Genomic DNA, 57,671 nt, shown 5'->3' with positions numbered 1-57,671 from the left:
GACCGTGTAGTACGTGATTTTTTCCCCAATCTTGCCTCTGGTATGCTATACAAAGCACTTCGAAAAAAGGATATAAAAGTAAATGGAATACGAATAAAAGAGGATTATATAGTCAGCTGCGGAGATAAGATAGATGTCTATATTATTGATGATTATCTGTTTGGCCGCAACGACGAGGGTTTTTCAGTAGTTTATGATGATGAGAATCTTTTGATTGTAAACAAGGAGGCTGGTATTCCTGTTCATCCCGATAAAAATCAAAAAGAAGCAACTTTGATTGATAAGCTCAAAAGCATATATGGTCCCAATCTGGCCTTATGCCACAGACTTGACAGAAATACCAGCGGTCTTGTGATTATTGCAAAAAATAATCACACCCTTGAAGTTATGCTAGATAAAATAAAAGAAAGAGAAATACAGAAATACTACAACTGCATTGTATCAGGTATAATGGAAAAAAAGAAGGCCGAATTAGTTGATTATCTTGACAAAAACGAAAAACTCAGCAGGGTATTTATAACCTCTGAGAAAACCAAAAATTCTCTTCAGATAATAACCAGATACCGTGTTATTGATTCTTTTAATTCCCTCAGTTTGCTTGAGGTAGAGCTGGTTACAGGCAGAACCCATCAAATAAGAGCTCATCTTGCCTACTATGGTCATCCTATAATCGGAGACGGTAAATATGGCAAAAACGCCGAAAACAAGAAATATAACGCCAAACATCAGCTTCTTTGTGCTAGCAGGCTTACTTTTGACTTTCAAAGTTCTGCAAAACACTTAAATTATCTGAATAAGAAAACCATTACCATTGACCCGCCATTCAGTCTAAAGCAGGTAGTCGGTAATCAGAATAAAAGGCTGTGAGCAAAAAAAGGGAGTGTTGCAAAACAGAAAGTTTTTTATTTTAATACCTGTACTCCCGTATAAAATTGTATCAATGATTGCTTCCAAGATATTTGCAAGTGTTTCTAGCGGCTCATCATAAGATAAAAATAAGTTTTGCGACACTCCCCGGTTTTTTGCTTTTACTTCTTCATAAACATCTCCACAAACAGCTTTCCGTATGTGGGACTTTCCACTACACCAATACCCGTGTGAGTAAATTCTTTATTGTATATATTGTTTCCGCTTTCCTTCAGCCATGCTGCCAAAGCCTTTTCCATTGATTGATTTCCTGCAAGGTTCTCCCCTGCAATACTGAACTTTACACCGTACTTTTTCATCATATCAAATGGAGTTCCGTAGTATGAAGATGTATGGCTGAAGTAATTGTTGTTTTTCATATCAGTTGCCTTCATTCTGGCTAACTTTAAAAGTTCTTCATCAAAAGCCAAAGGATTCAATCCTTTCTCTTTTCTGGCCTTATTAACCAAATCCAACATGGCCTTTTCATCTGGTGAAGCATCTATAACCTTAGCTGCAACAGTCTTCTGTGCAGTGGTATTAACAGTATTTTTGGCTGTCTTGACCTGATTTGTTTTTGCTGTTGTTGTTTTGGGCTCAGTAATTTTTAAATATCGGGATGATACTGCACCAATATTCCCATTAGTGCTGTCATAAACCGCATACCACTCCCCAAGTTTTCCCATAACAGTTAACTTTTGCCCTTTTTTCAGTTTGGCCAGACTGTCAAACTTGGTATTCGGCCCTGTACGTAAATTCACATCCTGAGCCGTAACTGTTCCGGATGTTGACGCTACCTGTTGATAAGATTGTGATGCATCTACCTTGTACTGTAATGTGCTTACAGGTAAAAAAGTAAATGCCGAAACCATAATACTCAATACTATCGCTGTTTTTTTCCTTGTTTTCACTGTAACCCCTCCTGCTTTTTAACTAACTATATTTGGATAAATACCCTTATGTTGATAGTATTGACATGTTTTCCGTAATTATTTACAATCTTGAGAAATATTATTAAAATAACAAAAAAACAGACAGACACCATAATAATATGATGTTCTGCCTGTTTTGTATTTTATATTATTTATTAATATGCTTTGCCCCAGTATACCATTGATTTTGCCGGTTTTCCGCAGCACATACACTTGTCTGACAGCTGCTCCTGCTCAAAAGGCATACATCTTGCAGTTGCACCAGTCTTTTCCTTAACCAAATCTTCACACTCTCTGTCACCACACCACATGCCTTTTACAAAACCAGGTGTAGCATTTATAATTTGCTCAAACTCATCAATAGTTGTAGCAGTATAAGTCTTTTTATCCCTTAGCTCTCTGGCCTTTTCAAAAAGTGACTTCTGTATATCTGTGAGAGTGTTTTCAACTGCTTCTTCCAAATTGTCTAAAGAAATAAATATCTTTTCTCTGTTATCTCTTCTTACCAGCACAGCCTGATTCTTTTCAATATCTTTTGGTCCTATTTCAAGACGCAGTGGAACACCTTTCATCTCATATTCACTGAATTTCCATCCGGGCATTTTGTCACTGTCGTCCATTTTTACTCTGAACTTAGCGGAAAGCTTGTCCTTTAATTCATTTGCTTTCTCCAAAACACCTTCCTTATGCTGAGAAACAGGTATTATAATCACCTGTGTAGGTGCTACTGCCGGAGGAAGAACCAAACCACTGTCATCCCCGTGTACCATTATGATAGCACCTATAAGACGAGTAGTCACACCCCATGATGTCTGATGTACATATTGGAGTTGATTGTTCTTGTCTGTATATTGAATATCAAAAGCCCTTGCAAAGCCATCTCCAAAATTGTGGGATGTACCTGACTGTAAAGCCTTACCGTCATGCATAAGACTCTCAATAGTGTAGGTAGCCTGAGCTCCTGCAAACTTTTCTTTGTCGGTCTTTCTTCCTTTTATAACAGGTATTGCAAGTACATTTTCCAAAACATCAGCATATACGTTAAGCATTTTTATGGTCTCTTCTTGAGCTTCCTCAGCTGTAGCATGTGCAGTATGCCCTTCCTGCCACAGAAATTCTAGTGTTCTCAAAAACGGCCTTGTAGTCTTTTCCCATCTTACTACAGAACACCATTGATTGTAGAGCTTTGGCAAATCCCTATAGGATTGGATAGAATTTGAATAATGCTCGCAAAACAAGGTTTCTGATGTAGGTCTTACGCAAAGCCTTTCTGTGAGTTTTTCATCTCCTCCGTGAGTTACCCATGCAACTTCTGGTGCAAATCCTTCAACATGCTCCTTTTCCTTTAATAGTAAGCTCTCAGGTATGAACATAGGCATATACACATTTTCATGTCCTGTAGCCTTAAATCGTGTATCCAATGCCTTCTGAAGATTTTCCCATATTGCATAGCCATAAGGCTTGATAACCATACAGCCTCTAACACTTGAGTAATCTACAAGTTCAGCCTTCTTTATAACATCGGTATACCACTGAGCGAAATCATCATTCATAGAAGTTATTTCTTCTACAAGTTTTTTATCCTTAGCCATCGTTACCTCCAGTACTGTATTCGAACACTTAATTTATATTTATTAATCAGTAATCTGCCTGCCTACATATTTAACAAGCTAGGCAGATAAGCCGAAAAAGTTCTAACTACTATTATATAATATATTTACCATGGTATGTCAATACACTTGCACAGGCCATAATAGATATAATATAATGTGCTTGTACATTAATTAAAAAATTGGAGAATGCCATGAAAGTTGGAATAGGCCAGGATAGCCACAAATTTGATTTTCAAAACAACACTAAAAAGTTTATACTAGGCGGCGTGGTTTTTGATGATGTAACACCATTAGATGGAAACAGCGATGCAGATGTAGTTCTCCATGCACTTACCAACGCAATATCCGGTGTAACTTGCGTTAATATACTTGGAAAAGTCAGCGATGAAATGTGCCTTGAAAGAGGAATTACAGACAGCTCCGAATATTTAAAAGAGGCCTTAAAATATTTGGTTGATGTTAAGATTGTACATGTATCTATTTCAATAGAATGTTCCTACCCCAAAATATCACCCAAAATTCCTGAAATGCGGAAGTCAATATCCGAGCTTTTAAGTATTCCGGAAAATTGTGTTGGCATAACAGCTACAACTGGAGAAGGGCTAACAGCATTTGGTCAGGGTAAAGGTGTACAGGCCTTTTGTATAGTTACTGCAATATAAAGAAACTGTTAGTCTAAATTTCAATAACTTTGTTTATAAATTCCATATTGTCCATTATGTGGGAAACTATAATGAGAATCCCTTTAAATTCATTATTTTTTAAATTATCCATTATGATGTCCCTTGTTTCAACGTCTACATTTGAAATAGGCTCATCAAGTATTACAATGTCCTTGTTCAAAAGCATTGCCCGTATAAAGGCAATTACCTGAGCCTGCCCACCCGAAACTCCGGCTGTATTCTGGGATATTTCTGAATCCAAGCCATTTGGAAGTCTGTTTATGTACGATTCCAGATTTAATTGACTTATTAGTAACTCAACATCCTCTCGATTCTTCTCCTTCTGACCATATAGTATATTATCCAGAACAGTCCCTTTGAATAGAAAAATACTTTGGGACACAATACCGACTCTAGCCCTTAGGCTTTTCTTATTTATAGTGGATAAATCGGTATTATTAAATAGTATCTTTCCTTCATCCGGCGTATATAACCCAGTCAGAAGCTTTATGAGTGTTGATTTTCCTGAACCGTTTTCACCACGTAAAAGGACCTTTTCGCCTTTGTTTATTTCAAAGCTTAATGAATTGATAACGTTTTTAGCATTGCTGTTATATCTGAAAGATACATTTTGTACCTTAATGGAATCAATTTCACTTTCTATGTTCTCTGTTTTTCCATCATCTTCACCCTTCATGTCTAACAGTTCATACAATCTTTCTATACTCAGACATGCTGGCTTTATCATTGTTCCCGTTGAGGCCAACCCCTGACTGGCACCAAAAACTCTGCCTATGTACAAGGAAAATGAAGTATACAAACCTACTGAAAATTGCCCTTTGATTATCAAAATTCCTGATACCAGTAATATTAAAAGTGTTCCAAAATTATTGGCAACTGTAATGTTCTCCACAAATAGTAATATAGACTTACTTTGTTTTATACTCTTTTTAACAAGATCATCAAGCTTGCTTTTAAATTTGTTAAGCTGATTTTCTTTCCCATTAAGTAGCTTAATGTCTTCTATACCATTTATAATTTCAAAACATTCTCCATTTAGTACAGCATTGGACTCCATCATTTGCTCTGTTATTTTAACAAATCCTCCTGCTGATGCCTTTGAAGCAAAATAAAAAGCTGGAGATAATATCACAGCCACCGTGGCCAATTTATAATTCAGTGAGAACATGGCAACTGCCGCAGCCACTGCATCAATCAAGCTAACAAACATACCAATAATTGACGGTGAAAAAACAACACTAACGTTTCCGCACTCTCCTATTCTGCTTTGAACATAACCCTTTTCAGTACTGGACAAATAACTCATTGGTAAGTCCAAAACCTTACTGATAACAGAATGTCGCATTTCATTAGTAACCTCATTACTTACCTTAGCAAATAAATATTTTGAAGCAAAAGAAATAACATACCGCAGAATATACAGTAGCGCTATAATTAACACATAATAATAGAGTTCCTTATAGCTTTTTGAACCAGTAACGGTGTTATCAAGTACATGTCCTATGAAATAAGGAATAGGTGTCGATATAGTAGAACATAAAAGCAAGCCTATTATACCTATAACAAAAATAAATCTATGCTTTTTGATAAATGGTATGACTTTAAATAAACTACTTAATTTTCCCATATTTGTAAATCCTCTCCGAATTTTATATATTCATTATGAAATACATACACGGAAAAGGTCAAGTTTTAATTTTGAAAACCTACTTTTCTTGGCAAGATATTATTGACTCTCCCATTATTAAATCCTCGGGAGTAGTAATTTTTATGTTCTGATAGCTGCCTTCTACAATTTTAACGGGTATGCCCAATTTTTCAACCAGAACCATATCATCCGTTCCTATATAGCCATTTTGCAAAGCTTTATCATGTGCACTCTTTATAATGTCATACATAAATCCCTGAGGTGTTTGAATACTCCACAGGTTGTTTCTGTCCGGGGTTGACTGCACAAATCCCTTCTCATCCGAAATCTTAATAGTATCCTTTGACCGAACCCCGATTCCGCAAGCACCAAACGCTCTTGCAGCGTTTATACAATCTACAATATTTTTATTCGTTACAAAAGGTCTTGCACCATCATGAATCAATACAATGCCTTTTTCATCCCTAATAGAACAAAGTCCCTTATAAACCGAATTTTGCCGTTCAGCGCCTCCGCTTACAAGGGAAATCACCTTTGTAAAATTAAATTCTTCAACTATTTCATGCCTGCAAAAATTTATATCAGACTCATTAACAACAAGTATTATATCATCAACCTCAGAACAACTTTCAAATACACTTATTGTTCTAGCAAGTACAGGTATTCCGGCTATTTTTAAATACTGCTTATTAATGCTGGAATTCATCCTTGTACCTTTTCCTGCCGCAGTTATAATAGCAGTTACTTTATTAGATATATAATTTGAGTTCAAATCGAAATACCTCCATATATTATGTAAAGTTAATCTTTTATATTGGGTTTTACAAAAACCATACGGCCTGCGGAAGTCTGAAGCACGCTTGTTACCATTACGGGTATTGTCTGACCAAGGTAATTTTTACCTCCGTCTACTACAATCATGGTTCCATCCTCCAAAAACCCTACACCTTGCCCATTTTCCTTTCCTTCCTTCACGACCAGTATATTCATTTCCTCCCCAGGTAGAGCAACGGGTTTAACCGCATTGGCAAGGTCGTTTATATTGAGAACCTGTATTCCCTTTAGAGCTGCAACTTTTGTAAGGTTATAATCTATGGTTACCAGTTTACATTTTAGCTTTTGGGCTGTTTTAAGGAGTTTTTCATCAACTTCCTGTATATCAGGGAAATCTGTTTCGTCTATCTTTACAATATTATTGCCTTCCTTTTGAAGCAGATTAAGTATATCCAGTCCTCTTCTTCCTCTAGCCCTTCTTAGCCCATCTGCCGAGTCAGCAATATGCCTTAATTCGTCAAGTACATATGACGGAATTACAATTTCACCCTCCAAAAATCCTGCATTAAATATATCAAGAATCCTCCCGTCAATAATTGTGCATGTGTCAACTAGTTTTTTATTACGAGAGGAAGACTGTTCCTTAAAAATATCTGCTATACTTTCATTTTTCTTTCTTTGAGACAGAATAACTCCCATAAGTCCGAACAGTATATTTATAATAACTGCAAATGGGAGCCCTATTATCTGAATTTTTATTATTGGTATACTTACAAGGTTTGCAACAATGAGTCCTAGTATAAGTCCTGCGGCCCCTAAAATCAATTCTGACATTGTTACATTCTGTATCCATTTTTCAATCTTATCAATAAAGCCCGTAAGCACTTCAATTATCTTAGCCGCCATAAAATAAAAAAGCGCACAGAAAACAGATGAAAACAGTATAACCAAAGGTACCTTTAAGTTTTCACCAATTCTTATATTCATTGATAAAATTGTATGTAAAATAGTAAATCCGGTAATAGCTCCTAGAATAGAAAAAGATATTTTAATAATCCTGTTTAGCACATTCATTCTCCTTCAAAAGCTTTTCAGCCATAAAGGTATTCTTGGATTTTATTCTCAACTTCATGCTGATTAATGCCTTTTGCAAGAACCAATTCACTTATTAATATTTGTTTGGCACTGCTTAACATTTTTCTCTCGCCTGTAGAAAGTCCTTTTTCCTTTTCTCTTTGCATAAGGCTTCGAACAACATCAGCTACCTCAAAAATGTCACCACTTTTAATCTTGACCATATTTTCCCTATAGCGTTTATTCCAATTGCATGGAATTTCATGCTGGCCATTCTTCAAAAAATTAAAGACATCGTCAGCTTCTGAAACACTTATTACTCCTCTTATACCTATATCAGTAATGTTGTTGGTAGGTATCATAACCTTTAAATCACCAATAGGTATTTTCATGATATAATAGCTGCATTTCTTTCCAAGTATTTCTCTCTCCTCTATGGATTCGATAACACCCGCACCATGCATGGGATATACAATTTTATCTCCTACGTTATACATAGCATTCCTCCATAAAAAGTAACGCAAATTTATCCAATATTTGTATATCCAAAAGCTCTTGTGAATCTAAAAAAATTATCTATATTCAGTCAAGCTGTAGTTAAAATAAATCAAAAATACTAAAACGCACTAATACTATAGTTGAGTGCGTTTGGATTAATTTATATAAAATTGTCTTAATAATTTAAGTATACTACAAACAATATTCAATGTCAAAAATCAAACATATCTATTAACATTTATGGTTATTTCTGTTAAATATTGTTTTTTGGGGTTTGACAGTACTAAAAGGTAAAAGTATAATAAAATCAGACATCTAGATACTGAGGTGAATCACATGAAGGATATGCTTGTAGATGATTTTCAATACACTGCACAAGAACTGCTTGTAAGAAATAAGAGTATTCTAGACTTAATTACAAAATATCAGGATTCAAATTCTAGAGTAAACAGAGCAATCATTAAATCTGTTACTCAATGTGGCTGCTTAACCATCAATGCCCACAAACAAGATATTCCTGCTGATACCAGCCTTGATGAAATGAAAAACTCTGTGGAAGGGCATGTGGAAGGTACTTTGTGTGACAATTGCAGAGATGCCATAGAACGTGATATTGGAAGAAATCTGTTTTATCTGGCTTCTATCTGTAACACATTGGATTTAAATCTTTATGATATTATTCTGAAGGAAAACGACAGAATACGTATGCTAGGTAAATATAATCTGAGATGATTAAAAGGGATTAATAATCATGTTAATCCCTTTATTTTATTTCTTTGATAAATCGACTAATATATTGACCTTTTATCCATTAAAGCCTGTTCTTTGATTCTTGAAAGGCCTTCTGTAATGGATTTTGCTCGTACTTCGCCTATGCCTTCTACTTTGTCCAAATCTTCTATACTTGCCTTAATTATTCCCTGCAGATTATGAAATTCACCAATTATATTTTTCATTATGGTTACAGGAAGTTTTGGTAGTCGACTCAACATCCTATATCCTCTTGGAGAAACGGTACTATCCAGTGAAACGGCAGCTCCTGAGAATCCCAATAATTTTGCAACACTTGCAAGATCTACAAGTTCATCGTTTGACAAATTGCGAAGTTGCTTTATTATGTCATTTGTATTTTGCCCGTCTTTTCTTATTTGATAATCTTCAATAACAAGCCATACATTGTTCTCTACATTCTGAAGAAGTTCCTCTAACTGCATACTGATAAGTCTTCCTTCATTGCCCAATTCACAAATATATCTGTCAATCTCATCGACAATTCTCATTACCATTTCTGTTCTCTGGATAACATATGCCACATCGTTAAGTGTAACTATGTCTTCTAATTCCAGTACATTTAAATTCTTTATTGCTGAATCAAGTACACTTTTATACTTTTCCAGCGTTTGCAAAGCCTGATTCGCACGAGTTAATATTGTAGAAGTATCTCTTAGTATATATTTCCTGTTATCTTTGTAAAGGGTAATAACATTTCGTCTTTGGGAAATACATAAGACTATCTCCCCTGTCTGTTTTGCAAATCTCTCTGCTGTTTTATGTCTGGTTCCTGTTTCAGTTGTTACTATACTAGCGTCAGGTATAAGGAGTGCATTTGCATACAAAATTACCTTTAAGTCCTTACTGATTACTATTGCTCCATCCATTTTTGCAAGTTCATAAAGGTGTGATGAAGTATAAGGTTTATTTATAGTAAATCCGCCATCAACGATTTTTATTACCTCTGGAGAGTCCCCGATTACAATCAAAGCACCGGTTTTTGCCTTTAATATGTTTTCCAGGCCCTCTCGGAGAGAAGTTCCCGGTGCCATCATCCTTAAAACATCTAAAAAGCTGTCATTTTTCAATCTCTCCAACCTCATTTTAAATTGCTCCTCCATTTGCCTCTATTCTTTATATTTTCCTAACTATTTTACAATAAATTGATGTATATAACAAATTGTATTACTTAAAAACCATACCTATTACTTCTTGGATAGACTTTACTTCATGTACTTTTATATTCTTTATGTCAAGTGTTCTTATAAGTGCATTCTTAGCTACATAAACATCTTTGAATCCTCGCCTGTCAAGTTCCCTGATTCTCAGTTCAAGAGAAGGTACCTTTTTTAGTTCTCCTGTAAGTCCTACGTCGGATATGAAAGCCGTATCATTTGGTATTTCTTTGTCATAAACTGACGATACTATACTCATTATTATTGACAGGTTTACAGCAGGCTCTTTAAACTTCAAGCCTCCTGTAGTCTTTATAACAACATCCTTATCATATAGAGATATTTTTCCCCTCTGTTCAAGTATTGATATCAACGTGTTAAGCTGTTCTCGTCTCACACACTCTCCTATTCTAGAAGGAAATGGCGTGTATGTCTTTGATACAAGGCTTTCTATCTCTACTATAATTGGTCGTGAACCATCTTTTACAACAGTAAGTGCACTTCCCGACACTTTTTCATTTTTATCTCTGGTTGTCATAAAATATTCAGATGGATTATCTATTGATTCAAGACCATTTTCAGTCATGGAAAAATAGCCTCTCTCCCATGTACTGCCAAACCTGTTTTTTGATACTGAAAGCCCTCTGAGTTCCTCTTCATTATCGCCATCTAATATCAGCACCGTATCCACTAAATGCTCAAGGGCTCTGAGTCCCGCTATTTCCTCGCTTTTATTCATTTGGCCTACCAGAAATACTGCTCTTGGCCGTATAGGGTCTTTTGCCAGCTTCAGAAGTTCATTTGCACACTCCATGGTCTGCGTAGGAGAACCTGCTCTGGAGCCCGGAAAACCTTCCAGCACAAATGTCTGAATACTGTCTACTATCAAAAGATCCGGGTCAACCTCTGATACAACACTTAGTACATTATCCATGCTATTGTCAGAATATACCCACACATTATCCTGAATATTACTAAAAATTCTGTCAGCCCTGTTTTTTATCTGGCTTTCGCTTTCTTCACCTGATGCATAAAGTACCCTCAGCCCCTTTGAAGCAACATCCCCGGCAACCTGTAAAAGTAGTGTGGATTTTCCCGCACCTGGTTTAGCTGTGATAATTGTTATTGAATCCTTAACTATTCCTCCGCCCATAACTCTGTTGAATTCACTGATGCCCGTTACAATACGGTCACTGTTACCGGCCTTAACGTGAGTCAGCTTAACTATGGGCTTCGTTACCCTTGCCGAAGCTGACCTGGTATTTTTTTGATTTCGTATTTCCTTTTCTTCAAAGGTGTTCCAATTATCGCACTCCGGACATCTCCCCACCCATTTTGAGGATTCATATCCGCAATTGCTGCATTTGAAAACCGTCTTGTTTTTTATGTTAACCAACCCCATCTTTTACTTTTAATTTAACTGTATCTATTGCACATCACAGCACTCCTGCATTTATAAGCTCTGAATAGACGTGTACATACATTGCATGAGACCACGTTAGTGGAATTATCCATTCAGGTTTTCCAGTATCCTTGTTGACCTGTTCCGGCAGAAGTCCCATTTCTGTTTTTCCATTTGCAGCCCATATCAGATATTCCTTTGCTTTTTCATAGTTTCCTGATTTGGCATGATACAATGCTATCCAAAGAGTGGTAAGAATCCACGGATTTCCACCTATATATGTGTCGTTTTCATATCTCTTTATACCGCCGACTCCCTGTACTGTGAGGACTTGTTCAATTAAAGAAACTGTATCTTTTAGCATGGGATCATCCAAATCAAAAATTCCAAAGGGTATACCCAGCCCAACAAGACTTACATCTACAATCCAATCCTCTTTTGTTACATCTCTCACATAACCCTTTGGATTTACTGTAATAAACATGACATCACCAGAAGGTTCATGTCCAAAGCCATTTAGTTTTACCCTGATGCTCCTAATAAATCGTCTGTAATCTTCTTTCCAGAAGTATTTGACTATTGCTTTTTTTATACTATCTGCTGTTTCTTCCCATATGCTAAAATCTTCCTGCTTTTCCCCAAGTATACGTGCTATTTCCACAGCTGACCTTAGCCCTGCGCATACCGAAGCAGAAGAGTATGCATGTTCGCCATACCTTTCTTCCCACAAGTCAAAACTGGGTTTTGGAAGACCTGTTTCACTATCTATAAAACCTACAAGGAAATCTGCTGCCGCCTTAACACTACCCCATACGGATTTTAGAAAATCTGTGTCCTTTGTATAATTGTAATGGTTCAACATTCCCCATATAATTGAGCCTGTCTCATCCACCTGAAGCCCCCAGCATGGAGCTAAATTACCATTCATATGGTATCTTTGCTGCCAGCTGCCGTCTTCATCCTGAACCTTTACAGCCCATTTATAAAAATGTGTTACGCTTTCTCTTAATCCGCCAATATCCAATGCCCCTGTTATAAAGGCAGCGTCCCTACCCCAACAATAAGCATACTTACCACACCTAGTAAAGTATTCATCTGCCTCTGGGGCAGCCATTAACCCTCCGCTGTTTTTGTTATACATTAACTTAAATACCAAAAGTGACCTTTTGTACAATTCATCTAAAAGTGTATTACCTGACTTAAGTTGTGTTGTCTTCTCCAGATAGTCTTTCCAATACTGTCCTGTTTCCCTTAGTGCCGTGAGCCCTCCTACTGTTTTTATCTTTCTTACAAGAACTTTACAGGATTTCAGGCTTTCTGCTGCACATATATATACATTAACTGTCTTTACTTCATGAGGCTGAAAAACTCCCAATTCCCATGAGACGGCCGCATCCTTCATCATTCCAATATCATCCTTACCATATAGATAAGTATTAATTGCGGCATCATTGGCATTATTCCCGATTTGAAACTGGTATACCGAAATATCTGACGTAATAGCGATATAGCTATCCGGCTTATAGTGAATCATTGCTTCATTCATGAAATCAAACAAGCTGCATGCCACCTCGGAATCACTGGTGGCAGCGGCTGAAAAACTCATTAGTCCCAATTCCCTGCTCTCATTATGAAGATTCTCAATTTCAAGTCTTCGTACCAAAACATCCATTTCGGGATGGACAAAGTCATATAACACTACTTTATACCCGTCAAAAAAATTTGTAACCGTGTTTTTAATTATATTGGAATCTTGAAAATATTCCTGATGATTATCACATCGCATGTCATTAAGCCATACCGTGCTTCCTGTTTTATTTTTCTCAAATAATCCCAGAAACATTTTATCCAAATGCTGTACATAATCAATATCAGGCCAAAAAAGTCTTAAAAGTTCTGCTTTTTCGCTAAAACAAGCTAGCATTGAAGAATTCCCTGAGATTGCATTGTTATAATATGATTTTTGCATAAAAACCTCCGCCATTCTACTACCTCATTATAGCATATTGATTTTAGAGAGTATCAAATTATATAAATAATTTAATCCATTTATGCACAAACTATTTCGGATAAATACAATTTTGGAGGAAAAAATGCAAACTATATTTTCTAATATAATATTTTATATCAGCGAGTTTATACAGATATTAGTTTTTATAGCAGGATGCTATTTTTTTGGAATATCTGTATTCGGCTGGATTAAGAGAAAGGAAAAACTCTCGCAAACTATTGTTCCTACAAAAAAATTTGCTCTTATAGTCGCTGCTCATAATGAGGAGCTTGTAATCGGCCATATTGTAGACAGCCTTTTTAAATTAAACTATCCCAAAAATTTATACGATGTTTTTGTAATAGCTGACAACTGTAAAGACAATACTGCTGCAATTGCCCAAAAGTTCGGAGCCAAGGTACATATCCGTGAGGATGCCTCTAAAAAGGGTAAAGGACATGCACTTGAATGGATGTTTAACAGGATTTTTCAAATGGACACAAATTATGATGCCGTTGCTGTTTTTGATGCTGACAATCTGGTCTCACCAAACTTTCTGATGGAAATGAACAAGCAGATGTGCAAAGGTTTTAAAGTAGTTCAAGGCTATATTGACAGCAAAAATCCCTATGATAGCTGGATAACATGCTCTTATTCCATTGCTTTCTGGCTTTCAAACAGAATTTTTCAACTGCCTAGATACTACCTTAAACTAAGCTGTGGGTTGTGCGGAACCGGATTTTGTATAGATACTTCCGTACTTAAATCTCTAAAATGGGGAGCTACCTGTCTGACCGAGGACTTGGAGTATACCATGAAACTTGCCCTAAACGGTGTAAAAATAGGATGGGCCCACGAAGCCGTAGTTTATGATGAAAAGCCCATTACGCTTAAACAGTCATGGCATCAGCGAAAAAGATGGATGCAAGGTCATGCTGAATGTGCACAAAAATATCTTGGAGCTTTATTCAAAAAAGCTTTCTTAAAAGGTGACCTTACTTCCCTTGACTGTGCCTTATATTTGTTTCAACCCATAAGATTTATTTTTGTGGGATTAATGACTGTTATGATGTGGGTACAAACGGTTTATCCGCAATTTCCCATATATAGCGTACAATATGTATTCCCCGTTCAGGTGTGGTATCTAATGGGTCTATTTGAGCTTTTCTACGGTCCGTTAGTTATTCTGGCAGAAAAAAAGTTCAGTTTTAAGGTTATACTTGGCTTTATTATATATCCTTATTACTGCCTTACGTGGGTTCCTATTACAATACAAGGCTTTCTGGAAAAAAACAACAAAGAATGGAATCACACTATCCATACAAGACAGATTAGTATAAATGAATTGGAGAAAAGCAACGGGTAATTCAGGCTTCCTTCTACACTCAATTATATTGCAAAAGGAGTACCGGTTGGCACTCCTTTTGTATGTTCAGTAACTTTATTAAAAATATTGAGATACTGAAATATATACACTTGACTTGAGGCTGCTACTAATAGCACCATTTGCAGTACCACTGCTTCCACACTTCGGAGTACATCCTGGACCACAGCTAGGACAGGCACATGCAAATGCCATAACTGTGTTAGGTACTAACTCATTTCTTTTTGATAATTTTTTCATAAATATACCTCCTTGAAAATTTTTTATGTAATCATTTAATTTAATAAATGATTTACCCCTTTCCTTATTAAACTGCTTGAAGATTATCCGAAGAATTACTGCATTTATTTATAATAGCCTCTGCCAAATTTGATAATTCCCAAACAGTATAATCATTTTCAGCAAATATATTTGAAACCTCATTACCAAATATTTTTTCAAGTTCATCAACAATATAAATAGCATATATAATAGGATAATTATGATGACATCCAATAATATTGTCGTTTTCATCCTCTATTTTTATTCCGGTTATCTTATATACAATTTCCTTTATTACATTCATTACTTCTCTTTTTTCCATAGGCTCCCTCCTTTTATACAAGTGCCACATTCTCCTCTAATTCTTCTACTAAAGAGTTCAGCATGCTATCCTTGATGTCAGTATCCAACACATGACAAAATTTAAGTGTTTCATCCTCTATAATGGGTATATTATTTATACAGTATTTTCTGTCCAGAATAATATATTCGATATTATGGTCATAAGAAATTCTGAATTGCCTGTCAGACATATAGTAATAATCTGTAAAACACCCCAGTCTTCCTTTACCGAATTCGCGACATTCATAAAGGTTTTCTACCTTTATTTCATTATTATGGTATAAGCATAGTACGTTTATATCAATGTTTAGGGCAGAAGAGACAACAAGAGGAATCTCTCCAAAATAATTCGTAACATATCTGTTAACTGGTAGTAGACCTCCCGCAACCCCTAAAATAATCACATCATAATCATCTTTTAATACTTCTTTGTTTATGTAGTAGTTAAACATGTATATTTTCTTATCAATTGATATGTCTTTTGACATGAGAAAGGATGGAATCTTTATAAATCCGTATAAGTCACAGTAATCCTTTGTGCCAAACTGTAAAACCTTGTACCCCTTATCCTGAAATTTTTTCCTCAAATCAAGCTGTGCTTCAAATTTATTGCAGTTTTCTCCCATTGACATGACAGTTACAACAGGAATATCCGGCTGTGACATTCTCTTGTCATATGTAAAAAAATTCTCTCCCGCCTCCTGAATATTGTCCAGTATTCTTATATTCTTATTGCAGGAAAATTCTTTAAGATAAAAATCGTATATCATCTTATTTGTCATAACAATTTTATTTTTTGCCATGGCAGTGTTAATCCTTTTAATGTATGTATCTTTCAATTCATTAAAATTTTTATCCAACAAAAGTACAACATCGCATTTATCAATTTCCATATTGAAATCATCAGTTATTACTAAATCGGTTTCAACTCCGTCAAACTCTCCTGCAGCTCTGCCATTTTCATATGCACCCTCAAGGCATACTAAACTTGTAAGCTCATAGTCTTGGAGCATATTACAATATTTTGTTATACAGCTATCTTCCATAGTGAAAGGATACACTAGAAGCTTATACATACATTTCCTCCTTTCCGAACTTATATCCGAATTCTTTTAATGCACATATGTTCAGAAGTTTTTCTTGAGCTTCCATAAGAGATTTGGCACAATTCTTCCTTTTAGTAGCCGGGTCAAGTTTTCCGTCCTTCTCAGCATATAAAGCACACATGGAACACCAGTTTATAGCCCAGCAGTTTTTGCAATCCTTTTCAGATATTTTCCCTATATTCATTAAATTCGATACCCTATCGCTATCTGTTCCTTTATCCATATCACCAATTTTCATCGCTTCGCTGGTTTCAACAGCTTTTTCGCAGGGATAAATTACACCATCAGTATTAACAAACATTCTCATGGCACCCGCTATACAAGGTCCTCCATGATGCCATGTCTTATTTAAGCTGGCACTGTCCTCCATTGTAGAATAATCAATATCAATACTTGCTTTTATTTCCGACATAAACTTTGGTATTGCTTCTTTTTTCAATTTCTTTACCATGGCCATTAATAATAGGAAATAGTCATATCTTCTTATATTAATAAATTCTCTGCTAAAGGAGATGTCCCCTTTATGATTAATTTCTTCCATAAGACTAAGACCGACTACTGCATCACATACGACATCTTCCGAGTCGAAATAATTCCTCACCGCACCATAATCAGATTTTGGATTTAACACAGTATTAAACCTGATATTATTAATAAAATCTTTGTTATATTTACTTATCTCTTTAATATTATTAATGATAGTATCAAAACTACCTTCTCCATTTACAAACTTCCTGTTTGCATCATGCTCTTTCTTTGAGCCGTCGAGGCTTATCGTAATAGAGAAATGATTATTTATTAGAAATTCAGCTATTTCACCTGAAAGCAACGTACCGTTTGTAGTGATTCCATAGTTTGTGATTCTGTCAGGATAAGTTTCTTTAACGTATTCTACGCATTTTTTTATTAAGTCAAATCTAAGCAAAGGCTCTCCGCCGTAAAAGCTTATTCTTACTTTTTCAATTTCATTGGAATGAGTATATAGATAGTCAATTGATTTTTTGGCCAACTCCCATGACATATTCTTCCCTGTATGAACTCTATTATTATAACTACCTGAATATGTACAATAATCGCATCTTAAATTGCAACTTTGTGTAACCTGTAATATGAGGAACTGTACTCTATGCTCCAAATGATGCTTTATATATCTGGTCTCCGGGTGAATTATTTTTTCAACAACACTATCTTTCAAATATCCGTATTTCCGATATTTTTTAAGGCAAGATACTTCCTTTTCAGTTATTTCTTTTTTACTCAATCTGTCAAGTTCCTGATACTCTTCCTTACTGATATTAAGTATTTTATTTATATTCCTGTCATAAACAAAATAATTTTTCGGCGTTTTTATAAGCTTATATACAATCATAAACTTCCTTTCCTTAGATTAACTTTTATTTCAATTTATTACTTAATTTAATAAATTGTATCATTATAGTATAAAATGTCAATTTATATATAAAAACCCCTGTTTTGGTTATCTTTGCCAAAACAGGGGTTTTTAATTCTTATCATAATTATTTAATTATCGGAAATAATAATGTTTCCTTATTTCTTATTAACAATAATATTTTCTTCATCTAAGTCTATCTTAATACTATCTCCGGCTTTAACCTTACCTTCCAGCATTTCTTCCGCAAGTTTATCCTCCACCATGCTTTGTATAGCACGTCTTAAAGGTCTTGCTCCAAATACAGGATCAAAGCCTTTTTGGGCCAGATAGTCCATAGTCTCTTCACTTACTTCCATTGTTATTTCATTAGCCTTTAGTCTGTTTACAAGAACATCCAGCATGAGACGTACAATTTCTTTTATGTTTTCCTTACTTAACGGGTGGAAAACTATTATGTCATCAATTCTATTAAGGAACTCTGGTCTGAACATCTTTTTGAGTTCACTCATTACATTGTTCTTCATATCCTCATAATTTTTTGCACTCTCATCATTTGAAGCTGAGAAACCAAGTCTCTTTGGCTCAGTAATAGTTCTTGCACCCACATTTGAGGTCATGATTATAATGGTATTTCTAAAATCCACCACACGTCCCTGTGAATCAGTAAGTCTTCCATCTTCCAGTATTTGCAAAAGTATATTGAAAATATCAGGGTGAGCCTTTTCTATTTCGTCAAACAGAAGTACTGAGTAGGGCTTTCTTCTGACTCTTTCAGTAAGCTGACCTCCCTCGTCATAGCCAACATAGCCTGGAGGTGAACCAACCAGTTTTGATACACTGTGCTTTTCCATGAACTCGGACATATCAACACGAATCATTGACTTCTCATCTCCGAACATCGCCTCAGCCAATGCTTTGCAGAGTTCAGTCTTACCAACTCCCGTAGGACCCATGAATATGAATGAGCCAACCGGGCGTTTTGGGTCTTTCAGTCCAACACGTCCTCTTCTGATAGCCTTTGATATGGATTTAACAGCCTCCTCCTGACCAATTACTCGCTTATGAAGAGTTTCTTCCAATTTTAATAGTCTCTCGGATTCTTCCTCAGCTAATCGTTTTACAGGTATTCCAGTCCAGCTAGCAACAATATCAGCTATGTCATCTTCTGTAACTGTATCTGTTTTTGTTTGATTCTTTTGGTGCCATTGATCCCTTATTTTTTCAAGGTCATTTTTAAGCTTTTGTTCTTCATCTCTTATTCTTGCTGCTTTTTCAAACTCCTGACACCTAATGGCATCTTCCTTCTCTTTACCAAGCCTTTCAACCTTCTCCTCCATTTCCTTTAAATCAGGAGGAGCAGTAAAGGTTTTCAGTCTTATTCTTGAAGCCGCCTCGTCAATTAAGTCAATTGCCTTGTCAGGCAGGAATCTATCTGTTATATATCTGTCTCCAAGCTTAACTGCGGCTTCGAGTGCAGCGTCAGTAATCTTTACTCTGTGGTGTGCTTCGTATTTATCACGAACACCCTTTAGTATTTCTACGGCCTCTTCCTTTGAAGGCTCACCTACAGTTATAGGCTGAAATCTTCTTTCCAAGGCTGCATCCTTTTCTATATGTTTTCTGTACTCATTTAAGGTTGTAGCACCGATAACCTGAATTTCACCTCTTGCAAGAGATGGTTTCAGTATGTTTGAAGCATCAATGGCACCTTCAGCTGCTCCTGCACCAACAATAGTATGCAGCTCATCAATAAACAATATTACGTTTGTGGCCTTTCGTATTTCTTCCATTGCCTTTTTGAGTCTGTCTTCAAATTCTCCCCTATACTTTGCACCTGCAACCATTGAGGATAAATCAAGAGTTACAACCCTTTTGTCGCTCAAAATCTCTGGAATATTGCCTTCAACAATTTTTTGGGCCAGACCTTCTGCAATAGCAGTTTTACCAACACCCGGCTCACCTATTAAACATGGATTGTTTTTAGTTCTTCTGCTAAGAATCTGAATAACTCTCTCTATTTCCTTGTCACGTCCTATAACAGGATCAATTTTTCCGTCTCTTGCCATATCCGTTAAATCTCTGCCAAATTGGTTCAGTGTTGGAGTATTTGAGTTTGAACTGCCACTCTTTGCTGAACCATTAGAGCCAGGAGATTCTTCTGTAAGAATTTTCACAAGTTCATTGAGAAGTTTTTGAGGGTCTACTCCCAAATCCATCATAATCCTGACAGCAACACTTTCTCCCTCTTTCATAATCCCAAGAAGAAGATGTTCTGTTCCAATATATCCTTGTCCCATCCTTCTTGCCTCTTTAAAAGCAAGTTCAAGCACTCTTTTGGTTCTAGGGGTAAAGCCCACAGGCTGCATACCTTCAGCATCTCCCTTGCCAATAAGTTCTTCAATCTCTTTAATAATTTTTTCTTCGTTTATCCCCTGAGCTTGTAACACTCTGGCTGCAACACCAGTTCCTTCTTTTACTAGTCCCAAAAGTATATGTTCAGTACCCACATAATTATGTCCCAAATCTACAGCAGCTTGCTGGGAAAACCCTATCGCTCTCTCTGCCTTTTCTGTAAAACGTTGATACATCTTTATCACCTCTTGTATACTTATTTTGCAATTTTCATTCTGATAAGTTCAGCCCTCTTCACATCTCTTTCATCTTGTTCAAGGGGTTTACCTGCCATTTTTTGCAGTGTTGCAGGCTGTGACAACACCATAGCATCGTTAATCGTTATTATATCTATATCTTTAATTATTCCCATACTTACCCCTAGTCTTACATCAGAAAGGAGTTTGAAGGATTCCTGGGACGAAAGAATTCTTGCATTTTGAAGAATTCCATATGACCTGAATATCCTATCCTCAAATCTATATATGTTTTTCTTATAAAGCTGAAGTCTTAATGCCTTTTCTCTGTCAATTATTTGCTTACATATACCATCGATACTGGCAATAGTTTCTTCTTCCTTTCTTCCAAGTGTCACCTGATTTGATACCTGAAACATATCGCCTACCGCTTCGCTGTTCTCTCCATATATTCCCCTGACAGTTACCCCAACTTTATTACAGCTTTCCAATATGGATTTCATATATCCTGTCATGACTAGTGCAGGCAAGTGCAGCATTACCGATGCCCTCAACCCAGTACCGATATTTGTGGGACAGCTTGTAAGGTATCCATACTTATCGTCAAAAGCATAGTCGGCTTTTTCAGCTATAAGAGAATCAATTTCGTCACACACCTTGTACGCCTTTTCAAGCTGTATTCCTGGAAAAATCGACTGAACTCGTAAGTGATCCTCTTCATTTACCATTATGCTTACATTTTCGTTTTCATTTATAAATGCCCCACTGTTTTCCTTACTCTCAGCAAGTTCAGGACTAATAAGGTGTCTTTCCATCAGTGAAATTCTGTCTACCGGATGTAAAGTACTCATGTCTGCAAACATTAGCTTACCATAAACTGTGAATCCTGACATTATTTCCTGCATTCTTTTAATTAAATCAGCCTGATGCTTTACATTCATTTTTGCTGGAAAAGGAATATCAGCAAAGTTTCTTGCCAGCCTTACCCTGCTTGAAACTGCAATATCAAACTCCGGACCTTTTTCTGCAGGTATTTTACTCATTCTCCCACCTCCAGACTTTTTATCCTGTCTCGAATTTTTGCGGCTTCTTCATATTTCTCATCTTTAACAGCTTCATTTAAAAGTTTTTTAAGCTTATCTATTTCACTATTAATATTTACATTACTGCTTACCCTAGTGGGAACCTTTCCATGATGTTCCCCATTGCCGTGCAGTCTTTTAACTATAGGGTCCAGTTTATCTGCAAATGCCTTATAACAATGGGTGCACCCCAACCTTGATGTTTTCAGAAATTCATCATACTCCATTCCGCAGTTCTTGCATTTTAGCTTTAGGCTGGACCCCTGTTTCAGTTGAGCCCCAAATAATCCACTAAACAAGTCGTTAAAGCCAAAAGGAGAAATAAAATCCTGCTGGCTCATTTCCTGTGCACATTCTTCACAAAGATATAAATCCAACTTTGTGTTATTTTTTATCTGAGTAAAATGCACATTAGCAGTTCTCTGCTGACAATTCTGGCAAAGCATAAAAAATACCTCCTAAAAAAACAATACCCTTAAAACTATATTCCTAAACCAGTAAGCTCATAATCATATTTTTAAGTAACGATGCCCTAATAACATCTCTTTCCGGCATAGACAACCCACCAAGAATTTTATCGCTTACAGCTGCTTTCATCAAAAAACCTTCTCTTTCGCTTATAACCTCATAGTCTACAAAATTGTTTATAAAGACTTCCGCCGATTGCTGAGATATACTTGAGCCCATGGAGGATATAATATGCATCAGGTAATTGCCAGGTATATTGACATTAACTCGTTTTATTTTTACATGTCCCCCACCGCCTCTTCTACTCTCAACATAATATCCTCTGTCCAAAGTAAACCTTGTAGATATTACATAGTTAATCTGAGACGGAACACAATTGAACTGATTTGCAAGTTCATTACGTTGCAGTTCAATTGACCCGTCTGTGTCCGCCATCATTTGCTTTATAAAAGCCTCAATCAAATCACTTAAACTTGCCACACCATCACCTCTATTTAAATTGATTTTGACTTTCTTTGACCTTAGTTATAGTATAATACGAATTTTTTCCTTATTCAATACTCTTTTTAAAAAAATGAAAAACATATAAAAACGCTTTCAGATAATATTATAGTTCCTTTTTAAATACATAATATTTTTTTGACAAAATTGAAATAATTGCAAAAAGGAGCTGGACAAAGTTTGATAAACTTATGTGACAGCTCCTCTTATAGCTATAAAATTTTTATGTGTATAAAATTATTTCGCAGCTTCTTCAATAGCAACCGCTACTGCAACAGTCATACCAACCATTGGGTTGTTACCTGCACCGATAAGACCCATCATTTCAACGTGAGCAGGAACTGAAGATGATCCAGCAAACTGAGCATCTCCATGCATTCTACCCATTGAATCTGTTAAACCATATGAAGCAGGTCCTGCAGCCATATTGTCAGGATGCAGTGTTCTACCTGTTCCTCCACCTGAAGCGACAGAGAAGTAGTTCTTACCATTTTCATAAGACCATTTCTTATATGTACCTGCAACTAAGTGCTGGAATCTTGTTGGGTTAGTTGAGTTACCAGTGATGGAAACATCAACATTTTCATGTATCATAATAGCTACACCTTCAAGAACATCGTTTGCACCATATACTCTAACCTTTGCTTTATCTCCATCAGAGTAAGCTTTTGTTCTAACAACCTTAAGAGTGTTAGTTGAGAAATCATAGTCAGTTTCAACATATGTAAAACCGTTAATTCTTGAAATAATAAATGCAGCATCCTTACCGAGACCATTCAGTATAACTTGAAGTGGTTCTTTTCTAACTTTGTTTGCTGTCTTTGCTATACCAATAGCACCTTCAGCTGCTGCAAAGGATTCGTGACCTGCCAAGAAGCAGAAACACTTAGTATCTTCCTTAAGAAGTTTTGCAGCAAGATTTCCGTGGCCTAAACCAACTTTTCTTGAATCTGCAACTGAACCTGGGATACAGAAAGCCTGCAATCCGATACCGATTGCTTCTGCGGCTTCTGAAGCATTTTTAATACCTTTTTTAAGTGCAACACCACAACCAAGAGTGTATGCCCAAACTGCATTTTCAAATGCAATTGGCTGTATGCCTCTAACGATTGAATCTACATCTATTCCTTTCGAAGTACAGAAGTCCTTAACTTCCTCAAGACTCTTAAATCCATACTCAGCTAAACATTTCTCTATTTGAGCTATTCTTCTTTCATAACCTTCAAATCTAACCACAGTATTCACCTCTCTCTTTAATTATTCGTGTCTAGGATCTATTACTTTAGCTGCTTCAGCAAATCTGCCGTAAGTGCCTATATTCTTTTCGTAAGCTTCCTTAGGATCTACACCCTTCTTAATCATGTCCATCATTTTTCCGAGGTGTACGAACTTGTAACCGATAACTTCATTATCGCTATCCAGTCCTATGTTCAATATGTAACCTTCAGCCATTTCAAGGTATCTAACACCCTTTGCATTAGTAGCAAATATTGTACCAACCTGTGAACGTAAACCTTTACCAAGGTCTTCAAGACCTGCACCGATTGGAAGACCGTCTTCTGAGAAAGCAGACTGTGTTCTGCCATATACCAACTGCTTAAATATTTCTCTCATTGCAACGTTTATAGCGTCGCAAACCAAGTCAGTATTTAAACATTCAAGAATGGTTTTTCCTTGGAGAATTTCAGCGGCCATAGCTGCTGAGTGAGTCATACCTGAGCAGCCGAGTGTTTCAACAAGAGCCTCTTCAACTATACCTTCCTTAACGTTTAATGTGAGTTTACAGCATCCCTGCTGAGGTGCACACCAGCCTATACCATGTGACAAACCGGAAATATCCTTAATTTCTTTTGCCTTTACCCATTTGCCTTCTTCAGGTATTGGAGCAGGACCGTGATTAGGACCTTTTTTTACAACACACATATTTTCAACTTCATGTGAGTAGTTCATTTGACTTCCCCCTTCGCATAACTATTTGAAATTTTATTCATAGCTTTAATGAGTTTGAGGCTACTGCCTCTATAATATTATGTACTTCTGTTTCTACATACAGAGAAGCAAAACAAAAGCTGGTATTCGAAGATAAATATTCAAAATACCAGCATTTATTATAACATATTTATGATAATTGTAAGTAGCATTTTGTTAAAAAAAGCACGAAAAATCTACTTTATAATATTATTTTGCTTTAAGCTGTCTGGCAATGTTGCGTCCCATTTCTACACACTGCTCAACTTCCGGCCCTGATAGTTTGTATCTAAAGCCCAGTGGTTCCGCACAAATGGTTAAACCTGCGTCACCAAGATCTTTACTTATTTTCTTGTGTGCCTCACCGCTCCAGCCATATGAGCCGAATCCTGCAGCAAGCTTATCCTTAAATTTTAATGACTTAATTTCCTCCAACAATGCTGCTATTGGTCTTGTAACAGTATTGTTAACAGTACAACTTCCTATGATAACGGCATTTGCCTTAAAAATCTCAACATTTAAATCACTCTTGTCTCTTGTAGCAGCATTGATTATTCTGTAGCTTATTCCTTCTTCTTCAAAGCCTCGTCCTATTGCTTCAGCCATGGCCCTGGTAGTATGGTACATTGTATCGTAAATAATTGCTGCATACCCTTCATTATAGCTAGGGTCAGCCCACTCAGCATATTTTGTGATAATCTGGGATGGATTATCTCTCCAAATAACACCATGGCTAGGTGCAATCATGTCAATATCAAGATTTAAAGAGGATATTTGCTCTATTTTTTTCTTTATAAGAGGCCTGAAAGGAGTAAGAATATTCGCATAATACTTTATTGCTTCCTGATAAAGCTCACAGGTATCAACCTGATCATTGAACATAGCGGTTCCGCAATAGTGTTGACCAAAAGCGTCATTGGATATAACTAATTTGGCGCCTTCAACATACTCAAGCATACTGTCAGGCCAATGGATCATCTGCATGTCAACAAAATTCAGCTTATATTCTCCTAAGTCCAGAGTATCTCCGGTTTTTACAATTTTAAAATTCCAATCTTGTCCAAAATACTTTTTAATAATTTCAGAACCGTTTTTTGTACAATAAATAGGAGTATTTGGAATTTTGCTCATCAAAAGCCCGAGACTTCCTCCATGGTCAGGCTCAACGTGGTTAATAACAATTGCATCTATATTTGACAGTCCTACACTCTTGTCCAAGTCCTCTACAAATTGCTCCTTGTACGGATCCCAAACAGTATCAATAAGTACTGTCTTTTCATCTCTTATAATATATGAATTGTATGAAGATCCCCTATGAGTTGACAGCTCATGTCCATGAAAAACACTTAGGCCCCAGTCTCTTATTCCACACCAGTATATATTCTTCTTGATTTCTATCATCTATTTATTACCGTCCTTTCAGTTGAGTATTTAATTTTAGCCATAAGTTTATTTTTATAAAATAATACGATATTTAAATACCCGCTAATTATGATAGTTAAACAACAAATTTGATATACCTATTATCCTTTAGCTGCTAAATATGTATACATCAAATATTGGTGTACATATTTATAATATTTTCGTTTAGTTTATGCAACTTTTAATTTTTTATTTCCTCTCTGTTAAAAAAAGCACTGCAAACTTATATAAAGTCTGCAATGCTCTTTTATTTAATAATCAAAAATTATTCGATAATCTTTGAAACGTTACCAGCACCAACTGTTCTACCACCTTCACGGATAGCGAACTTGAGTCCTTCTTCCATAGCGATAGGAGTGATCAATTTGATCTTCATAGTGATGTGGTCACCAGGCATAACCATTTCTGTTCCTTCTGGAATTTCAATAACACCTGTAACGTCAGTTGTTCTGAAATAGAACTGTGGTCTGTAACCATTGAAGAATGGCTTATGTCTTCCACCTTCAGCAGCAGTCAAAACGTAAACCTGTCCTTCGAAGTAAGTGTGAGGTTTAATTGAACCTGGCTTAGCGAGAACCTGGCCTCTTTCGATTTCGTTTCTCTGAATACCTCTTAAAAGTGCACCTATGTTATCACCAGCTTCAGCTTGATCAAGAAGCTTTCTGAACATTTCAACACCAGTAACAACAGTCTTCTTTGGAGCATCCATCAAACCAACGATTTCAACTTCGTCTCCAACCTTAACAACACCCTTCTCAACTCTACCAGTAGCAACAGTACCACGACCTGTGATTGAGAAAACATCTTCTACAGGCATGATAAATGGCTTGTCAGTAGCTCTTTGAGGAGTTGGGATATACTTGTCAACCTCTGCCATAAGCTCAACGATTGGAGCATACTCAGGAGCGTTTATATCAGTTGAATTACATTCGAGTGCAACGAGAGCTGAACCTCTGATGATTGGAGTATCATCACCTGGGAATTCATATGAATTCAACAGTTCTCTAACTTCCATTTCAACCAATTCGATAAGTTCTTCATCATCAACCATATCGCACTTGTTCAAGAATACGATGATGTAAGGAACACCAACCTGGTGTGAAAGAAGAATGTGTTCTCTTGTCTGAGGCATTGGGCCATCAGCAGCAGAAACAACAAGGATAGCACCGTCCATCTGAGCAGCACCAGTGATCATGTTCTTAACATAGTCAGCATGGCCTGGGCAGTCAACGTGAGCGTAGTGTCTTGTTTCAGTTTCATACTCAACGTGAGCAGTATTGATTGTAATTCCTCTTTCTCTTTCTTCTGGAGCAGCATCAATTTGGTCATATGCCTTGTATTCAGCTCTTCCGAGGAATCCAAGAACCTTAGTGATAGCAGCTGTTAAAGAAGTCTTACCATGGTCAACGTGACCGATTGTTCCGATATTAACGTGGGGTTTGTTTCTTTCGAATTTAGCCTTAGCCATTTTAAAATCTCCGTCCTTTCATTAAAGCGCTGTGCGCTAATTTTATACTCATTTACTTTATTTAACAGGAGTAAACTTTACAGTGCTTCACTATAAAGTTTACTCTTGCAATTAACCAACTATATGATTACTCGGCACTGCTTCTGCTGGAAACAACCTTCTCCTGAATACTCTTAGGCACTTCTTCGAAGTGGCTTGTCTGCATGGAGAATGTACCTCTTCCCTGTGTTGAGGAACGAAGTGCAGTAGCATATCCGAACATCTCGGATAGTGGAACCATTGCTCTTATGTTCTGAGCTCCGCCACGTGCTTCCATACCTTCGATACGTCCTCTTCTTGCGTTAAGGCCTCCCATAACGTCTCCCATGTATTCCTCAGGAACGCTAACGTCAACTCTCATGATTGGTTCAAGGAGAACAGGATTTGCTTTTCTGCAACCATCCTTGAATGCCATTGAACCAGCAATCTTAAACGCCATTTCAGATGAATCGACTTCATGGTATGAACCATCAACAAGAGTAACTCTAACGTCAACAACGTTATATCCAGCAAGAACACCTGAATTCATAGCTTCCTGAATACCTGCGTCTATTGGACCGATGTATTCCTTAGGAATAGCACCACCAGTAATCTTATTTACGAATTCATAACCGGAACCTGGTTCTCTTGGTTCAATTTCGATTACGCAGTGACCATATTGACCTTTACCACCTGACTGTCTAGCATATTTCATTTCAGACTTAACAGCCTTACGAATAGTTTCTTTGTAAGAAACCTGTGGGTTACCAACATTAGCTTCAACCTTGAATTCTCTCAACATTCTATCAACGATAATATCAAGATGAAGTTCTCCCATACCACCGATAATAGTTTGTCCGGTTTCAGGGTCAGTGTGAACTCTAAATGTAGGATCTTCTTCAGCCAGCTTCTGGAGAGCGATACCCATCTTTTCCTGTCCTGCCTTAGTTTTAGGTTCTATGGCAACTTCTATAACAGGCTCAGGGAATTCCATTGATTCAAGAATTACAGGATTGTTTTCTTCGCAAAGAGTATCTCCTGTTGTTGTATCTTTAAGACCAACAGCAGCTGCAATATCTCCTGAGTAAACTATCTGTATTTCTTCTCTATGATTTGCATGCATCTGAAGAATTCTTCCGATTCTTTCTCTCTTATTCTTTGTAGAGTTAAGAACGTAAGAACCTGAGTTCAATGTTCCTGAGTATACTCTAAAGAAGCAGAGTTTACCAACATATGGGTCACTCATAATCTTAAACGCAAGTGCTGCAAATGGACCATTGTCATCTGCAGGTCTTTCAATCTCTTCGTCACCGTCCATTGAAATACCCTTTATTGCAGGGATATCAACTGGTGATGGCATATAATCAACAACTGCATCAAGCATCTGTTGTACGCCTTTATTTCTGTATGATGAACCACAGACTACGGGTATCATTTTAACAGCAATAGTAGCCTTTCTGATCCCGGCCTTTATTTCCTCAACAGTGAGTTCCTCACCTTCAAGGTATTTCATCATAGTCTCTTCATCTTGTTCAGCAACTGATTCCAGTAATATTTCACGATATTTCTTTGAAATCTCAATCATATCGTCAGGGATAGGCTGATCTTCAACTACTTGACCTAAATCATCTTTAAATATATGAGCAGTCATAGTAACCAAATCAACCATACCAATAAAGCTATCTTCACTGCCTATTGGTAATTGTATAGGTACTGCATTACACTGCAATCTCTCTTTCATCATAGAAATTACATTGTAAAAATCAGCTCCCATTATATCCATTTTATTTACATATGCCATACGGGGAACTCCATACTTATCAGCCTGTCTCCAAACTGTTTCAGATTGAGGTTCAACACCGCCCTTTGCACAGAAAACCGTCACCGAACCATCGAGTACACGAAGAGATCTTTCAACTTCAACAGTGAAGTCAACGTGCCCCGGCGTGTCAATAATGTTTATTCTGTTACCCTTCCACTGTGCGGTAGTAGCCGCAGAAGTGATAGTTATACCTCTCTCCTGCTCCTGCTCCATCCAGTCCATAGTAGCAGCACCTTCATGAACTTCGCCGATTTTGTGAACTTTTCCTGTATAAAACAGTATACGCTCAGTTGTTGTTGTCTTACCAGCATCAATATGAGCCATTATACCGATATTTCTAGTGTGTTCCAAATCAAATTGCCTGGGCATGATTACCCTCCTTTCACGATAGTTCGGATTGATAAAGTATCAATCCATTTATATTATTACCATCTATAATGAGCAAATGCTCTGTTAGCTTCAGCCATCTTATGGGTATCTTCCTTCTTCTTGTAAGCTCCACCCATATTGTTGATAGCGTCAAGTATTTCTCCTGAAAGTCTTTCCCTCATAGTACGCTCGCCTCTTTTGCGAGAATAATCAACAAGCCATCTCAAGCCCAGAGTTTGTCTTCTTTCAGGTCTAACTTCCATAGGAACCTGATATGTCGCTCCACCAACTCTTCTAGCCTTTACTTCGAGAACTGGCATAATGTTTGCCATGGCTTCTTCGAATACTTCCAATGGATCTCTGCCGGTTTTTTCTCTGATAATATCAAAAGCATCGTAGCATATCTGCTGAGCAATACCTTTTTTACCATCATACATTACGTTGTTAATCAGTTTAGTAACCGTTTTGCTTCCATACATTGGATCAGGTAAAACATCTCTTTTTGAAATATGACCTTTTCTTGGCACCTTACTTCCCTCCTTTATGATAACATTTGATATGGGATATAACCCATAGAAAGTATCACAGGTACTCGTGGTTTAAACCGTCGTCAGCGCAAGTACATTAATATACCTTACTAGTTTAACAGATTATAGATAATTTTATTAAAAACCTATTTTCTCTTATACAAAATATATATAATCACGTACTAAGCACCTAACATTTTAAATTTGTCAGCACGCTGTGTTTTTACTATTTAGCGGCACCTGCCTTAGGACGCTTTGCACCGTATTTTGAACGGCCCTGCATTCTTTTGGCAACTCCGGCAGTGTCAAGAGTACCTCTAACAATATGGTACCTTACACCAGGCAAGTCTTTAACTCTTCCACCTCTGATAAGAACAACGCTATGCTCCTGTAGGTTATGTCCTATTCCAGGAATATATGCAGTTACTTCTATACCATTTGTAAGACGAACTCTGGCAACTTTACGAAGTGCTGAGTTAGGCTTCTTTGGTGTAGAAGTCTTTACAACAGTACAAACACCTCTTTTTTGAGGGCTGCTTACATCAGTAGGCTTTTTCTTCTTTGAGTTAAATCCCTTCTGGAGAGCTGGAGCAGTTGATTTCTTTTCAATAACTTTTCTGCCCTTTCTAACCAGCTGATTAAATGTTGGCATTAGTACACCTCCTTTCAAAGGTAATAATTATATATTTTATATATACCTTACCAATTAGTAAGAATAAATAAATATAAGCTACTTTAAAATGCATGCAACTGCAGCGTCAACGTCAATTCCACAAGCCTTTCCCAGTTGTTTCATTGAATCAACATATGTTATAGGAACTGATTTTTCCTCACAAAGCGCAATAATTCCTCTTACGACCCTCTGCTCACAATCCCTCGCAATTATAACATTTGACGCGACACCGTTTTCTACGGCTTTGGTGGATTGCTTGACACCAACCGCCTTTTTACAGTGTTTAAGATCATCCAACAATTCTCTAGTCCTCCAATTGTGGTTTTCTCTTTTATATTAATTATAAGTATGCTGAATTTGCACACAAAAAAATGCACAAAATTAATGCACTGAATTATTTTATCACTCTGTATTATCTTTTGTCAAGCATACAGAATTTGTATCAGTCACTCACTTTTATTAATATTAAGGCGGTCATAATAACATGACCGCCCCAAAACTTTACATTGTATAAACGCTATTCAATTACACTGCTAATACTTATATCCTTGTAACGACTCATACCGGTACCTGCAGGTATAAGCTTACCAATGATAACATTTTCCTTTAATCCTACGAGAGGATCAATCTTTCCCTTAATTGCAGCTTCTGTAAGAACTCTTGTAGTTTCTTGGAAAGAAGCGGCTGACAGGAATGAATCCGTAGCAAGTGAAGCCTTTGTTATACCTAGAAGAGTACGCTCACCAGTTGCGGGAGTAAGACCTGCATCAATAGCTTTTTGATTTTCTTTTTCAAACTCGAATATATCAACAAGCCCTCCTGGGAGTAAACATGTATCTCCTGCATCTTCAATCTTAACTTTTCTCATCATCTGCCTTACAATTACTTCTATATGCTTATCGTTGATATCAACACCCTGCATTCTATAAACTCTCTGAACTTCCTGGAGTAGATAAGCTTGAACACCTTTTATACCCTTAATTTTGAGGATATCATGAGGATTTACGGAACCCTCGGTTAATTCATCTCCGGCTTCAACAACATCTCCGTCATATACCTTGATTCTTGAACCATATGGTATCTGATAGGATTTTGATTCACCGTCTTCGGAAGTAATAATTACTTCTCTCTTCTTCTTGGATTCTGAAAGTTTAACGTTACCTGCTATTTCAGATATAATTGCAAGTCCCTTTGGCTTTCTGGCTTCAAACAATTCCTCTACACGAGGGAGACCCTGTGTAATATCATCACCGGCAACACCACCAGTATGGAAGGTTCTCATTGTCAACTGTGTACCAGGTTCACCAATTGACTGTGCGGCTATTATACCAACTGCTTCACCAACATTTACTGCATCGCCTGTTGCCAGATTAGCACCATAACACTTGGCACATACTCCAACCTCTGAATGACAAGTAAGCACTGATCTGATTTTTACCTTCTTAACACCTGATTTAGCTATTAAAGAAGCTTTCTTCTCATCAATAGCCTCGTCTTTTGATGCTATTAGTTCATTTGTATTAGCATCGTACATATCTTCGACTAAATATCTTCCAATAAGTCTCTCAGATAACGGTTCAATTATTTCGCCGCCATCCTTGATATCATAAACTTCAATACCCTTATCAGTACCGCAGTCAAGTTCTCTTACTATTACATCCTGACTTACGTCAACAAGACGTCTTGTAAGATAACCTGAGTCAGCAGTTCTAAGTGCAGTATCGGCCAAACCTTTTCTGGCTCCGTGAGTTGAAATAAAGAATTCCAAAACGTTAAGTCCTTCACGGAAGTTTGACTTAATCGGTATCTCAATGGTCTTACCGGATGTATCCGCCATCAAACCTCTCATACCTGCAAGCTGTTTAATCTGATTGATATTACCTCTCGCTCCTGACTGTGACATCATGTACACAGGATTGAATCTATCAAGGTTATCAATAAGGGCTTTAGTGATATTTTCACCGGTTTCTGTCCAAGCACTTATTACAGAATTATATCTTTCTTCATCTGAAATAAGTCCTCTCTTATACTGCTTAACAATATTGTCAATAGTGTTTTCAGTTTCCTGCAGATATTGCTTCTTTATCTCAGGTATTACCATATCGGATACACTGATTGTAATAGCACCCCTTGTGGAGTACTTAAAGCCCAATGCTTTTATTTTATCAAGTATAACGGCTGTTTTGGTAGTTCCATGCACCCTTATACATTTGTCAATAATTTTTCCAAGCTCTTTTTTACCTACAAGGAAATTGATTTCAAGGTCAAATAGATTGTTCTCATCACTTCTGTCTACAAAACCAAGATCCTGTGGAATAGCTTCATTGAAAATAAGTCTACCAGGTGTACATGAGATAATTTTTCTCTTCTTTACACCATTTATCTCTTTTTCTACTCTTACCTTTATCTGAGCATGGAGTCCAAGCACACCTTCCTGATATGCCATAAGAACTTCGTCCATATCACAGAATACTTTTCCGTCTCCGGGCTCATTTGGTTTTTCTATTGTAAGATAATAACTACCTAAGACCATATCCTGTGTAGGTACTGTAATAGGTTTACCGTCCTTAGGAGCCAACAGGTTATTTGCCGACAACATCAGGAATCTTGCCTCTGACTGTGCTTCTGCTGATAAAGGAACGTGAACCGCCATCTGGTCACCATCAAAGTCAGCATTATACGCCGAACATACCAATGGATGAAGTTTCAAAGCTCTTCCTTCAACCAGTACAGGTTCAAATGCCTGTATACCGAGTCTGTGAAGTGTAGGAGCACGGTTGAGTAGCACAGGATGCTCTTTTATTACTTCTTCAAGAACGTCCCATACTTCATTTCTTACTCTTTCAACCATTCTCTTTGCGCTTTTTATATTGTGTGCCAATCCATCATTAACAAGCTTCTTCATTACGAATGGCTTAAACAATTCCAATGCCATCTCTTTTGGAAGACCACACTGGAATATCTTCAAGTCAGGGCCTACAACGATAACTGAACGTCCTGAGTAGTCAACACGCTTACCAAGAAGGTTCTGACGGAAACGGCCCTGCTTACCTTTAAGCATATCTGAAAGTGATTTAAGAGGTCTGTTTCCAGGTCCTGTTACAGGACGCCCTCTTCTTCCGTTATCTATCAATGCATCTACTGCTTCTTGCAGCATACGCTTTTCATTTCTTACGATTATGTCAGGAGCTCCTAAATCAAGGAGTCTTTTCAATCTATTATTTCTATTTATAACTCTTCTGTACAGGTCATTCAAGTCAGATGTTGCAAATCTTCCTCCATCTAACTGAACCATTGGTCTGAGTTCGGGTGGAATAACAGGAACAACATCAAGAATCATCCATTCTGGACGGTTACCTGAAAGTCTGAAAGCCTCAACAACCTCAAGTCTTTTAACTGCTCTGATTCTCTTTTGTCCTGTAGACTCAGCCAGCTCAGCTCTTAACTCCTTGGAAAGACTTTCAAGATCTATCTCAACAAGTAATTCCTTTATAGCTTCAGCTCCCATAGCGGCTCTGAAATTCATTCCAAACTTATCTACACTGTCTCTGTATTCCTTTTCTGTCAATACTTGTTTTTTGGACAATGGAGTTTGACCTGGGTCAATAACAACATATGATGCAAAATACAGTATTTTTTCAAGGGATCTTGGTGACATATCAAGAATCAAGCCCATTCTGCTTGGTATTCCCTTAAAATACCATATATGGGAAACGGGAGCAGCAAGCTCGATATGTCCCATTCTTTCTCTTCTTACCTTTGACCTTGTAACTTCAACACCACAACGGTCACAAACTATTCCCTTGTATCTGATTCTTTTGTATTTACCGCAATGACATTCCCAGTCCTTTTGAGGACCAAAAATCCTTTCACAGAACAACCCGTCTCTTTCAGGCTTTAAAGTTCTGTAATTTATAGTTTCAGGCTTTTTTACTTCACCTTTTGACCATTCTCTGACCTTTTCCGGAGAAGCTAATCCTATTTTAATAGAATCAAAATTGTTCAGTTCAAACATAGCTTATCTCCCTTCCTTAAAAATCTTCGTCGTCTTCAAAGTCATCGCTTAGATCATCATCAGCAAATAATTCATCAGTCAATTCTTCTTCAAGATTATCACCGGTACTGATTGACCCAATATCAAGATCATCAATATCCAGTTCTTCTTCAAGAACATCGTCTCTCAATTCATTGTCAAAATCATTTGTCAGAATTACTTCATCTTCTCTGCCTTCGATGTTAACATTCAAATCTTCAAGATCATCTTCAACATACTCTTTTATAGCAATTTCTTCCTGTTCTTCAGAGTATACCTTTACATCAAGTGCCAAACTCTGAAGCTCTTTTATAAGAACCTTGAAGGACTCAGGAATTCCAGGTTCAGGAACATTCTCGCCCTTAACTATTGATTCGTATGTCTTAACCCTACCTACAACGTCATCAGACTTAACTGTAAGTATTTCTTGCAATGTATAAGCAGCTCCGTATGCTTCAAGAGCCCAAACTTCCATTTCTCCGAATCTCTGACCACCGAACTGAGCCTTACCGCCAAGTGGCTGCTGCGTAACAAGTGAGTATGGTCCAGTAGAACGGGCATGTATCTTATCATCAACCAAGTGAGCCAGTTTCAGATAGTACATATATCCTACTGTTACCCTGTTATCAAATGGTTCACCAGTTCTTCCATCATAAAGTATTGTTTTACCATCTGGGTCTTTTCCTGCTTGAATAAGAGTCTCCCTGATGTCTTCCTCTGTTGCACCATCAAATACAGGAGTTGCAATTTTCCAGCCCAATGCTTTTGCCGCAAATCCCAAATGCACTTCAAGCACCTGACCGATATTCATACGTGAAGGAACGCCCAGAGGATTTAAAACTATCTCCAATGGAGTACCGTCAGGTAAGAATGGCATATCTTCCTCAGGTAATATTCTTGAAATAACACCCTTATTACCGTGTCTTCCTGCCATCTTATCGCCCACAGAAATCTTTCTCTTCTGTGCAATATAACATCTAACAAGCTGATTTACTCCAGGCGGAAGTTCATCCCCGTTCTCTCTAGTAAACACCTTAACGTCGACAATAATACCGGATTCTCCATGTGGTACTCTCAAAGATGTATCACGAACTTCTCTTGCTTTTTCTCCAAAGATTGCTCTAAGCAGACGTTCTTCCGCTGTAAGCTCTGTTTCTCCTTTTGGAGTAACTTTACCAACAAGGATATCTCCTGCACGAACCTCAGCACCTATTCTGATAATTCCTCTGTCATCAAGGTCTTTAAGTGCTTCCTCTCCGACATTTGGAATATCCCTAGTAATTTCTTCAGGTCCCAGCTTAGTGTCTCTTGACTCAGCTTCGTATTCCTCTATGTGTATAGATGTATAAACATCTTCTTTAACCAGTTTTTCATTTATAAGAATAGCATCCTCGTAGTTGTATCCTTCCCATGTCATAAATCCTATGAGAATATTTCTTCCAAGAGCTATTTCTCCATTATCTGTTGACGGTCCGTCAGCAATAATGTCACCTTTTTCTATTATCTCACCTTTTCTTACAATAGGTCTTTGATTCAAACAAGTTCCTTGGTTTGAACGCATATATTTCAGCAGCTTGTAGGTATCCTTTTGTCCACTGTTGGTCTTAATAACTATTTCGTTGGCAGATACTTTATCTACTACACCCGCATTTTTAGCAATAACACAAACTCCTGAATCTCTTGCTGCCTTGTACTCAATACCTGTTCCTACAATAGGTGAATCAGCTTTGATTAACGGTACAGCCTGACGCTGCATGTTAGAACCCATCAGCGCACGGTTGGCGTCATCATTTTCAAGGAACGGAATCATGGCTGTAGCAACAGATACCATCTGCTTTGGTGAAACATCCATGAAGTCAATTCTATTGCTCTCAACTTCTAATATTTCATGTCTGTAACGAGCTATTACCTTCTTTGAAATAAAAGTACCATCTTCGTCAAGAGGTTCTGTTGCCTGAGCTATTACGAATGGGTCTTCTACATCAGCCGTAAGGTATACTATTTCATTTGTAACTCTTCTGTTTTTCTTATCTACTTTTCTGTATGGTGCTTCTATAAATCCGTACTCATTAACTCTTGCATAGGTACTCAATGAACCTATCAAACCGATGTTCGGACCTTCAGGTGTCTCAATAGGACACATACGACCATAGTGGGAATGGTGAACGTCACGGACTTCAAAGCCGGCTCTCTCTCTGCTCAAACCTCCAGGTCCTAACGCACTAAGCCTTCTCTTGTGAGTCAATTCAGCAAGAGGATTTGTCTGGTCCATAAACTGTGACAATTGGCTGCTTCCAAAGAATTCTTTTATAGCAGCTGCAACCGGTCTTATATTTATTAATGCTTGAGGAGTAACTATATCAATATCTTGTATAGTCATTCTCTCTCTAACAACTCTTTCCATTCTTGAGAGACCTATTCTAAACTGATTCTGAAGCAGCTCTCCCACTGAACGGAGTCTTCTGTTACCCAAGTGGTCAATATCGTCAATAGATCCGATTCCATAATCAAGATTAATAATATAATTTATAGTTGAAATTATATCATCAATTGTGATGTGCTTAGGAATCAAATCGTTAATTCTCTCTTTAAGAGCTTTCTTTATCTGCTCTTCTCCGCTTGTATTTTCAAGAATTTCTTTTAATACAGAATACTGTACTTTTTCAGTTATACCTATATCAGATACATCGAAATCAACAAAGGCATTTATATCAACAGTATTGTTTCCGATAACTTTTATAGATTTACCTTCAACAGACAGGTATACTACATTTACACCGGAATTCTGAACTTCTACAGCCTTCTCTCTTTCAATTAATTCGCCTTCGGCTACTAATATCTCGCCAGTTTCGGCTGATACGATATTTTCTGCTGCAACTTGCCCGCTGATCAGATTAGATATTGCAAGTTTTTTATTAAATTTAAACCTACCAAACTTAGCAAGATCATATCTCTTTGGATCAAAAAACAAACTGTTGAGCAGAGACCTAGCACTATCTACTGTAGGTGGCTCTCCAGGTCTTAATCTCTTGTATATTTCAAGTAATCCTTCTTCGGTAGTTTTTGCATTATCCTTTTGTATTGTTGCAAGAAGTCTTTCGTCCTCACCCAACAATTGCATAATTTCAAAGTCAGTACCGTACCCTAATGCTCTAAGCAATACAGTTAGAGGCAATTTTCTTGTCCTGTCTATTCTGACTGAAAGTATATCGTTTGAGTCTGTTTCGTATTCAAGCCATGCCCCTCTGTTAGGAATAACAGTGTTTGAGTATAGCTTTTTACCTACACGGTCAAACTTCATTGAATAGTAAATACCAGGTGATCTTACCAACTGGCTGACAATTACACGCTCCGCACCATTAATTATAAAGGTTCCTGTGTCTGTCATAAGAGGGAAATCACCCATAAAGATCTCTTGCTCTTTTACTTCTCCAGATTCCTTATTAATTAATCTTACCTTCGCCTTGAGAGGGGCTGAGTATGTAGTGTCCCTTTCCTTACATTCTTCGACACTATACTTTGGCGTATCATCAAGCGAATAATCCACAAAATCCAATATCAAGTTTCCAGTGTAATCTGTTATCGGGGAGATATCTCTGAAAACTTCACGAAGTCCTTCATCCAAAAACCATTGATATGAGTTTTTTTGAACCTCTATCAAGTTTGGCATTTCCAGTACTTCTCGCATTTTGGAATAACTCATCCTGGTGTTTCTACCCAATTTTACGGGTTGTACCATATTTATATCACCTCATAAACTTATGACTTTATTAGGAATATTTTAAAATTTCACATAATTAGAATTATATTATATGAAATCGTAAATCAAATTAACTGCAGTTACAACTAATCACTAAATAAAGATTTATTAGGGCATGGTTTAGTAATTTTTTCAGGTGCTTCTAACGTTGTATATAATTCTAAAACCTACATATAATAAACCCATAGCAAACATTAAAATATTATTAACAATTATTGTCTTGTTTATTCGTATATGCTATAATTATGTACATCAAGTACGAAATTTTCGACTTGGAAATGATAATAGAATTTTAATGCAGTGTATAATTATATCATAGCATATATAGCTTGTCAATTGTAAAAACGCATTAAATAAGGCGTTTTTTTGTTTTGTTTTTCTACATATTTCATACATTTAACTTAAACCAAACTTAATTTAACTTATATTTTAAAAAAAGAGGCGCTCACACTGAGTGCCTCTTTTTATTAAGTTAAAATTACTTAATTTCAACAGTTGCTCCAACTTCCTTGAATTTAGCTTCGATTGAAGCTGCTTCTTCCTTTGAAACGTTCTCTTTGATAGTCTTAGGTGCGCCATCAACGAGATCCTTAGCTTCTTTCAAACCAAGACCAGTTGCTTCTCTAACAACTTTGATAACCTTGATTTTGTCTGCTCCAACGTCCTTCAATATAACGTTGAATTCAGTCTTTTCATCTGCTGATGGAGCTGCTCCACCTGCTGCAGGTGCTGCTGCAACTGCTACAGGAGCTGCTGCTGATACTCCGAATTCTTCTTCAAGAGCCTTTACGAGTTCTGATAATTCTAATACTGTTAAATTCTTTACATCTTCAATTAACTTTAAAACCTTTTCGCTAGCCATTGTATAATACCTCCAAATAATTTTTGTTTTTAGTAATTTTTTAATATTTAAAACTTCTTAAATAAAATTAAGCATTTGCTTTTTGTTCAGCAATAGCATTTAATGCTACAACCAAACCTCTCATATTTCCGTTCAATACATTTACAAAACCGGATATAGGAGCATTGAAGCCACCCAAAACCTTTGCAATAAGCACTTCACGTGATGGTAATTCAGCAAGAGCCTTAATACCTTCAAGGTCTATAACCTTACCTTCAACAACACCTACTTTAAGTTCGAGTTTCTCAAACTTCTTAGCAAACTCTGAAAGAACCTTTGCAGGTGCTACAGCATCAGTTGAACTGATAGCCATAGATGTTGGTCCTACCAAAAAGTCATCTAACTCAAGGCCGCTTTCCTTCATTGCAAGGCTTGTTAATGAATTCTTAACTACCCTGTACTCAACTCCGGCTTTTCTAAGAGCGTTTCTGAGTTCTGTGTCCTGTTCAACAGTTAATCCTCTATAATCAGCAAGTACAATTGATTGTGCAGACTTTATCTTTTCAGTTAAATCTGTTACAACTTGTTTCTTCTGTTCAAGAATCTTGTTACTAGGCAAAACATCCACCTCCTTTTGTATATAGCGATTTATTTATATAAAATATAAATAAAAAACCCTTTGTTTGTGCATAGACATACAAAGGGTAATTAATTCGTTATTAATAAAACCTCGGTAGGATGATTCCTAATCAATTATGCTTGGGGAATAAAATTCCTTGAGCACCTACTGTCTATGGCACAATATTTAATTTCCTATAACATAATAATACTAAACAAGCTATTTGTAAAGTACCTTTTTTTTACTCTGTATTATTCAACTCTCAATGGATTGATTTTTATACCAGGTCCCATTGTTGAAGTAACAACAACACTCTTTAAATACTGACCTTTTGCAGCAGCTGGCTTAGCCTTTATAATGGCTCCAAGAAGAGTACGGAAATTATCCATGAGCTTCTCATTACCAAATGATGCTTTTCCGATAGGACAGTGAATTATATTTGTCTTATCAAGTCTGTACTCAATCTTACCGGCTTTAATATCGGCAATAGCTCTAGCTACATCCATTGATACAGTACCTGCTTTTGGGTTAGGCATAAGGCCCTTAGGACCAAGTACCTTACCTAATCTACCAACAACACCCATCATGTCTGGAGTTGCTACTACTACATCATAATCAAACCAGTTCTCGTTCTGAATTTTTGATACTAATTCTTCAGCACCAACAAAATCAGCTCCGGCTTGTTCTGCTTCCTTAGCCTTATCTCCTTTTGCAAATACCAACACTCTAACCTTTTTACCAGTTCCGTGAGGAAGTACTACCGCACCTCTAACCTGTTGGTCTGCATGTCTGGAGTCAACACCAAGCTTAACATGAACTTCGATTGTCTCATCGAACTTTGCCTTAGCAGTTTTCTGAGCAAGTTCAAGAGCCTCTGAAGGTTCATAAAGCTTTAATCTATCAATAAGTTTTGAGCTTTCTTGATACTTCTTTCCTCTAAACATTTGTCACACTCCTTAAGTGGTTAATTATTGTCGGAAACTTAATGTTTCCTCCCACGAATTGTCAAAACTGCACTATGAGCAGTCTTTGCACTTTCGTACATCGCCTGAAAATTATTCAACTACTACGATACCCATACTGCGAGCTGTACCAGCAATCATTCTTGCTGCTGCATCAACACTTGCCGCATTCAAATCAGGCATTTTCTGCTCAGCTATTTTACGGACTTCATCCATTGTTATTTTCGCAACTTTATCCTTGTTTGGCTTACCAGAACCGCTCTCAATTTTGCACGCCTTTTTCAGAAGAACAGCCGCTGGAGGAGTCTTTGTTATGAAGGAAAAAGATCTATCAGCGTATACTGTTATAACAACAGGAATAATAAGTCCTGCATCTTTTGCTGTTCTCTCGTTAAATTCCTTACAAAAACCCATAATGTTAACGCCATGCTGTCCTAATGCTGGTCCAACCGGTGGAGCCGGAGTTGCCTTCCCCGCAGGAATTTGAAGTTTTACGTAACCTGCAATTTTCTTTGCCATTAATTCCACCTCCCAAATTTCTTACCAATTGCTTATTTTGATTTATTAAAATGATAAAACAGTCTGGCTGTCTTATCTGCCTTATGGCCTAAATTTTCTGAATCTGTGTCAATTCGAGTTCAACAGGAGTCTCTCTGCCAAACATTGAAACAGAAACTCTAACCTTCTTTTTCTCAAGATTAATCTCTTCGACAATCCCGATAAAGTTTTCAAGAGGTCCGGATGTAACTCTGACATTATCATTAACTTCATAGTCTACTTCAGGAGCAAATTCCTCAACTCCCATTGCCTTAACTTCCTCATCAGATAAAGGCACAGGTTTTGATCCAGGTCCTACAAAGCCGGTAACCCCTCTGGTATTTCTAACGATATACCAAGACTCGTCCGACATAATCATTTTGACAAGAACGTACCCCGGAAATACCTTCTTAAGGGTAGCCTTTTTCTTGCCATCCTTGATCTCAATCTGCTCTTCCATCGGAACAACAATGTCAACGATGTAATCCTGCATACTTCTGTTTTCAACTATCTTTTCAAGATTTGCTTTAACTTTGTTTTCATACCCTGAATAGGTATGAACAACGTACCACTTAGTTTCTTCAGACATATCAAAAACAGGCCCATCCAACAAGAGCCCCATGTCCTCCCTCTATTTCTTATAAACCAATTACCTTGTAAATACAACCTCAGCGAGCTTCGTAAATCCGAAATCAGCAACCCATATTATCGCGCCAACAATCAGGCAGAAAATAAGTACTGTCGCGGTATTGTTTATAAGCTGAGTTCTATTTGGCCAAATAACTTTCTTCAGCTCAGCTTTGACCTCTTTATATAACTTTACAATTCCTTGGCCACTCTTCTTTAACCGAGATACTTTTTTAACCTCGTTTTCAGCCATTTTAATCACTTCCCAATAATAATATTTAAATATAATTGGCAGTTATACCGTAATTGTTGACACAAAATACGTATAATTAAACATTGCCGCCCTATTTCACAAAATTATTTTGTTTCCTTATGAACAGTGTGCTTGTGACAGAATTTGCAATATTTTTTAAGTTCCAGTCTATCTGGGTCATTCTTCTTATTCTTTATATTAGAATAATTTCTCTGTTTACAATCAGTACATGCGAGCGTAATCTTAACTCTCATCAATAACACCTCCAGCCGCTCAAATTGTATTTGCTCCGTATATATAACTTTTTGGACATAAAAAAAAGACTTACACAGGAGCAATAATAAATTTAACATATATATATTAAAAAGTCAAGCAGTGTTTTTACTCACAACCTGTTTTCTTCCTTCATAATGTAGAACAACTATTAACTAAATGTTATAATTAACAATATAATTTTAACGAAAGAAGATTACAATGAACAACACATTTAATGAATTGGGCATATCTGCCCCTATTTTAAAAGCAATTGACAACATGGGTTTCAAAACTCCCACTGAAGTCCAGAGTAAGGCTATTCCACATATTCTTGATAATGAAGACTTGATTGTTATGTCCAAGACAGGTAGCGGAAAAACAGCAGTTTTCGGTGTTTCAATGCTACAAATGACTGCTCCTGAAGCTGAAGGTCCTCAAGGACTTATTTTGACTCCAGCAAGAGAACTAGCAGTACAAGTGGACAGCGATATTCGCAAAATGGCAAAGTATCTCAAACATAAAACTACTGCAGTATATGGTCAACATAATATCAATGTAGAAACTCAGGTTCTTAAAAAAGGTGTAACAATTGTTACAGGTACTCCAGGACGCGTAATTGATCACATAAGTCACGGCTCACTCATCACAAAAAATATTCGTTTCCTAGTGTTGGACGAAGCGGACAGAATGCTTGACATGGGATTCCTTGACCAGGTTGTAAGGATTATAAAAACTTTGCCAAAAGAGAGAATAACTCTTCTGTTTTCTGCTACTATGCCTCCTGAGATACATAATATCTGCAGTCGGTATATGCGAAATCCAACTACTATTGAAATCGAGTCCCAGACTAAGACTGTGGATACTATCCATCAGGTGTATTACAGAGTCAATTATAATGAAAAAAATACTCAGTTGTATCGCCTGCTTATAGTAGAAAAGCCAGAAAGCTGTATGATTTTCTGCAATACTAAAGCTACTGTTAACAGAGTTCAAAACTTCCTTACAAAAAAGGGATTTGCTTCTCAGGCACTTCACGGTGATATTCCTCAAAGTAAACGCCTAAATACCATGCAACAGTTCAAACAGGGAAAGTTCCACTTACTGGTGGCAACTGATGTTGCAGCAAGAGGTATCCATATTGAAGGCCTTTCTCTGGTAATAAACTACGATGTCCCCAACGATAAGGATAACTATGTCCATAGAATCGGCCGTACTGGTAGAGCGGGACACGATGGTCGCGCTTTTTCCCTTGTTACGAGCGATGACATTATTAGTTTATACGAAATTGAAGAACATATTGGAGCTTTGATACCTGAGGAGGAGTTGCCAGATGAGGAAGCATTTAATAAGGCACTTAATGAGGCAACCCAATGGATAAAAGCTAATTCTTTGAAGGAAAAAGCACCTCGTTTAACTTCTTCCGACTCAACTAATATTAAAAAGAAAAACGTACACAGCAATGATTCTCAGAGAGTATCTAGACCAAAAGCAAATTATCCAAAACATACGGCAGTTCAGAGAAAGCCAGTAGGAAAACCATTATCCTCTGAGCCAAGGTCTGAAAGAATTAAAAATATTAATACAATACATTCTGACAAGAAGCAGTCCAGGCAGGCAGTTTCTCATATTAGGAGTTCCAAACCTCCAATTCGCTCGGTTACAAGACATGTTTCACCCAATAGTACACTTGGGTTAAGCTCAGCTGATAAGAGACGTTCTGCAGTCGCTCCGACTAATAGTGCCATCCAAACCTATGGGGTTGTTAACGCTGAAAGTTCTGTCAGCAATACTAATACAAAGAAACAGCAGCCTTTAATCAAGAGAATTCTTAATAAAATTTTTGGCAGATAAGCTGTTAAATCCAAACATGAAGGGGCTGTTACAAAACTAATTCTTTATCTTTTTTAACCTGTACATGAGTATAACTTGTATCAATGATAGAAACACTTGCAAATACCTTGGAAGCAATCATTGATACAAGTTTATACGGGTGTACTTGTGTCAAGACAGTAAGTGTTTTGTTTTGAGATAGCCTCTTTATCATCCTCAATATTAGTTAACAATCAACCACTTCATTCAATCCGGCTCCCGGCGGAACTATAGGAAATACTTTATCGTCCTTGTCAATTTCAAAATTCAAAAGCACTGGACGGTGAGTTTCAGATAAAGCCGTATTAATAGCTTCGTCAACTTGAGTCGGGTGATTTACATTTATACCTTTTGCCCCAAAGGCTTCAGCCAATGCTACAAAATCTGTTCCCCTGTCAATTGATGTCTGACTGAATCTTCCTCCGAAGAATAATTCCTGCCACTGACGGACCATCCCAAGTGCTTTATTGTTAAAAAGTGCGATTATTATCGGAAGTTTATATTCAACCGCTGTAGCAAGTTCACTGCAATTCATTCTGAAGCTTCCGTCTCCAGCAATATTTATTACCTTTTTATCAGGTCTGGCAAGCTGTGCTCCAATACAGGCTCCAAGCCCATAGCCCATTGTTCCTAAGCCCCCTGAGGATATAAACTGTCTGAACCTATTATACTTAAAATACTGAGCCGCCCACATTTGGTGTTGTCCTACTTCTGTTGTTATTATCGCATCACCTTTAGTAAGCTCAAATATTCTTTCCATAATGTACTGTGGCTTAATTACCGTTTCTGAACTATCATATTTTAAGGGATAGATTTCCTTCCATTCTAATACTTTTTTTACCCACTCTGTATCTCTTTTATAAGTTATGCCTTTTAGCAACGTTTTTAGTATTTTCTTTATGTCACCAACAAGTGGATAATCTGCTCTCACATTTTTACTGACTTCAGCAGGATCCACATCTATATGCATTATCTTCGCTTCAGGTGCAAATGTGTTTATATTGCTTACAATTCTATCACTGAATCTAGAGCCAGCAACTATAAGCAAATCACAGCTATGTACGGCATAATTAGAAGCTTTTGTTCCGTGCATACCAACCATACCGGTATATAAGGGATGTAATCCGGGAAATGTACCCAATCCCATAAGTGATGTACATACGGGAATCGCTGCTGTTTCAGCTAAATCCAATATTTCCCTTTCAGCGCCAGCTATACCAACCCCTGCTCCCGAGAGTAATAAAGGTCTTTTAGCTTCGTTTATGGCTTGCATAGCTCTATCCAAATCCTCTGTAGCTATTTCAGCCACCTTTGTTGATTGATAATCGCCTTTATCCGGCTTTTGGGGTGTATACTCCACTTCCGCTGCTGTAACATCTTTACACACATCAACCAATACAGGACCTGGTCTGCCTTCTTTGGCAATGGCAAAAGCCTTTCTGATGGTCTGTGCCAGCTGTGCAGCATCCTTTACTATAAAGTTGTGCTTTGTTACGGGCATAGTTATTCCGGTAATATCCACTTCCTGAAAGGAGTCTTTTCCCAACAGTGTAGTAGGCACCTGCCCTGTTATTGCAACCATTGGGACAGAATCCATGTATGCTGTTGCTATACCTGTTACCAGGTTTGTGGCACCTGGTCCTGAAGTTGCTATACATACTCCAACCTTACCAGTTGCTCGGGCATATCCATCCGCCGCATGTGATGCTCCTTGCTCATGAGAGGTAAGTATGTGCCGTATTTCATTTCTTGCCCTGTACAAGGCATCATATATTATTATTGCCTGACCTCCCGGATATCCAAAAACCGTATCAACACCCTGCTCTTTTAAACATTCTATAATAACGTCAGCACCTGACAGTTTCATACGCACATCACTCTCCCTTTTATTCATTATTGATTCCAAAATTATTTAAGTACCGCTCCCGTACTTGCTGATGTAACCAGCCTTGCATATCTTCCAAGATACCCTGTAGTAATCTTTGGCTCTGGAGTTTTCCATGCCTCTCTACGCTTTGCCATCTCTTCATCGGATACCCGAATATTAATACGTCCTGCAGGTATATCAATGTCCACTATATCACCTTCATGAACAAGTGCTATAGGGCCCCCTTCCATTGCTTCCGGTGATACATGACCGATTGAAGCTCCCCTGGATGCACCAGAGAACCTACCGTCTGTGATTAGTGCAACATCACTGTCCAACCCCATTCCCGCAATTGCTGATGTAGGCCCCAACATTTCTCTCATGCCCGGACCACCTTTGGGTCCTTCATAGCGAATTATTACGACATCACCTTTATTTATTTGTCCGTTATATATAGCCGTAATTGCTTCATCTTCGCTGTCAAATACTCTTGCAGGCCCTGTATGAACCAGCATTTCTTCAGCTACAGCCGATTTTTTCACAACTGCTCCGTCAGGTGCAATATTACCTCTTAATACGGCTATCCCTCCAGTAGTACTGTAGGGTGCATCTATACTTTTTACTATTTCATAATCCTTTACTTTCGCATTTTGAATATTTTCTCTTACTGTTTTGCCTGTAGCTGTTATTAAGTCTAGGTGGAGCAAATCTTTCTTAGCCAATTCGCTCATGACAGCCTGAACGCCGCCTGCATTGTATAAATCTTGTATATGATATTTTCCTGCCGGAGCCAACTTGCACAAATTTGGAGTTCTAGAGCTAATTTCGTTAATAATGTCAAGGTTTATCTCTATGCCGATTTCATTTGCAATGGCAGGGAGATGAAGCACTGAGTTTGTTGAACATCCAAGAGCCATATCCACCGTTAATGCATTTTCAAAAGCCTCATTTGTGAGGATGTCAGAAGGCTTGATGTCTTTTTCTACAAGTTCCATGATTTTCATTCCTGCGTACTTTGCCAGTCTTATGCGCTCTGCATATACAGCAGGTATTGTTCCGTTTCCAGTAAGCCCCATTCCCAATACTTCCGTAAGGCAGTTCATGGAGTTTGCCGTAAACATTCCCGAACAGGAACCACAACCGGGACATGCATGGTTTTCAATATCATCCACTTCTTCCTTTGTCATTGTACCTGCTTTATATGAGCCAACAGCCTCAAACATACTGTTGAGGTCAAGCTGTTTTCCGTCCCTGTTAAGAGAAAGCATAGGCCCTCCGCTGATAACTATAGAAGGAATATTTATTCTTGCAGCAGCCATAAGCATTCCCGGTACAATCTTATCACAGTTGGGAATGAAAACCATTCCGTCAAAACTGTGCGCCCTTCCCATTGCTTCACATGAGTCAGCGATTAGTTCTCTGGTTGCAAGTGAATATTTCATTCCCGTATGTCCCATTGCTATTCCATCACACACGCCTATTGCACCAAATTCTATGGGTGTTCCGCCGGCCATTCTGATTCCGGCTTTTACCGCTTCAGTTATTTTATCTAGATGAATGTGTCCAGGTATTATTTCACTTTTTGAATTTGCCACTCCTATTAGCGGTCTTTCCAGTTCTTCATCGGTATAACCCATAGCCTTGAATAGTGATCTATGGGGCGCTTTTTCTATACCTTTTTTTACTACATCGCTTCTCATATCAAAGCCTCCTCTTCTCTACAGCAATCCAATATTTTTATCAAGTCTCGAATATTATTACTCAATACGCATAAATATACAAAAAACAGCCGGAAAAATTCCAAGACTGCGTATCAGCTATATTATTAAAATACAATATGATATTGTAAGAAACTGTTTTTTTAAGGTAACATCATTCTACTATTTAGATGGAAGTGTGTCTATAAGATAGCGCGAATTTAATAAAAAACATTAACTGAAGTAGCGTATTAAATAAAAAACATTAATTCTTCTGGATATCCTCTGGTGATATCCAGCTAACAATAAAATTATTTTCATAAAAATGCCCTGCAAACATAGATTTTTCTATTTCCTCTATAGATGAGCTGAATTTCGGAAAAGCACTGAACAGTACAAGAACTGCACAAATAACATAAACCGCAAGTATTCCCTCTACAGCACCCAGCACTATTCCTCCTGTTTTGTCAAGCTGACGGAATACAGGAACTCTGGCAATAGTTTTTATTATAATCTTTGCAAATATGAGTCCAAACCTTATGATAACATAAATTAAGATTAAACTTAATATATTCATTACAAGTGAAGCTATTTCAGAGCCAACAGCATTTATTACTCCTGTTAAGTCAAATATATTACTATTTTGAACGTGTTCGAGTATGGAATCTTTTAAAAAACCCGGCAGTTTTAAGCCGTCAACTACTGTTTGTGCCACTGTGTCTCCAGCATGAGATACTGTCTGCCCCTGCTGCTTCATTAATCCTCTTATTACAGACATTTTTACACTTTCATATAAGACTGTATTCTGAAGAATTTCTGAAAGGACAGGATAGAATTTAACTGCAAATATAACAGACAAAATGTATGACAATAGTCTGAATACTGAATAAAGAAAACCATTTTTTAATCCAATAAAAGTAAATACGGCTATAATAATTAAGACTGCAAAATCTGCCCAGTTCATACTGTTTCCTTCCTTAGTGTATTAAGTCGTACTTTCATCTATCTTTACAGTTTCTATGGAGCCTCCCGCAACAATAATGACCTCATTATCTCCCACAAGATAAGCATCCTTCAATTCATTTCGAGCTGAATACTGGCCAAGTTTTTTACCTTTTACACTGTATAGATATACACTTCTTTGAGTACGAAGCAACAGTCTGCCTCCATATATATCCATTCCAATAATGTTCTCCGGCTGCTCAAAACTGTATAGAGTATTCCCTTCTTTGTCTAAAACAACAATCTGCTGCCCGGAAATTTCCCCTTCGTTTGAAAATTTGCCCGCAACTACTATGTATTTTTCAATCTCGGGTGCAACACAGAAAATGGATTCAGCATTTTTTTTCCATACTTCCTTACCCTGCTTGTCCAAATAAAGAATCATATTTTGTCCAACTGCTACTACATTGTCACCTTGCTCAAACACCAAGGGAATAATTGTATCTGTAATGTTTAATGATGCAAAAGGCTTTTCGTCATATATGTTATTGAATTCCAGTATGGTCCCGGTTTTAACACTGTCTGTAGTTAATTTGTTTATGAATACGTCATTACCATCATGAATGGATTTTGCAGACACTACAATGTCCTGTGCACATAGTTTTGTATACGTTTCCAAACCGTTAATGTCTATAACCTGAACTGCAGATTTGAATTCCTTTGACTGTGTTACAACAGTACAATAACCATCATCACTGACATCCAAGTTAATTATCTGATTGTCAAGTTTTTTCGACCAAAGCTGCTTTTTGCCCTTGTAAAAAAATATGTCCCTACCTGATATATCAGCTACTACCATATATTTTTCTGAAATACGCAGTACCGGCCTTGCCAAAGTAAGTGCATTCTCCTGAAGAAGTTTCCCTTTACGGTCATACCATTTGATACTGTCTTGTGATAGTATTACTGTGTAACCGTCATATAATTTACAATCAACACTTCCATCCTGAGAAAATGTAATCTCAGTTGAAGATGTATCATTATCATTTGATTTATCTTTTAGATAGGCTACCGCATCTTTTACACTCATTGTTGAAAAATCGTAGCCTTCGCTTTTTAAATAAACAATAAAAGCAGTTACAGAAATAGCAGCTAAAAGTAATAAAAATGATATTACACTGACAATACCAGATTTTTTAAATTTTATGACATTGGACTCAGGGTTTGGATTAGTGTTCAAATATTTCACCTCGTACTTCATCTTTAGTTATAAGCTATAACAGAATTTTAGCATATCAATATGATTTTATCCAGTTTCCCTTGTTCAAATAGATAGTTAGCCTCTGGAATATCTTTTTGTAATTGCTTCCCTTATATATTGGAATATTATTACAAATATTAAAAATAATCCTAAATATCCAAAAACAGGATACAAGGTTGATATAAGGTTTGAAAATCCTAGAGAAGTCAAAGGTACTGTTATCACACATAGTATTACCGCTACTAGTTTGTAATTAAGCTTCATTTTTTTGCTTATTCTGTCTGCAAGACAATATCCCGATGTGACTGTTGATATGAACATTGCTAATATTAGAACTCCACTGTATATTTGCGATAAAAGCTTACTATTATTTTGAATTATTCCTAATACCGGTATTTCCGAAGTAATTGAGTGAGGATAGAAAAAGTAAAGTGCAGAATTGAGAATTAACGCAGTAACTCCTAACATTCCTCCTCCCAGTACACCTCCCCATGCACTGACTTTTTTTGACTTCAAGTATGGCAGCATTCCTGTCAGGAGTACCGTTGACAGTATTGTGTTGTAGCTGACATATAATATAGCTGAAAATACCCAGTTGTTTGTTATAACACTGAATTTACTGGATATATTGAATACTGAAGTATCCTTTGATACAAGTATATAGCAACCTACAAATATTATTCCTGCAATAAGCACCGGGGATATAAATGAGCTTAGCACCACAATTCCTTTTATATTGGTTAAAATCGCTATGAGGCACACTGCACTTCCTATGATTACACAAACTCTGTAATCCAGGTCTATAATATTCATGAGAATGTTACCAAGTCCAGCGGTCATTACACTCATAACACATGCCATAAATAACATTACGATGAATTCCATTATCTTTCCCAGAAAATAGCCCATCATAGGAAATAGAAATTCATCGTAGCTTCTTATTCTTTCGGTATAAACTTTGCTCAATACTATGTATCCTATTATTGAAAAGAGTCCACCTGCAAGAATTATGCCAAGAAAGCCTCCTTTATAATAAATTGAAAAGAATTGTATAATTTCCTGACCTGATGCAAAACCTGCACCTATTATTGTTGCCATATATAAAAATGCAACTTTGAGTATATTAGATATTTCTCCTTTTATCAAAAAAAGCAACCCCCAACATAGATTTTTTATATAATTCTATGTGGGAGTTGCCTGGCAAATTACATTTTATTTTGCTTTAGCTATGGCTTCTTGAAGATTTTTTAAAGTTTCTCTTACCCCTTCTGGTTCATCAAACTTGTTTTTAAGAACTAGTCTATTTGTATAGACGCCATCTTTTACTGCGTAATAATAGTTGCTATCCTTAGGAATAAAGTCAACAGTTACTACTTTATTATCCTTTTTCATATGGTATTTGATAGTAATTTCAGGTGTTCCTTGAGGTTTAAGATCAGCTTGATACTTGTTAAAGGTTATACCTATCATTGCCTGATAAAAGGCTTTGAAAAGTGATTTGTCGTTACTATCCTTCATGTTTGCATCTTTACCGTCAACCTTAAACTTTTCCTCTTCCTTCTTACCTTCAACAGTGTGTATCTCAGAAACTGTTGTTTTACCATCAATACTTAATTCTACCTTACTAACATCGTTTATGTTAGGTATACATACAAACGGGCTTATTACGTCCTTTAAACTAACATCAAGGAATGTTAAATTAGAAACATCTATAGTGAATACAATATTAGCATTGGAGAACTTTGCATATAAAACATTTCCATTGGTAGACAAATCACTTGCTTCCGCTTCAGCCCCAACCTTATCACCTAGCAAAACTGTCTTAGAAGTTTTTTTATCAGCATAAGTAACTTCATATCTAGGGTCGTCAAGACCATACTTGGCAAGATCAGCCGGTTTTTCTTCAATAATATCTCTAATTTCCATCTGTACAACTTTCTCTACCAACTGGCTAATCTTTGTTGTATCAGCTTCTTCCTTTATAGGAGCTACTATCTTCATATCTGCCTCAGAGTCGATGTCTATAGAATACTGTACCTGCCCGTCTTTTTTATATTCAAATTTCTTTATAGCAACTGCTTCTACTGGAAGTATTTGCTTTGATGCAAAATGTCCTCTGGTTACTTTTATCATATCTTCATAATATCCACCCACAGTATATATCTTTGGTTGACCTTTTACTTTAACGTAAACGTCTTCTCCTGTAGGTGATTTATTTCCAACTTCAAGTTCCTTTGAAGTTCCATCAGACAATACTACTTTAACCACAGAAGGTTTATCAAGTCCAAAATCTGATAAACGCTCGGAATTTTCAGAAACAATCTTATTTGCCTCTACGTCAGCCAGACTGCTTATAGTATTGTCTACTGTGTTTTTATCTAATGCCAGTTCAAATGCAGGATCCATTACCCAAGTGTCGCCTTTCTTTTTTATAGAAAACTTTCCTTGGGGAGTTGAATACTCAATTGAAGTAATCTTTTCTGAATCCATTTCCATTACTTTTATGGATTTTGCAGTATCGGTAGTTTGGCTAGCTGGATCCGTAGTCCCGGATTTTTTGTAATTAATGAAAAAATACGCTCCTACAAGAAGTCCCAGAACTACAACTAATATAATTGCATTTCTATATAACTTCATATATTACAAGTGCCTCCTTCTGTACCAAACGAACCAACCACTACCAAGAATCAACAGAGGAACCACACCGATTAGAACTATTGAAAGAACCTTAGTCTGGCTTTCATTTACCGTTAATATCTTTGGAGTAACTATTTTGCTAGATATAGTCTGCTCGTTGGTTTTATCTTGCATCCAGTTAACTACCGTAGTAAGGAAATAGTTTGTTCCGTACTGGAAGTAAGTTCCGTACTGACTTGCTAAAGCTCTGTCACTAAGGAATTTACTATTACCGAATACCAATATCTTACTGCCTCCGCTTATCTCTGCAGCTACTGCTAAGTTAAACGGTCCCTTGTTAGTTTTTCCGCCCACTATGTCAGTAGATTCAGCCTTATTTGTGGTTGTGATAAGTTGAGTATTTGTTAACCAGTCTTTTTGATTCTTCAAAATACTGATACTTCTTGAATCAGGCATAAATACAGGGTAATTTGCACCTGAGAATGCCTGATTTATTTCATTTTCTTCCAAGCTGCCTATAAGTGCGTAATCGTCATTTGGTAAGTGTCTGTTTGAATCATTTTCCTTAACCTTATCATAATTGATTCCTATGTTAAAATAATTCAATGATTCTTCAAAGTTAGTTAACTTATCGCTGGATTCTAAAGAGTCAAACATGAATATAGCCTTACCGTTCTTTTTAATATATGCATCGAGTTTTATTTTTTCTTCATCAGTCAAATCCTTTTGAGGAGATGCAAATACTAACAGTTGGCAATCATCTGGAACACTTTTCTCAGTAAGCAATGAAAGACTCTTTACTTCAAGGTTATTACTTTGCAGTATCTTTGAAACTTGATTAAGATCTTCCTTCAACGAAAGCTCATTATGGCCTTCAACAAAATACGCAACAGGAGTTACATCAGAAGCAACAAACTTTATAGCTCCTGTTATAAGAGGCTCTGCACTGTAGGTTCTTCCTCCATACTGTTGATTGGACATACCATAAAGCTCTTGTGCCTCTAATTTTTTTACCTTATTGCCTGATTTTACAACAAAATCACCCTTCGATAGGCCCAGTGTCTTTTGTGGGTCAAGGGATGTTATTGTTCCAGGATCCTTATCAGGGTCAACGTATTTAACCTTTATCCCCAAATTCTTATATTCATTAACAAGATCTGTAATTTCTCTGTATTCTGAACCACCCGGAATAGTACCATTATCAAATAACCCGTATATTGTAACTTCTTTTTTAATTTTCTTTATAATGTCCTTACTTTGGTCACTTAAGCTGTATAATTTATCAGCAGTTAAATCCATTCTGAAATTACCCATTCCCACAAGCAGGTTTATAACAATTGCTATTGCAACAACAACAACAACTAGAATTATGGAATTTGTCCCATATTTAAGAGACCTTTTATTCATAAATTTCAATTTCCCCACTTTTATCACCCCTTACTCCAACGTCTTTTTTCTATTATTCTAATTGTAATAAATACAAATATAGCCGAAAAACTCAGGTAGTACACAATTGGTGCAAGAGAAAGCATTCCGGCATAGAAATCTTCTGTTCTTGAAAACAGAGAGAACCAGCTCAACACTTTAGCTGTTACTCCACCAAGTGCAGGAGCGATTCCTTGAAGCAGCCACATAAGTACTAAACCAACTACACTTATTATTGCAGCCACTATCTGACTTTCGGTTAATGATGAAGCAAATAAACCAAATGCAAGGAATGAAGTTCCTAAGAGTATAAATCCTATATATCCGCCGATTATTTCGGACATAGCAGGTTCTCCAAAAATGGCAAGAACTATGGGGTATATAAACGTAATAACTGTCATTATTAAAAATACACTTAAAGCTGCAAGATATTTACCAACTACAATATTGGTCAAGCTGGTAGGCGATGTTATAAGCATTACTTCCGTACCGCTCTTTCTTTCTTCAGCCAAAATCTTCATTGTAAGTATAGGAATTATAATTATAAGTATTATAGACATATAGTTTAAGTTAAAACTAAAATCTGCAGTCTGAGATACAAGGTTTATATAAAATATTATTGATGAAACTAAAACAAACATGCCCATCATTACGTAAGCCGTAGCCGAAGTAAAATATGATTTGAATTCTTTTTTAAATATAGAAAACATAATTATATAACCTCCTTTTCCTGTGTGGTAAGCTGCAGGAATATGTCTTCAAGAGTAAGATCAAGTGATTTCAACTCTATGATAGGGTATCCCGCCTTAGCCATAGCAAAGAAAAGAGGACGTCTTACGTCAACTTCTTTGTCGGATTCAATAATGTATTCAACAACATCCTTATCTTTTTCTATATGGGGTTCTACATATTTAATACCGTAAATTCCCTCGATAAATCCAATGATTGAACTCTTAGGCCCGGCGATTGTAGCAGAAATCTTGCTGACAGTACCCATTCCCTTTGAAAGATTTTCAGGGGTATCTACCGCTGCTATTTTACCTTTGTTTATGATAACAACTCTTTCACAAACAGCACTAACTTCAGGCAGAATATGTGAACTCAATATTATGGTATGCTGCTTTCCAAGAGCCTTTATCAGCTTTCTGATTTCTATTATCTGCTTTGGGTCAAGACCAACTGTAGGTTCGTCAAGAATAAGCACTTCAGGATTGCCCATAAGTGCCTGAGCCAAGCCAACCCTTTGCTTGTATCCTTTTGAAAGATTTTTTATCAATCTGCCTCTAACATCTGTTAGTTTAACCAAATCCATAATATCAGTCATCTGGCTTTTTTTCTGCCTTTTACTTACATTTTTTAAATCTGCAGCAAAGTTCAGATATTCTGATACTGTCATGTCCATATATAATGGCGGCAGTTCAGGCAAATAGCCTATCCTTCTTTTTACTTCCGCAGGACTTTCCATAATATCAAAACCGTTAACTTTTACAGTTCCTTCTGTTGAAGGTATAAAACCAGTAATGATATTCATGGTAGTTGATTTTCCCGCACCGTTAGGTCCTAGGAAACCAAGTACTTCACCTTTCTCAACTGTAAAACTTATATCGTCTACAGCCTTTATCTGACCATAACTTTTGGTCAAATTCTGAATTTCAATCATTATTTTCCCCCCTAAATTGTTTCCGTGCATTATAACACTTTTTTAGGCATGTTTTTGTATGATACACATGTTATATATTATCCATAATTTTTTTTAATAAACTATGAACTAAATGTAACATTTAGTATCTGCTAAATTATATAGTTTTTTTCAGTTCATTTCAAGCTATTATATAGCATAAAGGCTTGGAACTCCTTTTATTCACGGTTTTTTTACAAAATATGTCGTGGTATATACATCCGTATACACAAAAAAGGATATATTAAATTGGACAACATCCAATTTAATATATCCTTAGTTATTATTTAACACTCAGCAAAATCTTCTTTTTCTATTTATCCCAATAAGACTTGACAGAACAGGCCCCATAAGGGAAAACCCTGCAATAAGCATCCACTCGTTCAATCCAAGTGGAACTGTATCAAATATGCCTTGAAGAGAAGGTATATATACAACGGTAAGTATCATTGCAAGGGAGCATATAGTAGCTAGTACCAAAGGCATATTGTTAAAAATATCTATTTCAAAAATATTTTTCGTTTCAGATTTACATTCAAATACATGAATCAGCTGAGTAAGTACCAGTGTCATAAATGCCGCCGTACGGGCAAGCTCTACATTGTTTACAAAATACATGACAGTTACAAATACTCCCAGGGTACTTAATCCTATAAATATTCCTCGGGCTATTATCAATTTGAGTAAACCATGCGAGAATATATTATCATTTGCACCTCTTGGAGGGCGGAACATTATATCATTTTCAGGCGGATCCAGTCCAAGAGCAATGGCAGGCAGTCCGTCAGTAACAAGGTTTACCCACAAAATCTGTATGGGCATTAACGGTATAGGCAGCCACATTAACATTCCCAGGAACATTGTCAATACTTCTCCAAGGTTACATGCAAGCATATATCTGATAAATTTTCTGATATTATTATAGATTACACGACCTTCTTCAACTGCTGCAACTATTGTTGCAAAATTATCATCAAGCAGTATCATTGAGGAGGCTTCCTTTGTTACATCCGTTCCGGTTATACCCATAGATACGCCTATATCAGCCTCTTTTACTGCAGGTGCATCGTTAACACCATCTCCTGTCATAGCAACTATATGCCCGGTCTTTCTTAAAGCCCTTACAATCATCAGTTTATGCTTTGGAGATACTCTTGCATAAACTGATACGGAATCTGCCATTTTTTCAAGCTGAGCTTCGGTCATTTCATCAAGTTCCTGACCAGTCAGAACTCTATCACCCAATGAATATATATTTAGCTCCTTTGCTATGGCAGTTGCTGTAAGCTTGTGGTCTCCTGTTATCATAACAGGTTTAATTCCTGCCAATTTGCATTTGCGGACAGCCTCAACAGCTTCCTTCCTGGGAGGATCAATCATTCCCATTAAGCCCACAAAGATAAGTTCATTTTCAATATTTGATTTACCCGGAATATATTTACCAGTCTCAAGTTTTCTGTATGCCACCCCTATAACTCTCAGTGCATCATTTGCCATTGTATCATTAAGTTTTATTATTGACCTTCTGGTGAGTTCATCCATTTTGATAA

Annotated in this window: 49 protein-coding genes and 1 other annotated feature (2 of these 50 only partly in view); of the genes, 5 read left to right on the top strand and 44 right to left on the bottom strand. The window is 36.9% G+C overall.

All coding sequences use genetic code 11. The features are described 5' to 3' along the window. A protein-coding gene (locus tag K412_RS0110290) for an RluA family pseudouridine synthase (RefSeq protein ID WP_024833035.1) crosses the window boundary here: on the top strand, positions 1 to 867 show its 3' portion. It extends 45 nt beyond the left edge of the window; only the last 867 of its 912 coding nucleotides appear in the window; the start codon falls outside the window, past its left edge; it ends in the stop codon at positions 865 to 867. Between the two features lie 161 nt (positions 868 to 1,028). On the opposite strand, the gene K412_RS0110285 is transcribed toward K412_RS0110290, so the two are convergent. Together K412_RS0110285 and proS are read right to left on the bottom strand one after the other, a co-directional pair. Next, a complete protein-coding gene (locus K412_RS0110285; RefSeq protein WP_024833034.1) occupies positions 1,029 to 1,817 on the bottom strand; it encodes a CAP domain-containing protein in 789 nt (262 codons plus the stop codon). A 176-nt stretch (positions 1,818 to 1,993) separates the two neighbouring features. Then, complete coding sequence (gene proS / locus K412_RS0110280) at positions 1,994 to 3,430, bottom strand: proline--tRNA ligase (RefSeq protein ID WP_024833033.1); 1,437 nt, start codon at positions 3,428 to 3,430, stop codon at positions 1,994 to 1,996. Positions 3,431 to 3,642: 212 nt separating this feature from the next. On the opposite strand from proS, the gene ispF reads away from it, so the two are divergent. Continuing rightward, entirely contained in the window at positions 3,643 to 4,113 is a 471-nt protein-coding gene (gene ispF / locus K412_RS0110275; protein WP_024833032.1) for a 2-C-methyl-D-erythritol 2,4-cyclodiphosphate synthase, read from the top strand. 13 nt (positions 4,114 to 4,126) lie between these two features. Here ispF and K412_RS0110270 read toward each other — a convergent pair whose 3' ends face one another. From K412_RS0110270 to K412_RS0110255, 4 genes are all read right to left on the bottom strand, one after another. Continuing rightward, the gene (locus K412_RS0110270) at positions 4,127 to 5,761 is read right to left on the bottom strand and encodes an ABC transporter ATP-binding protein (RefSeq protein ID WP_024833031.1); all 1,635 of its coding nucleotides are present in this window, start codon (positions 5,759 to 5,761) and stop codon (positions 4,127 to 4,129) included. Between the two features lie 79 nt (positions 5,762 to 5,840). After that, entirely contained in the window at positions 5,841 to 6,554 is a 714-nt protein-coding gene (ispD, locus tag K412_RS0110265) for a 2-C-methyl-D-erythritol 4-phosphate cytidylyltransferase (protein ID WP_024833030.1), read from the bottom strand. A gap of 29 nt (positions 6,555 to 6,583) precedes the next feature. After that, a complete protein-coding gene (locus tag K412_RS0110260) occupies positions 6,584 to 7,624 on the bottom strand; it encodes a PIN/TRAM domain-containing protein (RefSeq protein WP_024833029.1) in 1,041 nt (346 codons plus the stop codon). A 23-nt stretch (positions 7,625 to 7,647) separates the two neighbouring features. Beyond that, complete coding sequence (locus K412_RS0110255) at positions 7,648 to 8,127, bottom strand: CarD family transcriptional regulator (protein WP_024833028.1); 480 nt, start codon at positions 8,125 to 8,127, stop codon at positions 7,648 to 7,650. Between the two features lie 337 nt (positions 8,128 to 8,464). Between K412_RS0110255 and K412_RS0110250 the strand changes: the two genes are divergently transcribed. Continuing rightward, the gene (locus K412_RS0110250) at positions 8,465 to 8,860 is read left to right on the top strand and encodes a hypothetical protein (RefSeq protein WP_024833027.1); all 396 of its coding nucleotides are present in this window, start codon (positions 8,465 to 8,467) and stop codon (positions 8,858 to 8,860) included. Positions 8,861 to 8,916: 56 nt separating this feature from the next. Here the strand turns inward: K412_RS0110250 and disA are convergent, their stop codons facing one another. The 3 genes from disA to K412_RS0110235 all read right to left on the bottom strand — a co-directional run bounded on the left by disA (position 8,917) and on the right by K412_RS0110235 (position 13,445). Then, positions 8,917 to 10,002, bottom strand: a complete 1,086-nt coding sequence (gene disA / locus K412_RS0110245; protein ID WP_024833026.1) for a DNA integrity scanning diadenylate cyclase DisA — start codon at positions 10,000 to 10,002, stop codon at positions 8,917 to 8,919. Positions 10,003 to 10,084: 82 nt separating this feature from the next. Beyond that, complete coding sequence (gene radA / locus K412_RS0110240) at positions 10,085 to 11,476, bottom strand: DNA repair protein RadA (protein ID WP_024833025.1); 1,392 nt, start codon at positions 11,474 to 11,476, stop codon at positions 10,085 to 10,087. Positions 11,477 to 11,510: 34 nt separating this feature from the next. Then, positions 11,511 to 13,445 carry a glycoside hydrolase family 15 protein gene (locus K412_RS0110235; RefSeq protein WP_024833024.1) on the bottom strand — a complete coding sequence of 645 codons (1,935 nt, stop codon included), beginning with the start codon at positions 13,443 to 13,445 and terminating at the stop codon, positions 11,511 to 11,513. Between the two features lie 124 nt (positions 13,446 to 13,569). On the opposite strand from K412_RS0110235, the gene K412_RS0110230 reads away from it, so the two are divergent. Continuing rightward, entirely contained in the window at positions 13,570 to 14,832 is a 1,263-nt protein-coding gene (locus K412_RS0110230; RefSeq protein ID WP_024833023.1) for a glycosyltransferase family 2 protein, read from the top strand. A gap of 78 nt (positions 14,833 to 14,910) precedes the next feature. Here the strand turns inward: K412_RS0110230 and K412_RS0110225 are convergent, their stop codons facing one another. From K412_RS0110225 to rpmG, 25 genes are all read right to left on the bottom strand, one after another. Further along, a complete protein-coding gene (locus K412_RS0110225; RefSeq protein ID WP_024833022.1) occupies positions 14,911 to 15,090 on the bottom strand; it encodes a CLI_3235 family bacteriocin precursor in 180 nt (59 codons plus the stop codon). A 67-nt stretch (positions 15,091 to 15,157) separates the two neighbouring features. Next, entirely contained in the window at positions 15,158 to 15,433 is a 276-nt protein-coding gene (locus tag K412_RS0110220) for a hypothetical protein (RefSeq protein ID WP_024833021.1), read from the bottom strand. A gap of 13 nt (positions 15,434 to 15,446) precedes the next feature. Continuing rightward, the gene (locus K412_RS0110215; RefSeq protein WP_024833020.1) at positions 15,447 to 16,529 is read right to left on the bottom strand and encodes a TIGR04066 family peptide maturation system protein; all 1,083 of its coding nucleotides are present in this window, start codon (positions 16,527 to 16,529) and stop codon (positions 15,447 to 15,449) included. Next, positions 16,522 to 17,928, bottom strand: a complete 1,407-nt coding sequence (gene ccpM / locus K412_RS0110210) for a Cys-rich peptide radical SAM maturase CcpM (protein WP_024833019.1) — start codon at positions 17,926 to 17,928, stop codon at positions 16,522 to 16,524. The genes K412_RS0110215 and ccpM overlap by 8 nt, the downstream gene beginning before the upstream one ends. Positions 17,929 to 18,107: 179 nt before the next feature. After that, positions 18,108 to 20,540 (bottom strand): ATP-dependent Clp protease ATP-binding subunit, encoded by a 2,433-nt coding sequence (locus K412_RS0110205; RefSeq protein WP_024833018.1) that lies wholly within the window; start codon positions 20,538 to 20,540, stop codon positions 18,108 to 18,110. Positions 20,541 to 20,560: 20 nt separating this feature from the next. Further along, positions 20,561 to 21,583 (bottom strand): protein arginine kinase, encoded by a 1,023-nt coding sequence (locus tag K412_RS0110200; RefSeq protein WP_024833017.1) that lies wholly within the window; start codon positions 21,581 to 21,583, stop codon positions 20,561 to 20,563. Next, complete coding sequence (locus K412_RS0110195) at positions 21,580 to 22,068, bottom strand: UvrB/UvrC motif-containing protein (protein ID WP_024833016.1); 489 nt, start codon at positions 22,066 to 22,068, stop codon at positions 21,580 to 21,582. Before K412_RS0110195 ends, K412_RS0110200 begins: the two co-directional genes overlap by 4 nt. A 43-nt stretch (positions 22,069 to 22,111) precedes the next feature. After that, positions 22,112 to 22,570, bottom strand: coding sequence for a CtsR family transcriptional regulator (locus tag K412_RS0110190; RefSeq protein ID WP_024833015.1), 459 nt, complete (start codon positions 22,568 to 22,570; stop codon positions 22,112 to 22,114). 258 nt (positions 22,571 to 22,828) lie between these two features. Continuing rightward, positions 22,829 to 23,827, bottom strand: coding sequence for a GGGtGRT protein (locus K412_RS0110185; RefSeq protein WP_024833014.1), 999 nt, complete (start codon positions 23,825 to 23,827; stop codon positions 22,829 to 22,831). A gap of 21 nt (positions 23,828 to 23,848) precedes the next feature. Continuing rightward, the gene (locus K412_RS0110180) at positions 23,849 to 24,541 is read right to left on the bottom strand and encodes an iron-sulfur cluster assembly scaffold protein (RefSeq protein WP_024833013.1); all 693 of its coding nucleotides are present in this window, start codon (positions 24,539 to 24,541) and stop codon (positions 23,849 to 23,851) included. A gap of 228 nt (positions 24,542 to 24,769) precedes the next feature. Continuing rightward, positions 24,770 to 25,960 (bottom strand): oxygen-binding di-iron domain-containing protein, encoded by a 1,191-nt coding sequence (locus tag K412_RS0110175; RefSeq protein WP_024833012.1) that lies wholly within the window; start codon positions 25,958 to 25,960, stop codon positions 24,770 to 24,772. A gap of 286 nt (positions 25,961 to 26,246) precedes the next feature. Continuing rightward, a complete protein-coding gene (tuf, locus tag K412_RS0110170) occupies positions 26,247 to 27,449 on the bottom strand; it encodes an elongation factor Tu (protein WP_024833011.1) in 1,203 nt (400 codons plus the stop codon). A gap of 127 nt (positions 27,450 to 27,576) precedes the next feature. Further along, entirely contained in the window at positions 27,577 to 29,658 is a 2,082-nt protein-coding gene (gene fusA, locus K412_RS0110165) for an elongation factor G (RefSeq protein ID WP_024833010.1), read from the bottom strand. Positions 29,659 to 29,714: 56 nt separating this feature from the next. Continuing rightward, entirely contained in the window at positions 29,715 to 30,185 is a 471-nt protein-coding gene (gene rpsG, locus K412_RS0110160; RefSeq protein ID WP_024833009.1) for a 30S ribosomal protein S7, read from the bottom strand. 226 nt (positions 30,186 to 30,411) lie between these two features. Next, positions 30,412 to 30,837 (bottom strand): 30S ribosomal protein S12, encoded by a 426-nt coding sequence (gene rpsL / locus K412_RS0110155; protein WP_024833008.1) that lies wholly within the window; start codon positions 30,835 to 30,837, stop codon positions 30,412 to 30,414. A 78-nt stretch (positions 30,838 to 30,915) separates the two neighbouring features. After that, positions 30,916 to 31,158 carry a ribosomal L7Ae/L30e/S12e/Gadd45 family protein gene (locus K412_RS0110150; RefSeq protein ID WP_024833007.1) on the bottom strand — a complete coding sequence of 81 codons (243 nt, stop codon included), beginning with the start codon at positions 31,156 to 31,158 and terminating at the stop codon, positions 30,916 to 30,918. A 217-nt stretch (positions 31,159 to 31,375) separates the two neighbouring features. Continuing rightward, entirely contained in the window at positions 31,376 to 34,873 is a 3,498-nt protein-coding gene (gene rpoC / locus K412_RS0110145; RefSeq protein ID WP_024833006.1) for a DNA-directed RNA polymerase subunit beta', read from the bottom strand. Positions 34,874 to 34,889: 16 nt separating this feature from the next. Continuing rightward, complete coding sequence (rpoB, locus tag K412_RS0110140; RefSeq protein ID WP_024833005.1) at positions 34,890 to 38,630, bottom strand: DNA-directed RNA polymerase subunit beta; 3,741 nt, start codon at positions 38,628 to 38,630, stop codon at positions 34,890 to 34,892. A gap of 499 nt (positions 38,631 to 39,129) precedes the next feature. After that, positions 39,130 to 39,513, bottom strand: a complete 384-nt coding sequence (gene rplL / locus K412_RS0110135; protein WP_024833004.1) for a 50S ribosomal protein L7/L12 — start codon at positions 39,511 to 39,513, stop codon at positions 39,130 to 39,132. A gap of 67 nt (positions 39,514 to 39,580) precedes the next feature. Continuing rightward, on the bottom strand, positions 39,581 to 40,111 hold the full coding sequence (gene rplJ / locus K412_RS0110130; protein WP_024833003.1) for a 50S ribosomal protein L10: 531 nt from the start codon (positions 40,109 to 40,111) through the stop codon (positions 39,581 to 39,583). 40 nt (positions 40,112 to 40,151) lie between these two features. After that, positions 40,152 to 40,307: a sequence feature (ribosomal protein L10 leader region), on the bottom strand. Positions 40,308 to 40,362: 55 nt separating this feature from the next. Next, positions 40,363 to 41,055, bottom strand: coding sequence for a 50S ribosomal protein L1 (gene rplA / locus K412_RS0110125; RefSeq protein WP_024833002.1), 693 nt, complete (start codon positions 41,053 to 41,055; stop codon positions 40,363 to 40,365). Between the two features lie 111 nt (positions 41,056 to 41,166). Beyond that, positions 41,167 to 41,592 carry a 50S ribosomal protein L11 gene (rplK, locus tag K412_RS0110120; RefSeq protein WP_004619833.1) on the bottom strand — a complete coding sequence of 142 codons (426 nt, stop codon included), beginning with the start codon at positions 41,590 to 41,592 and terminating at the stop codon, positions 41,167 to 41,169. 88 nt (positions 41,593 to 41,680) lie between these two features. After that, positions 41,681 to 42,199, bottom strand: a complete 519-nt coding sequence (nusG, locus tag K412_RS0110115; RefSeq protein WP_012634759.1) for a transcription termination/antitermination protein NusG — start codon at positions 42,197 to 42,199, stop codon at positions 41,681 to 41,683. 60 nt (positions 42,200 to 42,259) lie between these two features. After that, positions 42,260 to 42,490, bottom strand: a complete 231-nt coding sequence (gene secE, locus K412_RS0110110; RefSeq protein ID WP_024833001.1) for a preprotein translocase subunit SecE — start codon at positions 42,488 to 42,490, stop codon at positions 42,260 to 42,262. Positions 42,491 to 42,594: 104 nt separating this feature from the next. Next, positions 42,595 to 42,744 (bottom strand): 50S ribosomal protein L33, encoded by a 150-nt coding sequence (gene rpmG, locus K412_RS0110105; protein WP_012634757.1) that lies wholly within the window; start codon positions 42,742 to 42,744, stop codon positions 42,595 to 42,597. Between the two features lie 220 nt (positions 42,745 to 42,964). On the opposite strand from rpmG, the gene K412_RS0110100 reads away from it, so the two are divergent. After that, complete coding sequence (locus tag K412_RS0110100) at positions 42,965 to 44,596, top strand: DEAD/DEAH box helicase (RefSeq protein WP_024833000.1); 1,632 nt, start codon at positions 42,965 to 42,967, stop codon at positions 44,594 to 44,596. A 205-nt stretch (positions 44,597 to 44,801) separates the two neighbouring features. Here the strand turns inward: K412_RS0110100 and ilvB are convergent, their stop codons facing one another. The 10 genes from ilvB to K412_RS0110045 all read right to left on the bottom strand — a co-directional run. Next, the gene (gene ilvB, locus K412_RS0110090; RefSeq protein WP_024832999.1) at positions 44,802 to 46,481 is read right to left on the bottom strand and encodes a biosynthetic-type acetolactate synthase large subunit; all 1,680 of its coding nucleotides are present in this window, start codon (positions 46,479 to 46,481) and stop codon (positions 44,802 to 44,804) included. A 41-nt stretch (positions 46,482 to 46,522) separates the two neighbouring features. After that, positions 46,523 to 48,181 (bottom strand): dihydroxy-acid dehydratase, encoded by a 1,659-nt coding sequence (ilvD, locus tag K412_RS0110085; protein WP_024832998.1) that lies wholly within the window; start codon positions 48,179 to 48,181, stop codon positions 46,523 to 46,525. A 262-nt stretch (positions 48,182 to 48,443) separates the two neighbouring features. After that, positions 48,444 to 49,142, bottom strand: coding sequence for a CvpA family protein (locus tag K412_RS0110080; protein WP_024832997.1), 699 nt, complete (start codon positions 49,140 to 49,142; stop codon positions 48,444 to 48,446). Between the two features lie 21 nt (positions 49,143 to 49,163). Then, entirely contained in the window at positions 49,164 to 50,369 is a 1,206-nt protein-coding gene (locus K412_RS0110075; RefSeq protein WP_242835599.1) for a DUF5711 family protein, read from the bottom strand. An 87-nt stretch (positions 50,370 to 50,456) separates the two neighbouring features. Continuing rightward, a complete protein-coding gene (locus K412_RS0110070) occupies positions 50,457 to 51,527 on the bottom strand; it encodes a YkvI family membrane protein (RefSeq protein ID WP_024832995.1) in 1,071 nt (356 codons plus the stop codon). A gap of 66 nt (positions 51,528 to 51,593) precedes the next feature. Further along, positions 51,594 to 53,018 carry a DUF4340 domain-containing protein gene (locus K412_RS0110065; RefSeq protein WP_024832994.1) on the bottom strand — a complete coding sequence of 475 codons (1,425 nt, stop codon included), beginning with the start codon at positions 53,016 to 53,018 and terminating at the stop codon, positions 51,594 to 51,596. 3 nt (positions 53,019 to 53,021) lie between these two features. Beyond that, complete coding sequence (locus K412_RS0110060; RefSeq protein WP_242835598.1) at positions 53,022 to 54,443, bottom strand: GldG family protein; 1,422 nt, start codon at positions 54,441 to 54,443, stop codon at positions 53,022 to 53,024. 5 nt (positions 54,444 to 54,448) lie between these two features. Further along, positions 54,449 to 55,153: an ABC transporter permease gene (locus K412_RS0110055; protein ID WP_024832992.1), complete on the bottom strand. Its 705-nt coding sequence runs from the start codon at positions 55,151 to 55,153 to the stop codon at positions 54,449 to 54,451. 2 nt (positions 55,154 to 55,155) lie between these two features. Continuing rightward, entirely contained in the window at positions 55,156 to 56,103 is a 948-nt protein-coding gene (locus K412_RS0110050; protein ID WP_024832991.1) for an ABC transporter ATP-binding protein, read from the bottom strand. Between the two features lie 312 nt (positions 56,104 to 56,415). Further along, a protein-coding gene (locus K412_RS0110045; protein ID WP_024832990.1) for a calcium-translocating P-type ATPase, SERCA-type crosses the window boundary here: on the bottom strand, positions 56,416 to 57,671 show its 3' end. 1,471 nt of this gene lie beyond the right edge of the window; the window shows 1,256 of its 2,727 coding nt (coding positions 1,472-2,727); the start codon falls outside the window, past its right edge; its stop codon occupies positions 56,416 to 56,418.

This window comes from Ruminiclostridium josui JCM 17888 (genome assembly GCF_000526495.1).
Taxonomy (GTDB): Bacteria; Bacillota; Clostridia; order Acetivibrionales; family DSM-1351; genus Ruminiclostridium; species Ruminiclostridium josui.
Note: the sequence above shows the minus strand (reverse complement) of the source record. Positions and strands in the feature narration are given on the sequence as shown.

What these genes read in the sequence shown, in the direction of transcription:
- rpoC (WP_024833006.1), bottom strand. Translation starts at nt 34,873, where the DNA reads ATGTTTGAACTGAACAATTTTGATTCTATTAAAATAGGATTAGCTTCT.
- K412_RS0110235 (WP_024833024.1), bottom strand. Translation starts at nt 13,445, where the DNA reads ATGCAAAAATCATATTATAACAATGCAATCTCAGGGAATTCTTCAATG.
- ilvB (WP_024832999.1), bottom strand. Translation starts at nt 46,481, where the DNA reads ATGAAACTGTCAGGTGCTGACGTTATTATAGAATGTTTAAAAGAGCAG.
- ispF (WP_024833032.1), top strand. Translation starts at nt 3,643, where the DNA reads ATGAAAGTTGGAATAGGCCAGGATAGCCACAAATTTGATTTTCAAAAC.
- K412_RS0110055 (WP_024832992.1), bottom strand. Translation starts at nt 55,153, where the DNA reads ATGTTTTCTATATTTAAAAAAGAATTCAAATCATATTTTACTTCGGCT.
- K412_RS0110195 (WP_024833016.1), bottom strand. Translation starts at nt 22,068, where the DNA reads ATGCTTTGCCAGAATTGTCAGCAGAGAACTGCTAATGTGCATTTTACT.
- K412_RS0110080 (WP_024832997.1), bottom strand. Translation starts at nt 49,142, where the DNA reads ATGAACTGGGCAGATTTTGCAGTCTTAATTATTATAGCCGTATTTACT.
- radA (WP_024833025.1), bottom strand. Translation starts at nt 11,476, where the DNA reads ATGGGGTTGGTTAACATAAAAAACAAGACGGTTTTCAAATGCAGCAAT.
- K412_RS0110200 (WP_024833017.1), bottom strand. Translation starts at nt 21,583, where the DNA reads ATGAGTAAAATACCTGCAGAAAAAGGTCCGGAGTTTGATATTGCAGTT.
- disA (WP_024833026.1), bottom strand. Translation starts at nt 10,002, where the DNA reads ATGAGGTTGGAGAGATTGAAAAATGACAGCTTTTTAGATGTTTTAAGG.
- ccpM (WP_024833019.1), bottom strand. Translation starts at nt 17,928, where the DNA reads ATGATTGTATATAAGCTTATAAAAACGCCGAAAAATTATTTTGTTTAT.
- K412_RS0110220 (WP_024833021.1), bottom strand. Translation starts at nt 15,433, where the DNA reads ATGGAAAAAAGAGAAGTAATGAATGTAATAAAGGAAATTGTATATAAG.
- K412_RS0110205 (WP_024833018.1), bottom strand. Translation starts at nt 20,540, where the DNA reads ATGTATCAACGTTTTACAGAAAAGGCAGAGAGAGCGATAGGGTTTTCC.
- rpsL (WP_024833008.1), bottom strand. Translation starts at nt 30,837, where the DNA reads ATGCCAACATTTAATCAGCTGGTTAGAAAGGGCAGAAAAGTTATTGAA.
- rpoB (WP_024833005.1), bottom strand. Translation starts at nt 38,630, where the DNA reads ATGGTACAACCCGTAAAATTGGGTAGAAACACCAGGATGAGTTATTCC.
- K412_RS0110065 (WP_024832994.1), bottom strand. Translation starts at nt 53,018, where the DNA reads ATGAAGTTATATAGAAATGCAATTATATTAGTTGTAGTTCTGGGACTT.
- K412_RS0110100 (WP_024833000.1), top strand. Translation starts at nt 42,965, where the DNA reads ATGAACAACACATTTAATGAATTGGGCATATCTGCCCCTATTTTAAAA.
- nusG (WP_012634759.1), bottom strand. Translation starts at nt 42,199, where the DNA reads ATGTCTGAAGAAACTAAGTGGTACGTTGTTCATACCTATTCAGGGTAT.
- proS (WP_024833033.1), bottom strand. Translation starts at nt 3,430, where the DNA reads ATGGCTAAGGATAAAAAACTTGTAGAAGAAATAACTTCTATGAATGAT.
- K412_RS0110225 (WP_024833022.1), bottom strand. Translation starts at nt 15,090, where the DNA reads ATGAAAAAATTATCAAAAAGAAATGAGTTAGTACCTAACACAGTTATG.
- ilvD (WP_024832998.1), bottom strand. Translation starts at nt 48,181, where the DNA reads ATGAGAAGCGATGTAGTAAAAAAAGGTATAGAAAAAGCGCCCCATAGA.
- K412_RS0110255 (WP_024833028.1), bottom strand. Translation starts at nt 8,127, where the DNA reads ATGTATAACGTAGGAGATAAAATTGTATATCCCATGCATGGTGCGGGT.
- rpmG (WP_012634757.1), bottom strand. Translation starts at nt 42,744, where the DNA reads ATGAGAGTTAAGATTACGCTCGCATGTACTGATTGTAAACAGAGAAAT.
- K412_RS0110250 (WP_024833027.1), top strand. Translation starts at nt 8,465, where the DNA reads ATGAAGGATATGCTTGTAGATGATTTTCAATACACTGCACAAGAACTG.
- tuf (WP_024833011.1), bottom strand. Translation starts at nt 27,449, where the DNA reads ATGGCTAAGGCTAAATTCGAAAGAAACAAACCCCACGTTAATATCGGA.
- K412_RS0110050 (WP_024832991.1), bottom strand. Translation starts at nt 56,103, where the DNA reads ATGATTGAAATTCAGAATTTGACCAAAAGTTATGGTCAGATAAAGGCT.
- fusA (WP_024833010.1), bottom strand. Translation starts at nt 29,658, where the DNA reads ATGCCCAGGCAATTTGATTTGGAACACACTAGAAATATCGGTATAATG.
- secE (WP_024833001.1), bottom strand. Translation starts at nt 42,490, where the DNA reads ATGGCTGAAAACGAGGTTAAAAAAGTATCTCGGTTAAAGAAGAGTGGC.
- K412_RS0110215 (WP_024833020.1), bottom strand. Translation starts at nt 16,529, where the DNA reads ATGTATAAGCTTCTAGTGTATCCTTTCACTATGGAAGATAGCTGTATA.
- rplL (WP_024833004.1), bottom strand. Translation starts at nt 39,513, where the DNA reads ATGGCTAGCGAAAAGGTTTTAAAGTTAATTGAAGATGTAAAGAATTTA.
- K412_RS0110230 (WP_024833023.1), top strand. Translation starts at nt 13,570, where the DNA reads ATGCAAACTATATTTTCTAATATAATATTTTATATCAGCGAGTTTATA.
- K412_RS0110180 (WP_024833013.1), bottom strand. Translation starts at nt 24,541, where the DNA reads ATGAACTACTCACATGAAGTTGAAAATATGTGTGTTGTAAAAAAAGGT.
- rplK (WP_004619833.1), bottom strand. Translation starts at nt 41,592, where the DNA reads ATGGCAAAGAAAATTGCAGGTTACGTAAAACTTCAAATTCCTGCGGGG.
- rplA (WP_024833002.1), bottom strand. Translation starts at nt 41,055, where the DNA reads ATGTTTAGAGGAAAGAAGTATCAAGAAAGCTCAAAACTTATTGATAGA.
- K412_RS0110270 (WP_024833031.1), bottom strand. Translation starts at nt 5,761, where the DNA reads ATGGGAAAATTAAGTAGTTTATTTAAAGTCATACCATTTATCAAAAAG.
- K412_RS0110175 (WP_024833012.1), bottom strand. Translation starts at nt 25,960, where the DNA reads ATGATAGAAATCAAGAAGAATATATACTGGTGTGGAATAAGAGACTGG.